Annotated in this window: 50 protein-coding genes, 1 tRNA gene and 1 pseudogene (1 of these 52 only partly in view); 31 read left to right on the top strand and 21 right to left on the bottom strand. The window is 63.8% G+C overall.

The annotated features are described in order from the left end of the window. The first annotated feature begins 71 nt into the window (after positions 1–71). The 5 genes from DDE20_RS00525 (at position 72) to DDE20_RS00505 (ending at position 7155) form a co-directional block, all read left to right on the top strand. Entirely contained in the window at positions 72–470 is a 399-nt protein-coding gene (locus DDE20_RS00525; protein ID WP_240607794.1) for a L,D-transpeptidase, read from the top strand. A gap of 225 nt (positions 471–695) precedes the next feature. Then, positions 696–1163 carry a transcriptional regulator NrdR gene (gene nrdR / locus DDE20_RS00520; RefSeq protein ID WP_116556497.1) on the top strand — a complete coding sequence of 156 codons (468 nt, stop codon included), beginning with the start codon at positions 696–698 and terminating at the stop codon, positions 1161–1163. 133 nt (positions 1164–1296) lie between these two features. After that, complete coding sequence (gene ribD, locus DDE20_RS00515) at positions 1297–2424, top strand: bifunctional diaminohydroxyphosphoribosylaminopyrimidine deaminase/5-amino-6-(5-phosphoribosylamino)uracil reductase RibD (RefSeq protein ID WP_240607793.1); 1128 nt, start codon at positions 1297–1299, stop codon at positions 2422–2424. Between the two features lie 182 nt (positions 2425–2606). Next, positions 2607–5012 carry an endopeptidase La gene (lon, locus tag DDE20_RS00510; protein ID WP_116556496.1) on the top strand — a complete coding sequence of 802 codons (2406 nt, stop codon included), beginning with the start codon at positions 2607–2609 and terminating at the stop codon, positions 5010–5012. 178 nt (positions 5013–5190) lie between these two features. Beyond that, complete coding sequence (locus DDE20_RS00505) at positions 5191–7155, top strand: oxidoreductase (protein WP_116556495.1); 1965 nt, start codon at positions 5191–5193, stop codon at positions 7153–7155. Between the two features lie 32 nt (positions 7156–7187). On the opposite strand, the gene DDE20_RS00500 is transcribed toward DDE20_RS00505, so the two are convergent. Continuing rightward, positions 7188–7631 carry a PACE efflux transporter gene (locus DDE20_RS00500; RefSeq protein ID WP_116556494.1) on the bottom strand — a complete coding sequence of 148 codons (444 nt, stop codon included), beginning with the start codon at positions 7629–7631 and terminating at the stop codon, positions 7188–7190. 491 nt (positions 7632–8122) lie between these two features. Between DDE20_RS00500 and DDE20_RS00495 the strand changes: the two genes are divergently transcribed. Then, positions 8123–8197 (top strand) — tRNA-Val (locus DDE20_RS00495). A gap of 41 nt (positions 8198–8238) precedes the next feature. On the opposite strand, the gene DDE20_RS00490 is transcribed toward DDE20_RS00495, so the two are convergent. After that, the gene (locus tag DDE20_RS00490; RefSeq protein WP_165814375.1) at positions 8239–9606 is read right to left on the bottom strand and encodes a 3-deoxy-D-manno-octulosonic acid transferase; all 1368 of its coding nucleotides are present in this window, start codon (positions 9604–9606) and stop codon (positions 8239–8241) included. Between the two features lie 316 nt (positions 9607–9922). Between DDE20_RS00490 and parE the strand changes: the two genes are divergently transcribed. Further along, a complete protein-coding gene (gene parE, locus DDE20_RS00485) occupies positions 9923–11875 on the top strand; it encodes a DNA topoisomerase IV subunit B (RefSeq protein ID WP_116556492.1) in 1953 nt (650 codons plus the stop codon). Between the two features lie 677 nt (positions 11876–12552). Continuing rightward, positions 12553–14370 carry an ABC-F family ATP-binding cassette domain-containing protein gene (locus DDE20_RS00480; protein WP_116556491.1) on the top strand — a complete coding sequence of 606 codons (1818 nt, stop codon included), beginning with the start codon at positions 12553–12555 and terminating at the stop codon, positions 14368–14370. Positions 14371–14380: 10 nt separating this feature from the next. Here DDE20_RS00480 and DDE20_RS00475 read toward each other — a convergent pair whose 3' ends face one another. From DDE20_RS00475 to DDE20_RS00465, 3 genes are all read right to left on the bottom strand, one after another. Then, positions 14381–14983, bottom strand: a complete 603-nt coding sequence (locus DDE20_RS00475) for a DedA family protein (protein ID WP_116556490.1) — start codon at positions 14981–14983, stop codon at positions 14381–14383. Then, the gene (locus DDE20_RS00470; protein WP_116556489.1) at positions 14976–15320 is read right to left on the bottom strand and encodes a hypothetical protein; all 345 of its coding nucleotides are present in this window, start codon (positions 15318–15320) and stop codon (positions 14976–14978) included. Before DDE20_RS00470 ends, DDE20_RS00475 begins: the two co-directional genes overlap by 8 nt. A 64-nt stretch (positions 15321–15384) precedes the next feature. Further along, positions 15385–17019 (bottom strand): hypothetical protein, encoded by a 1635-nt coding sequence (locus DDE20_RS00465; protein ID WP_116556488.1) that lies wholly within the window; start codon positions 17017–17019, stop codon positions 15385–15387. 299 nt (positions 17020–17318) lie between these two features. On the opposite strand from DDE20_RS00465, the gene DDE20_RS00460 reads away from it, so the two are divergent. Then, positions 17319–17762, top strand: coding sequence for a lipocalin/fatty-acid binding family protein (locus DDE20_RS00460; RefSeq protein ID WP_116556487.1), 444 nt, complete (start codon positions 17319–17321; stop codon positions 17760–17762). Between the two features lie 6 nt (positions 17763–17768). Here the strand turns inward: DDE20_RS00460 and DDE20_RS00455 are convergent, their stop codons facing one another. Further along, positions 17769–18509: an SDR family oxidoreductase gene (locus DDE20_RS00455; protein ID WP_116556486.1), complete on the bottom strand. Its 741-nt coding sequence runs from the start codon at positions 18507–18509 to the stop codon at positions 17769–17771. Positions 18510–18774: 265 nt separating this feature from the next. Here DDE20_RS00455 and DDE20_RS00450 point away from each other — a divergent pair, with 265 nt between their 5' ends. The 17 genes and pseudogenes from DDE20_RS00450 to DDE20_RS00370 all read left to right on the top strand — a co-directional run. Next, a complete protein-coding gene (locus DDE20_RS00450; protein WP_116556485.1) occupies positions 18775–19350 on the top strand; it encodes a biotin transporter BioY in 576 nt (191 codons plus the stop codon). Between the two features lie 120 nt (positions 19351–19470). Next, positions 19471–20655 carry a trans-sulfuration enzyme family protein gene (locus DDE20_RS00445; RefSeq protein ID WP_116556484.1) on the top strand — a complete coding sequence of 395 codons (1185 nt, stop codon included), beginning with the start codon at positions 19471–19473 and terminating at the stop codon, positions 20653–20655. A 315-nt stretch (positions 20656–20970) separates the two neighbouring features. Continuing rightward, positions 20971–22212, top strand: coding sequence for an alpha/beta hydrolase family protein (locus tag DDE20_RS00440; protein ID WP_116556483.1), 1242 nt, complete (start codon positions 20971–20973; stop codon positions 22210–22212). Next, positions 22212–23603, top strand: coding sequence for a cytochrome P450 (locus DDE20_RS00435; protein ID WP_240607792.1), 1392 nt, complete (start codon positions 22212–22214; stop codon positions 23601–23603). Before DDE20_RS00440 ends, DDE20_RS00435 begins: the two co-directional genes overlap by 1 nt. 208 nt (positions 23604–23811) lie before the next feature. Further along, positions 23812–24843: a TRAP transporter substrate-binding protein gene (locus DDE20_RS00430; protein ID WP_116556482.1), complete on the top strand. Its 1032-nt coding sequence runs from the start codon at positions 23812–23814 to the stop codon at positions 24841–24843. 87 nt (positions 24844–24930) lie between these two features. Then, positions 24931–25935 (top strand): TRAP transporter small permease subunit, encoded by a 1005-nt coding sequence (locus tag DDE20_RS00425; protein ID WP_116556481.1) that lies wholly within the window; start codon positions 24931–24933, stop codon positions 25933–25935. A gap of 13 nt (positions 25936–25948) precedes the next feature. Next, positions 25949–27334 (top strand): TRAP transporter large permease, encoded by a 1386-nt coding sequence (locus DDE20_RS00420; protein ID WP_116556480.1) that lies wholly within the window; start codon positions 25949–25951, stop codon positions 27332–27334. Positions 27335–27413: 79 nt separating this feature from the next. Then, positions 27414–28007, top strand: a complete 594-nt coding sequence (locus tag DDE20_RS00415; protein ID WP_116557191.1) for a LysE family translocator — start codon at positions 27414–27416, stop codon at positions 28005–28007. A gap of 362 nt (positions 28008–28369) precedes the next feature. Continuing rightward, positions 28370–29533, top strand: coding sequence for an isovaleryl-CoA dehydrogenase (locus DDE20_RS00410; protein ID WP_116556479.1), 1164 nt, complete (start codon positions 28370–28372; stop codon positions 29531–29533). A 12-nt stretch (positions 29534–29545) separates the two neighbouring features. Next, positions 29546–30055, top strand: coding sequence for a lysozyme inhibitor LprI family protein (locus DDE20_RS00405; RefSeq protein WP_240607791.1), 510 nt, complete (start codon positions 29546–29548; stop codon positions 30053–30055). A 10-nt stretch (positions 30056–30065) separates the two neighbouring features. Further along, a complete protein-coding gene (locus DDE20_RS00400; protein ID WP_116556478.1) occupies positions 30066–31667 on the top strand; it encodes an AMP-binding protein in 1602 nt (533 codons plus the stop codon). 85 nt (positions 31668–31752) lie between these two features. Further along, on the top strand, positions 31753–33357 hold the full coding sequence (locus tag DDE20_RS00395; protein WP_116556477.1) for a carboxyl transferase domain-containing protein: 1605 nt from the start codon (positions 31753–31755) through the stop codon (positions 33355–33357). 48 nt (positions 33358–33405) lie between these two features. After that, positions 33406–33825: an ASCH domain-containing protein gene (locus DDE20_RS00390; RefSeq protein WP_116556476.1), complete on the top strand. Its 420-nt coding sequence runs from the start codon at positions 33406–33408 to the stop codon at positions 33823–33825. A 155-nt stretch (positions 33826–33980) separates the two neighbouring features. Beyond that, a complete protein-coding gene (locus tag DDE20_RS00385) occupies positions 33981–35921 on the top strand; it encodes an acetyl/propionyl/methylcrotonyl-CoA carboxylase subunit alpha (protein ID WP_116556475.1) in 1941 nt (646 codons plus the stop codon). A gap of 8 nt (positions 35922–35929) precedes the next feature. Beyond that, positions 35930–36778, top strand: coding sequence for a ferritin-like domain-containing protein (locus DDE20_RS00380; RefSeq protein ID WP_116556474.1), 849 nt, complete (start codon positions 35930–35932; stop codon positions 36776–36778). A gap of 228 nt (positions 36779–37006) precedes the next feature. Further along, the gene (locus tag DDE20_RS00375; protein ID WP_240607789.1) at positions 37007–38344 is read left to right on the top strand and encodes a DUF5930 domain-containing protein; all 1338 of its coding nucleotides are present in this window, start codon (positions 37007–37009) and stop codon (positions 38342–38344) included. Next, positions 38334–38873: pseudogene (locus DDE20_RS00370) on the top strand (bactofilin family protein); the annotation flags it as partial. The gene DDE20_RS00375 and the pseudogene DDE20_RS00370, both read left to right, overlap by 11 nt. 425 nt (positions 38874–39298) lie before the next feature. Here DDE20_RS00370 and DDE20_RS00365 read toward each other — a convergent pair. After that, on the bottom strand, positions 39299–40087 hold the full coding sequence (locus tag DDE20_RS00365) for a DUF2189 domain-containing protein (RefSeq protein ID WP_116556472.1): 789 nt from the start codon (positions 40085–40087) through the stop codon (positions 39299–39301). Positions 40088–40219: 132 nt separating this feature from the next. Between DDE20_RS00365 and DDE20_RS00360 the strand changes: the two genes are divergently transcribed. Then, positions 40220–40384, top strand: coding sequence for a hypothetical protein (locus tag DDE20_RS00360; protein WP_240607788.1), 165 nt, complete (start codon positions 40220–40222; stop codon positions 40382–40384). A 137-nt stretch (positions 40385–40521) separates the two neighbouring features. Further along, on the top strand, positions 40522–40689 hold the full coding sequence (locus tag DDE20_RS18945; RefSeq protein WP_165814374.1) for a hypothetical protein: 168 nt from the start codon (positions 40522–40524) through the stop codon (positions 40687–40689). Between the two features lie 102 nt (positions 40690–40791). Here DDE20_RS18945 and prfB read toward each other — a convergent pair whose 3' ends face one another. Both prfB and bcp read right to left on the bottom strand, forming a co-directional pair. Continuing rightward, positions 40792–41919, bottom strand: coding sequence for a peptide chain release factor 2 (gene prfB / locus DDE20_RS00355; protein WP_116556470.1), 1128 nt, complete (start codon positions 41917–41919; stop codon positions 40792–40794). 114 nt (positions 41920–42033) lie between these two features. Then, positions 42034–42492: a thioredoxin-dependent thiol peroxidase gene (bcp, locus tag DDE20_RS00350; protein WP_116556469.1), complete on the bottom strand. Its 459-nt coding sequence runs from the start codon at positions 42490–42492 to the stop codon at positions 42034–42036. An 88-nt stretch (positions 42493–42580) separates the two neighbouring features. Between bcp and queA the strand changes: the two genes are divergently transcribed. Next, positions 42581–43627: a tRNA preQ1(34) S-adenosylmethionine ribosyltransferase-isomerase QueA gene (gene queA, locus DDE20_RS00345; protein ID WP_116556468.1), complete on the top strand. Its 1047-nt coding sequence runs from the start codon at positions 42581–42583 to the stop codon at positions 43625–43627. 136 nt (positions 43628–43763) lie between these two features. Here the strand turns inward: queA and DDE20_RS00340 are convergent, their stop codons facing one another. From DDE20_RS00340 to DDE20_RS00295, 10 genes are all read right to left on the bottom strand, one after another. Beyond that, on the bottom strand, positions 43764–44123 hold the full coding sequence (locus tag DDE20_RS00340) for a YbaN family protein (protein ID WP_116557188.1): 360 nt from the start codon (positions 44121–44123) through the stop codon (positions 43764–43766). A gap of 129 nt (positions 44124–44252) precedes the next feature. Further along, the gene (locus DDE20_RS00335; RefSeq protein WP_116556467.1) at positions 44253–45044 is read right to left on the bottom strand and encodes an FAD binding domain-containing protein; all 792 of its coding nucleotides are present in this window, start codon (positions 45042–45044) and stop codon (positions 44253–44255) included. A gap of 10 nt (positions 45045–45054) precedes the next feature. Then, complete coding sequence (locus DDE20_RS00330) at positions 45055–47436, bottom strand: xanthine dehydrogenase family protein molybdopterin-binding subunit (RefSeq protein WP_116556466.1); 2382 nt, start codon at positions 47434–47436, stop codon at positions 45055–45057. A gap of 99 nt (positions 47437–47535) precedes the next feature. Next, positions 47536–48030, bottom strand: coding sequence for a (2Fe-2S)-binding protein (locus DDE20_RS00325; RefSeq protein ID WP_116556465.1), 495 nt, complete (start codon positions 48028–48030; stop codon positions 47536–47538). A 108-nt stretch (positions 48031–48138) separates the two neighbouring features. Beyond that, positions 48139–49146 carry a molybdopterin-binding protein gene (locus DDE20_RS00320; protein WP_116556464.1) on the bottom strand — a complete coding sequence of 336 codons (1008 nt, stop codon included), beginning with the start codon at positions 49144–49146 and terminating at the stop codon, positions 48139–48141. Beyond that, on the bottom strand, positions 49146–50108 hold the full coding sequence (locus DDE20_RS00315) for an XdhC family protein (protein WP_116556463.1): 963 nt from the start codon (positions 50106–50108) through the stop codon (positions 49146–49148). The genes DDE20_RS00320 and DDE20_RS00315 overlap by 1 nt, the downstream gene beginning before the upstream one ends. Positions 50109–50265: 157 nt before the next feature. Continuing rightward, positions 50266–51525 carry a vWA domain-containing protein gene (locus DDE20_RS00310; RefSeq protein WP_116556462.1) on the bottom strand — a complete coding sequence of 420 codons (1260 nt, stop codon included), beginning with the start codon at positions 51523–51525 and terminating at the stop codon, positions 50266–50268. A 75-nt stretch (positions 51526–51600) separates the two neighbouring features. Further along, complete coding sequence (locus DDE20_RS00305; protein WP_116557187.1) at positions 51601–52473, bottom strand: AAA family ATPase; 873 nt, start codon at positions 52471–52473, stop codon at positions 51601–51603. A gap of 131 nt (positions 52474–52604) precedes the next feature. Then, positions 52605–53228 carry a class I SAM-dependent methyltransferase gene (locus tag DDE20_RS00300; RefSeq protein WP_116556461.1) on the bottom strand — a complete coding sequence of 208 codons (624 nt, stop codon included), beginning with the start codon at positions 53226–53228 and terminating at the stop codon, positions 52605–52607. A 302-nt stretch (positions 53229–53530) separates the two neighbouring features. After that, complete coding sequence (locus DDE20_RS00295; RefSeq protein ID WP_116556460.1) at positions 53531–54733, bottom strand: pyridoxal phosphate-dependent aminotransferase; 1203 nt, start codon at positions 54731–54733, stop codon at positions 53531–53533. Between the two features lie 121 nt (positions 54734–54854). On the opposite strand from DDE20_RS00295, the gene DDE20_RS00290 reads away from it, so the two are divergent. Together DDE20_RS00290 and DDE20_RS00285 are read left to right on the top strand one after the other, a co-directional pair. Beyond that, positions 54855–55274, top strand: a complete 420-nt coding sequence (locus DDE20_RS00290) for a helix-turn-helix domain-containing protein (RefSeq protein WP_116556459.1) — start codon at positions 54855–54857, stop codon at positions 55272–55274. Beyond that, positions 55264–55557 (top strand): FAD assembly factor SdhE, encoded by a 294-nt coding sequence (locus tag DDE20_RS00285; RefSeq protein WP_116556458.1) that lies wholly within the window; start codon positions 55264–55266, stop codon positions 55555–55557. The genes DDE20_RS00290 and DDE20_RS00285 overlap by 11 nt, the downstream gene beginning before the upstream one ends. Before the next feature lie 334 nt (positions 55558–55891). Here the strand turns inward: DDE20_RS00285 and DDE20_RS00280 are convergent, their stop codons facing one another. Continuing rightward, the gene (locus DDE20_RS00280) at positions 55892–56821 is read right to left on the bottom strand and encodes a hypothetical protein (protein ID WP_116556457.1); all 930 of its coding nucleotides are present in this window, start codon (positions 56819–56821) and stop codon (positions 55892–55894) included. A 320-nt stretch (positions 56822–57141) separates the two neighbouring features. After that, a protein-coding gene (locus DDE20_RS00275; protein WP_116556456.1) for a hypothetical protein crosses the window boundary here: on the bottom strand, positions 57142–57398 show its 3' portion. The gene runs 235 nt beyond the window's last position; 257 of the gene's 492 nt are visible here — the last part of the coding sequence; its start codon lies beyond the right edge, outside the window; the stop codon is at positions 57142–57144.

Below are 57398 nucleotides of genomic sequence, written 5' to 3'. Positions count from 1 at the left end.
TGTTGCTCTTTATCATCCGCCGGGGGGTTGGAATGTCTCACTTTTTGCGCGCCGCATTTGCGGGCGTTCTTTTGTCATTTTTTGCTTTTTCACCGATCACCGCCAGCGCCAGCACGATTGTCGCGCGGGTCAGCGTCGATGCGCAGACCATGCATGTCTATATTGACGGGCAATTGCGCTACGAATGGCCGGTTTCCACCGCCCGCGCCGGTAAGATCACCCCGCGCGGCGAATGGGCGCCGCAATGGCTGTCACGCTGGCACCGGTCGAGCCTCTATAACGATGCGCCGATGCCCTTCGCGATCTTTTATGATGGCGATTATGCGATCCACGCCACCGATGCGATCAGCCGTCTGGGCCGTCCGGCCAGCGCCGGCTGCGTGCGGTTGCATCCCGACAATGCCTCGCTGTTGTTCGCGATGGTGCAGGAATCGGGGATGGAGAATATGCGGGTCGTGGTCATCGATTAGATGACTGCGCAATCATGCAAGAAATCGGTCATCGATTAGATGACTGCGCAAATAAAGGGCTCGGTTATTGACTAAATGCGCGACCGCCGCCCACCCGCCAAGCTGAGTCTGCCATGCAACAGCCCCTCCCCATTATATGGGGGCGGGCTTTTTGCTCTACCCAAGGTATGGCGATCTGCCTATAACTGCTGTGGATAACTTATCTGCTACCCCGAGGGAGAGGCCATGCGCTGTCCGTTTTGCGGCAATGTCGATACTCAAGTCAAAGATTCGCGCCCGGCGGAAGACCATGTGTCGATCCGGCGGCGGCGGTTCTGTCCGGCCTGCGGTGGGCGCTTTACCACCTATGAACGGGTGCAGTTGCGCGATCTGGTGGTGGTGAAAACCTCCGGCAAGCGCGAGCCCTTTGACCGCGATAAACTGGAACGCTCAATCCGCATTTCCATGCAGAAACGCCCGATCGAGCCGGAGCGCATCGAGCAGATGATCTCGGGCATCGTGCGACGGCTGGAGAGCATGGGCGAGACCGATATCCCCAGTCCGGTGATCGGCGAGATCGTCATGGAAACCCTCGCGCGGATCGACACCGTCGCTTATGTGCGCTTTGCCTCTGTCTATAAGAATTTTCAGGCGGCGGATGATTTCGACAAATTCGTCTCGGAACTGCGGCCGCCCAATCTGGGTGAGGATTGAGCGCGTAAACTAAGGGCGAAAGGGAGGGGCTTTCTGCCCCTCTTGGCTTGAAGCCGTCGCCAGTGTGCGAAGCGCAATGGCGCAATGCATAGGAACACCCCGAGGATATTTAGAGCACAATGATGAGCAGGCCATGACGGGCAGGGCGGTGAGTGAGGCGGACCGGCGGTTCATGCGGTTGGCGGTGGGTTTGGGGGCGCGCGGTTTGGGCGCGGTCTGGCCCAATCCGGCGGTTGGCTGTGTGATCGTGCAGGGCGCGCGCATTGTCGGGCGCGGCTGGACGCAGGCGGGCGGGCGGCCCCATGCCGAGGTGCATGCGCTGGCGCAGGCGGGTGAGGCGGCGCGCGGCGCCACCGCCTATGTCAGCCTCGAACCCTGTTCCCATCACGGCAAAACCCCGCCCTGCGCCGAGGCACTGGTGGCGGCAGGCGTCACACGGGTGGTCTCGGCGCTGACCGATCCCGATGCGCGGGTGGCGGGGCGCGGCCATGCGCTACTGCGCGCGGCGGGGATAGACGTGACCGAAGGCGTCGAGGAAGAGGCCGCGCGGCTGGCAAACGGCGGTTTTTTGTCGCGCATCCAGCGCGGACGCCCGATGCTGACGCTGAAACTGGCGCTGACGCTGGACGCGCGGATTGCCACCGCCGCCGGTCACAGCCGCTGGATCACCGGCCCAGAGGCACGCCGCCATGTGCATCTGATGCGCGCCAATCACGACGCGGTGCTGGTCGGCGCGGGCACGGCGCGCGCCGATGACCCCGATCTGCGTATTCGCGACCTCGGGATCAGCCGCCAGCCAGTGCGTATTGTTGCCGACAGCCGCCTCAGCCTCCCCCCCGAGAGCCGCTTGGGCCGCAGTCTCGATCAGGCGCCACTCTGGTTGCTGCATACCGCACAGGCCAGCGAGGTCGCGCAGGATATGTGGCGCGCTGAAGGGGCGGAGGTGATCGAATGCGCGCAGGATCCGATGGGGCGGCTGGATCTGGCGGATGCGCTGCAACAGCTGGGCGCGCGCGGGCTCACACGGGTGCTTTGTGAGGGCGGCGGCGGGCTGGCCGCCAGTCTGGTGCGCGGCGATCTGGTCGATGAATTGGCGGTGTTTTCCGCCGGTCATATGTTCGGCGCCGATGGCACCGCGGGGCTTGCGGGCCTCGGGGTCGATGAAATCCCGCCGCACCGCTGGGCGCTAAGCCACAGCCAGCAGGTCGGCCGCGATCTTTTGCACCAATGGCGGCGGGTGGGCTATCCCTGTAAAACTTGAGTGTTTCCTTAACCAATTCCCAAATCCGACGCATTCCCTGCAAACTCCTGCCACAGTAGACCTGCATTGCTATGCGGATGGGCAGTTGAAATTCCGCGCGAAGCGCCCCAAATATACCAGTGAACAGGGGGCGGCACGCTAGATGCAGCGCTCGCCTCCGAAACAAATGAGTTGAGGATAGTATGTCAGGTCAATCAAACAGTTTTGCTGTGTTGCCGCTGCGCGATATGGTTGTGTTCCCGCATATGATCGTGCCGCTGTTTGTCGGGCGCGATAAATCGGTGCGCGCGCTGGAAACCGTGATGGGCGACGACCAGCAAATCCTGCTGGCCGCGCAGACCGATCACGCCGCGGATGACCCCGATGAAGAGGGGATCTACCGCACCGGCGTTCTGGCCAACGTGCTGCAATTGCTCAAACTTCCCGATGGCACGGTGAAAGTGCTGGTCGAGGGCAAGACCCGCGTGCGGATCACCGAATACGTCGAGAATGAAGATCATTTCGAGGCGATTGCCGAAGAACTCGAGGAACTCGATGGCGATGAAGCCACCGTCGAGGCGCTCAGCCGTGCGGTTCTGGATGATTTCGAGCGCTACGCCAAGATCAAACGCAATGTCCCCGAAGAGGCGCTCGCCGCGGTCTCGGACGCCGATGAGCCGGGCCGTCTGGCCGACCTCGCCGCCGGTCACCTCGGCGTTGATGTGCCGCGCAAGCAGGAGTTGTTGGAAACCCTCGACATCGGCGAGCGGCTGGAAAAAGTTTATGGCTTGATGGAGGGCGAGATTTCCGTCCTGCAGGTCGAGCGCAAGATCAAATCCCGCGTCAAAACCCAGATGGAGCGCACCCAGCGCGAATATTACCTGAATGAGCAGATGAAAGCCATTCAGAAGGAGTTGGGCGACGGTGAGGACGGGCAGAACGAACTGGCCGAACTCGAGAATAAGATCAACGAGACCAAACTCTCGAAAGAGGCCCGCGAAAAGGCCGAGGCCGAGCTGAAAAAGCTCAAATCAATGTCGCCGATGTCGGCCGAAGCCACGGTTGTGCGCAACTATCTCGACTGGCTGCTGGCGCTGCCGTGGGGCGTGAAATCCCGCGTCAAAAAGGATCTGGGTCGCGCCCAGAAGGTGCTGGATGAGGATCACTACAGCCTTGAAAAGGTGAAGGAACGCATCGTCGAATACCTCGCGGTGCAATCGCGCTCGGCCAAACTCAAGGGCCCGATCCTCTGCCTTGTCGGCCCTCCGGGTGTCGGTAAAACCAGCCTTGGCCGCTCGGTCGCACGGGCCACGGGGCGCGAGTTTATCCGCATCTCGCTGGGCGGCGTGCGCGACGAATCCGAGATCCGCGGTCACCGCCGCACCTATATCGGCTCGATGCCCGGCAAGATCATTCAGGCGCTGAAAAAGGCCAAGACCACCAACCCGCTGATCTTGCTCGATGAAATCGACAAGATGGGGCAGGACTTCCGCGGTGATCCGGCCAGCGCCATGCTTGAAGTGCTCGATCCGGAACAGAACGCCACATTTGTCGACCATTATCTCGAGGTGGAATACGACCTCAGCGACGTGATGTTCCTGACCACGGCGAACTCCTACAACATGCCCGGCCCGCTGTTGGACCGGATGGAGATCATCCCGCTGTCGGGCTATACCGAGGACGAGAAAACCGAGATCGCGCGCCGTCACCTGATGCCGAAAGTGATCAAGAACCACGGGCTGAAAAAAGACGAACTCAGCGTCTCGGAAGCGGCAATGACCGCAATTCTGCGCCATTATACCCGCGAGGCGGGGGTGCGGAACCTCGAGCGTGAACTGTCGAAACTGGCGCGTAAGGCGGTCACCAAGATCGTCAAGCGCGAGGACAAGCAGGTCGAGGTCACCGACGACAACCTGTCCGATTTCCTCGGCGTCCAGCGCCATAAATTCGGGCTGGCGGAAACCGAGGACCAGATCGGCGTGGTCACCGGTCTGGCCTGGACAAGTGTCGGCGGCGAATTGCTGCAGATCGAAGCGCTGAAACTGCCCGGCAAGGGGCGGATGAAGACCACCGGCAAGCTTGGCGATGTGATGAAGGAAAGCATCGAAGCGGCGAATTCTTTCGTGCGCTCGATTGCCCCCGAAATCGGCGTCAAACCGCCGCGGTTTGACACGATGGACATCCACGTCCATGTGCCCGAGGGCGCGACGCCCAAGGATGGCCCCTCGGCCGGCGTCGGCATGGTGACCTCGATTGTCTCGGTTCTGACGCAGATTCCGGTGCGCAAAGAGGTCGCTATGACCGGCGAAGTGACCCTGCGCGGCAACGTGCTGGCGATCGGCGGATTAAAGGAAAAACTCTTGGCGGCTCTGCGCGGGGGCATCACCAAAGTGTTGATCCCGATGGAAAACGCCAAGGACCTGCCCGAGATCCCCGATAACGTCAAAGACGGGCTGGAAATCATCCCCGTTAGCCATGTGCGCGAGGTTCTGAAACACGCTCTGGCGCGCGAACCTGAGAGCATCGAATGGGATGAGGCCGCCGAAGAGGCCGCGATGGCCGCACGGCTTGAAGCGCGCAACGAAGGGCCTGCGCAAACCGCGCATTAACCCTTTCGACCCCGCATTAACCCTAAACCCCCCGAAGGCAACTTCGGGGGGTTCTTTCATGCCCGAACGCCCCTTTCGCTTCGCCGCCGCTCTGCCTAAACTGCGCCGGACACCAAATGCCCGCGTCTCAACTCCGCGCGCTAAGGCATTGAAATACAAGATAAGGACGCGCCAGAGCATGACTGCCAGCCACTTCCCGACGCTCTTCTCGCCGCTGCAACTGGGCGATCTGACGGTGAAAAACCGCATCGTCTCCACCGGCCATGAAACCAACCTCGCGCAACACGGGCAGATGGGCGAGGCGATCATTGCCTACCACGAGGCCCGCGCCAAAGGCGGCGCCGGTCTGATCGTCACCGAGGTCGCGCTGGCCCATTCCAGCGGCGTGTTTGTCGCCGAACCGATCCGCGTTGATGGCGACGATTGCATCCCCGGCTACCGCAATCTCGCGCAGGCGATTCACCGGCATGATTGCGGGCTGATCGCGCAGCTATTCCACCCCGGACGCGAGATTGTCGCCTCCGAAGATGGCACCGCGCCGGTCTCCTATTCCGCCTCGGCGACGCCGAATGAGCGCTTTCACGTGATGCCCCGCGCCATGCAAATCGAGATGATCCGCGAGGTGATCGCCGGTTTTGGTGACGCCGCGCGCCGCATGCAGGTGGCCGGTCTCGACGGCGTCGAAATCGTCGCCTCCCATGGCTATCTGCCCGCGCAATTCCTCAATCCGCAGGTTAACCAGCGCGAGGATGCTTACGGCGGATCGCTCGACAACCGCACCCGTCTGATCCGCGAGATTGCCGCCGATATCCGCGCCAAAACCTCCCCCGGTTTCGTCATCGGTCTGCGCATTTCCGGCGATGAGCGCAGCCACGACGGGATGGAACCCGGCGAGATCCAGAGCGCCATCGCGGGCATCGCCGCCGAGGGCAATCTGACCTATGTCAGCCTCGTCGCCGGCTCCTCCGCCACGCTCTCGGGCTCGGTCCATATCGTGCCGCCGATGCAGGAGGCCACGGGCTATACCGTGCCGCTTTCTGAGGGTCTGAAAACGCGCATCTCGCTGCCGGTGATCGTGACCGGCCGCATTAACCAACCGCAGGACGCCGAGCGTATTCTCGCCGCCGGTCACGCCGATATGTGCGGCATGACCCGCGCGATGATCTGCGATCCCGAGATCGGCAACAAAGCCCGCGAGGGCCGCATCGACGACATCCGCGCCTGTATCGCTTGCAACCAGGCCTGCATCGGCCATTTCCACGCCGGCTACCCGATTTCCTGCATTCAAAACCCGGTCAGCGGCCGTGAATTAACCTATGGGATGGTTAACAAGGCCCCGCATGGTAAACGCATCATGGTTATCGGCGGCGGGCCGGGCGGGATGAAAGCCGCCGCTATCGCCGCCGAGCGTGGCCATGAGGTCACCCTGTTCGAGCGCGACGCGCAGCTCGGTGGGCAGGCACGTTTGGCCCAGCTATTGCCGACCCGCGCCGAGTTCGGCGGCATCATCACCAATCTGACCCGCGAGATGGAATTGGCGGGTGTGACACTGCGCAAATCCACCGAAGTCGACGCCGCATTAATCAAGGATTTCGCCCCAGATGAGGTGATTGTCGCCAGTGGCGCCACCCCGCGCTGGCCCGATTTCGAGGGCCGCGATACCGCCCATGTGGTCGACGCTTGGCAGGTGCTGCGCGGTGAGGCGAATGTCGGCGGCGCGGTGCTGATCGCCGATTGGCGCTGCGATTGGGTGGGCATCGGGTTGGCGGAAATGCTGGCGGGGCAGGGGCGCTCGGTGACGCTGGCGGTGAACGGCTATATGCCCGGCCAGCGCATCCAGATGTATGTCCGCGACGCCAGTATCGGGCGTTTGCACAGCCTCGGCGTCAAGGTGATCCCCTATGTCCGCCTTTACGGCGCCGATGAAGATAGCGTATATCTTCAACATCTTATGAGCGGCGAGCCGGTGATCTGCGAGGGGATCGACACGCTGGTTCTGGCGCAGGGCCACACCCCCGATAACGCCGTCGAGGCGATGCTGCGCGACATGGGCGTTACCCATCATCTGGTCGGCGATTGTATCGCCCCGCGCACCGCCGAAGAGGCGGTGCTCGAGGGGCTGCGCATTGGGCGCGCGGTCTAAAGCCAACGCGCGCGCCCGCTGTCTGGCGCGCGTCAACCCTGCTGCGCGGGCTCGGCCTGACGGGCATCGGGGATCGGAAAGACCACGTCATAGATCCAGTTGAACACGAAGGTATAGACCAGATAAAACCCCGCGAACGACAGGTCCATAATCAGCGCCTGCCAGAGCGTAAGCCCCAGATACCACGCGATAAACGGCAAGAGGACGGTCAATAATCCGGCCTCGAACAGACAGGCATGCAGCACCCGCAGCCGCACGGTTTTGCGGGTGTGGCCTAGGCGCCGGTGCATGATCCGGTCAAAGCCCAGATTAAACAGATAATTCCACATGGTCGCGATGCTCGCGCCGACAATGGCGACCACGCCGATCTCATGCATCGGCGTGTTGAAAATCCACGCGCCTGCGGGGGTGATGATCAATAAGCCGATGATTTCAAAGGATATCGCGTGGCGGATACGGTCTGCGGTTTTGCGCATGAATGCTCCTGATCAGGATCGGGCCGTCCCGTTTGCAAGTCCCGTGCTTGGGGGAGGTCGTCCTCACTTGCGGCGACCCTAGCCAATGCGCGGGGGGATTCCAAGCCGAAGGGCATGGCGGTGAGGGAAGAGTCTGGGTTGGGGGCGCGGATCCCCTCGCCAGAGCGCGCGGGTAGTAAGCGCAAAGGGGCGCACCCGACCCTGGGGGGGGCGCACCTATGCTTCCCGCAACGCGCTGCACTCGAATGCATGCATGACATTCCCAATGCACCCGACATCGCCAGTGCGCCCTCCCGGGGGGAGGGTCGGGCGCGGCCCGTGGTGGCCACGGGCCTGACAGCAGGGGCGTTAACCTTAACGGCAGATGTTAACCCTTGTTGTTAACCTACCCCCGCTTTGTTAACCAATTCACCCGCCCGCCGAGGAATTTTGCCGCATCCCGCGTTTTGCCTCTTGAGCCTGCGTCGATCTGCGCATAGATAGCCGCCGTGGGGCGATTAGCTCAGCGGTAGAGCGCTTCGTTCACATCGAAGATGTCAGCGGTTCAAATCCGTTATCGCCCACCATTCCCCTTTTCCGCTCTGCCCCCGATGCGCGCTTTCGCGCGTCAACGCGCCGTGCCGCGCGGCGCCGTCAACGCCTGCAGTGCCGTATAGCTGCGCGCACTCGCACCTAGATGGGTCGCGTTGAACCCTGCGGCGCAGGCGGTAAAACCGGCCAGCGCGGCGGGGTCACCAAGCAGCGCCTGCAACCGTGTCGCCATCGCCTGCGCTGAAGGGAAAATCTCCAAAGCCCCGGCCTCGATCGCGTCGAGCGCCGGATAGGTGATGCCAAAGATCGACTCGCCCATCACCACCGGTTTGCCCTGCGCCAAGGGCTCGATGATGTTATGCCCGCCCTGCGCCACCAGACTGGCGCCGACAAAGACCAGATCGGCCATCGCATACCAGATGTTCATCTCGCCCAGCGAATCCGCCAACAGGAGGTGCGGCGTCGGCGCATCTTCCAGCGTCAGATCCGAGCGCCGCGCGTGGGCGATCCCGGCCTTGTCCAACTGCTCGGAGACCGCGTCAAACCGCTGCGGGCTGCGCGGGGCCCAGATGATCCGCGGTGCCGAGGGATGCGCCAGCAGCGCGGCCAGAACCGGCAGCAGCAAGGGTTCTTCCGCCTCGATCGAACTGGCAATCAACAGCACCGGCGCCGCGCCCCATGCCGTGCGCAGCCGCTGGCCCAAAGCGGGTTGCGCCGGATCGACCCATTGATCGAATTTCAACTCGCCAACCAACCGAATTCGCGCGTCCTCGACACCGGCGCGCAGATAGCGGTCGCGGTAGGTTTCGGATTTCGTCAGCACCAGCGAGAACAGCCGCAAAAGCTCCAGCCGCACACCGCCCAAGCGCTTGGAATCCCGCGCAATTGTGCGTTCCAGCAGATTGCCGTTGACCTGCGCCATCGGGATGCCCAGCCGCCGCGCGACCAGCAATTGCCCCGGCCAGAGTTCGGATTCCACCACCAGCCCCAGCTTGGGCTGTGCCCGCCGCAGCATCCGCGCCAAGGCCCATGACAGATCCAGCGGCACATAGCGGTGCACCACCGACACCTCGGGAAACAACCGCAGACCCTCCTGCAATCCGGCAGGCGTGGAATGGGTCAGCAAGACCGGCACGCCCTGCTCCAAAAACCGCCGCACCAGCGGGCTGACCGCGCGGGTCTCGCCCAGAGAGGCGGCGAAGATCCACACGCCGCCCTTGGCCCCAACCGCGCCGCCGCCAAACCGCTCACCCAGCCGCTGCCGGTAGGCCGGTTCGCGCCTGCCGCGTTGCCACAACAGCAGCAGCATCACCGGCAGCGCCAGATGCAGCAAGACCTGCCAGAGCGCCGCCACCAGCCGCAACCGCCAGCTGACCGGAAGCGCCCCGATCTCTGCCTGCGGCGCAGCCGATCCGCCCGCCATCCCGTCCAGCCGTTGCACCATCTGACCATCCAAATCTATCACCGGCACGGTCAACCACATTTGCCGCGCCAATGCCAGTGGCGCGCTGTCCTCTGCCCCCCCTCGCGCCGCCAAAACCGCCGCCAGAACCACCGAGGCCAGCGCCCGCAAACCGCACCCGCGATTTGCCCCGCGATCCGCGCGCCGCTGGCCATGAGGCCCGCAAGGCACAGCCACCCGCCCGATGCTCCGCTCGATGCGCCACCCGATGCCCGCTGTGCTGACTGCTTGCGCAGACGCCCGCCGGATGGTCTATTACAGGCCACAAAGAAACGCCCCACAAGAATCGAGCAGCCCGATGTCCGACCTCCTTTCTGGCCAGTCAGAAGCCTATGACGCATCCTCAATCGAGGTCCTTGAGGGCTTGGAACCGGTCCGCAAACGCCCCGGCATGTATATCGGCGGCACCGATGAACGCGCGCTGCACCATCTGGTCGCGGAAGTGCTCGACAACTCGATGGATGAGGCCGTCGCCGGTCATGCCAACCGCATCGAGGTGGAATTGCACGCTGATTACGCGGTGACCATCCGCGACAACGGCCGCGGTATTCCGATTGATCCGCATCCGAAATTCCCCGATAAATCCGCGCTCGAGGTGATCCTTTGCACGCTGCATGCGGGCGGGAAATTTTCCGGCAAAGCCTATCAGACCTCGGGCGGGTTGCACGGGGTCGGGGCCTCGGTGGTCAATGCGCTGTCGGATCATATGCGCGTGGAAGTCGCCCGCAACCGCGAGCTCTTCGTGCAGGAATTCTCGCGCGGTCTGCCGCAGGGGCCGGTGGCCAAAGTCGGACCGGCACCGAACCGTCGCGGCACCTCGGTGACCTTCCACGCCGATGAGGAGATCTTCGGCTCGCACCGGTTCCGCCCGTCGCTGTTGATGAAAATGGTGCGCTCCAAAGCCTATCTGTTTTCGGGCGTCGAGATCCGCTGGAAATCCGCCATCGAGGACGGTGACACGCCGATGGAGGCAAGCTTCCACTTCCCCGGTGGTCTGGCCGATTACCTTGGCGAGACGCTGGGCGGCGCCTCGACCTATTCCGACCGCCCCTTTGCCGGCACCGTCGAGTTTGCCGAGAAGTTCAACGCCCCGGGCAAGGTCGAATGGGCGATCAACTGGACCCCTTCACGCGACGGCTTCATCCAGTCCTATTGTAACACCGTGCCGACCCGCGAAGGCGGCACCCATGAGGCCGGGTTCTGGGCCGCGATCCTCAAGGGGATCAAAGCGTATGGCGAGCTGGCCAATAACAAAAAAGCCAGCCAGATCACCCGCGACGATCTGATGACCGGCGGCTGCGCGCTGGTCTCGTGTTTTATCTCGGAACCCGAGTTTGTCGGCCAGACCAAGGACCGTTTGGCCACCACCGAGGCCAGCCGCATGGTCGAAGGCGCGGTGCGCGACCATTTCGACAACTGGCTGGCCACCGATCCCAAGGCGGCAGGCGCGATCCTTGATTTTCTGGTGCTGCGCTCTGAGGAGCGGCTGCGGCGGCGGCAGGAAAAGGAAACCCAGCGCAAGAGTGCCACCAAAAAGCTGCGCCTGCCCGGCAAGCTGGTCGATTGCTCGGCGACCAACCGCGCGGGCACCGAATTGTTCATTGTCGAGGGCGACTCGGCCGGTGGCTCCGCCAAAATGGCCCGCGACCGCAAGACCCAAGCGCTCTTGCCCCTGCGCGGTAAAATCCTCAACGTGCTGGGTGCGGCCTCGTCGAAAATGGGCCAGAACGCCGAGATTAATGATCTTTGTCAGGCGCTTGGCGTTGGCCTCGGCTCGAAATTCCGTGTAGATGATCTGCGCTATGACAAGATCATCATCATGACCGACGCGGATGTCGATGGCGCGCATATCGCGGCGCTGTTGATGACGTTTTTCTTCACCCAGATGCGGCCGATGATCGACCACGGGCATCTCTATCTCGCCTGTCCGCCGCTGTTCCGCCTGACCCAGGGCGCGCGGCGGGTCTATTGCATTGATGAGGCCGAGAAAGACGCCTATCTCGAGCGTGGTTTGGGCGGCAAGGGCAAGATCGACGTCTCGCGGTTTAAGGGTCTGGGCGAGATGGACGCGAAGGATCTGAAAGACACCACGATGAACCCCGAGACCCGCAAATTGATCCGGGTGAGTATCGACGAGGATTTCCCCGGCGAGACCGGTGATCTGGTCGAGCGGTTGATGGGGAAAAAGCCCGAGCTGCGGTTCCAGTATATTCAGGAAAACGCGCGGTTTGTTGAGGATGTGGATGTGTAACGCGGGGTAATTTCTGCCCTCAATTCATCCGCACCACCTCCACCCTTTCGCCCCATGCTCGTGCCCCGCACGAGCAGCGCCGACCCGCCCCTCCGGGGCGACGCTCCGCTTTGCCCCGGCGTGTCGGCGCACGGTTGAAATGACAGCACTCACAGCGCAGATATCACAGTTCTACTTCAAACCAGCCCAACCCATCGCTCCCTATGCCCGTGCCCCGCACGGGCAGCGCCGACCCGCCCCCTCGGGGCGGCGCTCCGCTTTGCCCCGCGTGTCGGCGCACTGCTGAAATGACAGCACTTACAACTCAGTTATCCCCGTTCCACTCTCATCCAGCCCAACCCATTGCGCCCAATGCCCGTGCTTTGCACGGGCAGCGCCGAACCGACCCCACGGGTCGGCGCTCCGCTTGCCCCTCGGTTCGGCGCGCGGTTGCACTGGCAGTTCCCACGACGCACACATAAGCGTTTCGCGTCTTTCCCCAGTATCAGGCCACGTAGCCAAACCCGCACCCCCTCCAACGGTGCGTGCAAGCACACACCCTACGCCCCGCATCATGCTTTCCCGTTCCTTAATCCGACAGGCTAACCCGTTGATTTCCCTCAATCCCGCACCTGTCCCACGCGCGGGACAATTCACCACCCCTTGACCGCCGCAGCGCAGCGGGATAGCTCGCGCTCATGGCTCCTACACCTCTTTTGCAACTCAATAATATTTCGCTGACCTACGGCGGAAATCCCCTGTTCTCGGGGCTTGATCTGGTCATCCAACCCGGTGACCGGCTGGCCCTTGTCGGCCGCAACGGCTCGGGGAAATCCACCTTGATGAAGATCATGGCCCGGCTTGTCGAACCCGACAGCGGGGCGCGGATTCTCACGCCGGGAACCCAGGTCGGCTATATGGAGCAGGACCCGGATTTCTCGGGTTTCGCCACCCTCGGCGACTACGCGATGCAAAGCCTCGACCCCTCGGAAGCCTATAAAGTCGAGATCGCCGCCGAGGGCCTCGCCTTTGATCCCGAGATCGCCGTCGAGACCGCCTCGGGCGGCGAACGCCGCCGCGCCGCGCTGGCGAAACTTCTCGCCGAAGCGCCGGAATTGATGCTGCTGGACGAGCCCACCAACCACCTTGATATCCACGCCATCGGCTGGCTCGAAGCCCGCCTGCGCGAGACCCGCGCGGCCTATGTCCTGATCAGCCACGACCGCGCCTTTCTCAACGCTTTGACTCGCGCCATGCTCTGGGTCGACCGCGGCGTGGCACGACGTCTGGAACAGGGGTTCGCCGGTTTCGAGGATTGGCGCGACAAGACCTGGGAAGAAGAAGACGACGCCCGCCACAAGCTCGATCGCAAGATCAAACACGAGGCGAAATGGGCCGTCGAGGGCATCTCGGCGCGCCGCAAACGCAATCAGGGCCGGGTCCGCGCCCTGCAAGCCCTGCGCGCCGACCGCGCCTCGCAAATCCGCCGTCAGGGCACCGCCGCGATGGCGCTGGATGCGGGCACCCAATCGGGGAAACTGGTGGTTGAGGCCACCCAGATCAGCAAGTCCTTTGACGGCGTGCCGATCGTCCGCGATTTCGACCTGAAAGTGCTGCGCGGCGACCGCGTCGCCTTTGTCGGCCCCAATGGCGCCGGCAAAACCACGATGCTCAACCTGCTGACCGGCAAGCTTCAGCCCGACAGCGGCACCATCCGGCTGGGCACCAATCTTGAGATGGCGGTGTTCGACCAGACCCGCGCCCAGCTTGATCCCAACGCGACACTCTGGGAGAACCTGACCGGCGATCCCCTGATGCGGGTCAGCGGGCAGGCCGATCAGGTGATGGTCCGTGGACGGCCCAAACATGTGGTCGGCTACCTCAAGGAATTCCTCTTTGACGACGCCCAGGCCCGCGCCCCGGTGCGCAGCCTCTCGGGCGGCGAACGCGCGCGGCTCTTGCTGGCGCGGATCATGGCGCGCGAGAGCAATCTTCTGGTGCTTGACGAGCCGACCAACGATCTTGATGTTGAAACGCTGGACCTGCTGCAAGACCTGCTCGGCGATTACCCCGGCACCGTGCTGCTGGTCAGCCACGACCGCGATTTCATCGACCGCGTGGCCACGACAACGCTGGCTTTTGAGGGCGGCGGTAATGTCGTTGCCTATGCCGGTGGCTGGTCGGATTATCAGGCGCAAAAAGCCCTGACCGCCCCCGCCGCTATGCCAGCCCCCGCTGCCACTTCGCGCGCCTCTGCAAAACCCGCCGCCACCGCCGCGCCGGTGGTTTCGGGGCTGACCTTCACCGAGAAGAAACGCTTGGCGGCGCTGCCTGCGGAGATCACACGGATCGAGGCGGAGATCGGCAAATTGTCGGAACTCCTCTCCGACGCTGATATCTACACCAGCGATCCGGTGAAAGCCGCGAAGGCCGCGCAGATGCTCGAGCAGCGTCAAAAGGCGCTTTCTAAGGCCGAGGATGAATGGATGGAGCTGGAAGAGCGCGATCAGGGCTGAGCCGCCGGTTCTACTCCGCCGCGGCCTGCGCCCGTCGCCGCCGCCACAGCGCGACGCCCAGACCGATGGTGAGCAGCAGCGATGTCGCCAAGCCGGTGACGTTCCCCAGCAACGAGGCGACCTGCGCCAATTGCCCGCCCGCGGCATAGCCAAGCCCGACATAGACGCCGACCCAGACCAGCTCACCCGCGATGCTGCTGAGGGTGAAAACCAGCCAAGCCATGCGCGAGCCACCGGCGAGGAAATTCACATAGGGACCGAGCGGGCTGAACAGCCAGCGGCTCAGAAACACCGCCATCCCGCCGCGCGCATGGATTGAGGCACGGGCGCGCAGCAAGACGGCGGCGCGGGCCTCGCTTTGCGACAACCAGCCCTCGATTGCGCCCAATCCCACACGGCCCAATTGATAGCCCATCTGATCGCCCAACACCGCCCCGCCCAAAGCCGCCAGCGCCAATGTCGCCAGTTCCAGATCGCCCGAGGCGGCAAAAGCGCCCGCCGTCAGCATCATCAGTGACGAGGGCACCGGCAGCGCAAGGCAGGACAGAAAGGTGACCAGCCCCAGCGCGATTGCGCCCCATTCGCTGACCAAAGCAAACAGCCAGTCAGTCACGTCTGGCCTCGCGGTGGTGCTCGATCACCGCCATGATTTCAGTGACCAGCGTATCCAGCGGAATGCCGCGATCCTCGGCGATATGCTCCAATGTGCGGCGGCGGCGCGGCATCGACGCCAGATCCAGCGCGTCGATCAACACATCGCGCGGTATCTCCCATGAGCGCGCGACATAGCCGACCGGCATCCAGCCGGCGGGCGTCTGGTCGATTTTGCTGGGATCGTTCCAATAGATCGCGCCCATAATCAGGCGCACGGCGAAAAACAGGGTCAGCGCGAGGGCCGAGGCAAACCCCGCGCGCACCAGCCAGCGTGATATGGGGGAGGGACGGGACATGCCGCTGCCTTTGCCAGTTTCAACGCCCCAGACTAGCGCAGCGGCGCGGCGCTGCAAAGCCGGATCAACCGCGCGGGATCAGCCGGATGAAGGGCACGCCGGAGGGGCGGTGGACGGTGAGCATCTCGAAAGTGAAATGACGCAACTCGTCCTTGACGTCTTCGGCGAGGAACGAGGCCAGAAGGAAGGTGCGGATGTCCTCGGAGGTCCAGCTTTCGGCGCCTTCGGGCACGCGCAGATATTCATAGGACGAGAGCACCTCGAACCCCTCGGCATGGGATTCGCGTAGCAGGCGTCCGGCGCGCAGGGCCTCAAGGCTTTGGGCGTCACCGGCAAAAACGAAGCCGTGGCGCACGGGGAAATCAAAGGTGAAATTGAGCATCCCGTCGCCGAATTCGAGCAGGCGGATCTCGGGGTCTGCGGCAATCAGGCGGTCTTGAAGGTCGCTGCGGTCGAGCCAGAAATCGCGTTGCGCGGGGCGCAGGCGGTCGGTCATCAAGTCGCTGCTCCACAGGCTGGCATGGAGCAGCGTTACCGTGGCCAGAACCAGCGTGGCAATCACCCTGCCGCCGCGCCGCAGACGCCGCACCGCAGGCGCCAGCATGATCGCCGCGCCGAGGGTCATCATCAGCATGGCCACGGCGAAATACCACGGCGCCTGATGCCAGTAATTGACCGCGCCGATATTGTAGATCGTCTTGATCACAATGCCGCCGCAGATACCGGCGAGGATCGGTGCCCAAAGGGCTTGGGCGTTGCGGCGCAGGATATGGACCAGAAAACCCACGGCAAAGGCGGCGGGGATGATCAATTCAACCACCCGAAAGGCGCCGCCTGCCAAGCCGGCTCGGTCAGCGGTGTAGTTGGTTAACCCCTCGCGCAACTCGATCATCGGCGCAAAGAACGTGGCCAGCGTGACCCAAGCATTGGCGACCAGCGCGCCCGAGCCCTTCGCCGCGCCGCTGACTGGCGCCAGCATGCCGGTGGTCCAGAGGCTCCAGCCGACGAACAGCGCGAGGCCGATGGCGGTGGGCAGGGAAATCAGCGCACCGGCAGTGATCCGCTCGGCATAGGGGCGGCTGGGCCAGAGCGCCACGGTCACCGCCATACAGGCAGGAATGAACAACTCATCGAGCCGCGTCAGCACCAAGAACGCGAGGATTATGCCGATGGTTAACCATGTCGGGTTGCGGCGCCGGGCGTTGAGGCCCGAGGTCAGATAGGCCAGCAGAGCAGCGATGAAAAACGCCAGCCCCGCCTCCATGCCGCTGAAAAACCCCCAGACGGGCAGATTGCGCAGCGCTTGGCCGATGGTGAGATAATAGACCCCCGGCACCGCGAGCATCGCCAACAGCCATGAGCCGGTGAAGCGCCGGATGGCAAAGCCCAGCAGCAGGACGCCGCCGAGGGTGAAGGCAATCGCACCGTAGGCGGTGGCGGCTATCGCTTGCAATGGCGTGGCGCTGAGCGCGGTGGCGGCGCGCACAAAGACCTGCCACAGCGGGTGGAAACCGTTGGTCGGGCGCAATCCGTCGAAACTCATCGTCAGACCCGAAGAGGATTGCCCGATGCCCAGATAGAGATAGGCGTCGCCTGCGAGAAACCAGAAGGGCGTCAGCGCGCCGTGGTTCCACGCCACCACCAGCACCGGCAAGAGGGTGACGAGACTGGCGTAGAGGATAAAGGCAACGGCCCGCATGCAACGACCTCCGATACAACGCAACACGCCCGTGGCCGCGCTGGCGCGGTTTGGGCGCGGGGATGCTAGCGTGTTTTGGGTGTTTTGGCAGGTGGTTAATTGGTTAACGAATTGTTTCTCGCAGCTTGGGGGCGTAGCGGCGCGGGGGATCCTTCTGGACAGCGGCGCGAATCCAAGGCAGCATTGGCGGATGAGGGCCGCCGTTGTCGAGCCCTCTGCGCGCTCTATGGCGCCGCCAGCCAGCCCCCTGAGCCAAGATCCGTGAAGGCAGTTCTATGTGTGTTTTCAGACCAGTATTTGTGGCTCTTTTGGTTGTTGCCCTCTGGGTGGCGCCACAGGCCGAGGCGCAGAACTGGCGGTTGGAGCCGACCTTTGGCTCGATCGCGCTGCGCTCGGGATTTGTGCCCGATCCGCATCGGCATCGGGTGATTGCGGGCGGCGACAATCACTTTCTGGGCAGCGAGGATTGCCGCTTTGGCGGTTGGTTCGCCAGCCCGCCGGATTACCGGCTGATCTATGAGGCGGGGCGGTTTCCGACCCTGACCCTGACCGTGGATGCGCCCGGTGATACGATGCTGCTGGTCAATGACCCGCATTCACGCTGGTATTGCAACGATGATCACGACGGGCGCAACCCGTTGATCCGTTTTGCAAATCCGCCGACCGGCCAATATGATATCTGGGTCGGCACCTATAACCGCTCGAATGTGCGCAATGCGGTGATTTACATTTCCGAGCGCTAGGCAGGCTTAGGGCAGATCGAGTTCGGCAATGATCCGCGAGGCTTCGGCGCTGCATTTGGTCAAGGCTCCGGTGTCCTCTCCTGGGAAGAACCTTGCGCGGGTGGCAGTGGGCATCGGCGCCGGTGTCGCGATGCTGATCCGGGGCGCGCCCGAGGCGGAAAGACCGGCATTCTCGGCGGCCCAAGCGCGGGCGAGGGCGATCTGGCCGGATTTTGCCGCCGCATAGGCGCCGTAGAATTTATGCACGCCAGCGGCGCCATCCTGCCAGCCCGCATCGTCAAAGAACACCGCTTGGCCTTGTTTGCTCAGGCGCAGAAGCGGCTCGATCATCGGGATCAATGTGCCGGTGGCGCGCAGGGTGATAGCCAGTGTTTTGTCCCAATCCTTGGCTGCGATATGCCCCGCGGGCGAGAGCGGCGGCACATGCACCGCGGTATGCGCCCAGAGATCGACACGGCCAAAGCGCTGGAACAGCGAGGCGCAGATCTGCCGCATCGCGTCGTCCTTGGTGATATCGACCGGCACCAATGTCGCCGAACCACCGGCGGATTGGATGCGGTCGTCAAGTTCTTCGAGCGCGCCGATGGTGCGGGCGAGGGCGATGATATGCCAACCCTGCGCCGCCAAAGCCTCGGCCAGCGCCGCGCCCAAGCCGCGCGAGGCGCCGGTGATCAGGGCGACCTTCTGGGCCGACTGCGACGTGCCGGTCTCGGCGGATGATTCGGAGGGGTGCGGGTTCTGCGTCATGGCGCGCTGATGCCACCGGCGCGCGCGGGTTTCAAGACAGGGCGCGATTGTGACGCAGGCAGGGAGCGGGCGAGTAGAGGCGGTTTGAAGGCGGGGTTTCACGGCAAAAGTTGCGCTTTGCAATCTTTGCAAACCGCGCGGCTTTGCAACTCACTGGATTTGCAAACCGGCCCGCGTAATCCTGCGGAATTGCGTCAGAGTGCTTGACGTGTCGCCATGCTGCACAGATAACGAGGCAGTGAAATTCAGAACGGGAGGCCCTGCAATGGCCCAATCTCAGACACTTGTTCAAGCTACGGTCGGCGCGCAGTCGGTCCTTGGCAAAGCGATGATCGTCGCGGCGGGCTCGGTGTTGATCGCGCTTGGTGCGCAGATCAGCGTACCGATGCTGCCGGTGCCGATGACCTTGCAAACCCTGGCCGTGGTGCTGGTCGGATTGACCGCAGGCTCGCGTCTGGGCGCGGGCGCGGTGCTGGCCTATCTGGCCGAGGGCGCGATGGGCCTGCCGGTCTTTGCCGGTGGTGGCGCAGGTTTCGCCTGGTTGATGGGGCCGACCGCTGGCTTCCTGTTCGGCTTTGTCGCACTGGCCTTTGCCGCTGGTCTCTTGGCCGAACGCGGCGTTGCGCGCGGCTTTATCGGCACTTTCATCGGTGTCGCGGTGATCTCGGCGCTCTTGTATGTGCCGGGCGTGCTCTGGCTGACCGCGATCACGCCGCTCAGCTTTGGCGGTGCCGCGCAGGCGGGCATGGTGCCCTTCCTGCTGGGTGATGTGGTTAAAGCCGCGGTTGCCGCGCTGATCGTCACCGGCGCCTGGACCGCGCTGAAATCGCGCCGCGGATAACGCCCAAGCGCTTTTGAACCAGTTGGAAACCCCCGGATGCAACGGCGCCCGGGGGTTTTTCTTTGACTTGCGGGCAGGGCGTGCGCGTGTCAGAAATTCCGCATTGTCACAGGAGGCCCCATGTCCGAGACGCCGAAATCCCTGATCCGCCGCACCCCTTGGCCGCCAAGCGCCTCGCGCCCGGTGGTGACGCCGCTGCAGCCCTCGGTGGTCTATGCCTCGCCCGATCCCGACACGCTGGATAGCCAATACGAGGGGGTCAATCCGGGCTATACCTATGCGCGCGAAGGCCATCCCAACGCCGATGTTCTGGCGCAAAAGATCGACATGCTCGAGGGCGCCGAGGGCGGGATAGTCACCGGCTCGGGCATGGCGGCGGTTACGGCGGCGCTGCTTGGCGTGTTGAAAGCGGGCGATCATGTGCTGGGCGGCGATCAGCTATATGGGCGGTCACTGCGGCTGTTGTCGCAGGACCTGCCGCGGCTTGGGATTTCGGCCTCGATGGCGGACCCGACCGATGCGGCGGGATTCGCCGCGGCGATCCGGCCCGAGACGCGGATGATCCTGCTTGAGGTGGTCTCGAATCCGACGCTGCGGGTGGCGGATATTGCGGGCATCGCGCAGATCGCCCGAGAGCGCGGCGTGCTCTTGGCGATCGACAACACCTTCACTACGCCGCGCGGCTTCCGGCCCTTCGAGCATGGCGCGGATATCGTGATCCATTCGGTGACCAAAATACTTGCCGGCCATTCCGATGCGACCTTGGGCTATGTCGCGGCACAAGACCCCGAGCTGCGCCGTATGATCTATGATTTCGCCGTGACCACCGGCATGACCGCCAGCCCGTTTGACTGCTGGCTGGCCGAGCGCGGGCTCTATTCCTTCGAGTTGCGCTATGACCGTGCCGAGGAGAATGCCGCGCTGTTGGCGGATCATCTCGCGGGATTGCCGGGGGTGACGCGAGTGCTGTATCCGACGCAGCGCGATCATCCCGATCACAACCGCGCGGTCTCGCTGCTGGGAGAGCGTGGCGGGCATATGGTGTCCTTCGAGATTGCCGGTGGGCGCGCGGCGGCGAATGCGCTGACCCGCGCGGCGCCCGCGATCGCCTTTGCGCCGACGCTGGGCGATATCGGCACCACGCTTTCGCACCCGGCCTCTTCGTCGCACCGTGCCTTGGGTGTCGAGGCACGAGAGGCTCTGGGCATCAGCGAGGGGTTCTTTCGCGTGTCGGTCGGGGTGGAGGATATCGCGTTGTTGAAGGCGGAATTTGCCGCCGCCATCGCCGCCTCGCAACAGCTTTGACGCGAGCCGCGCATTGCCAGACCGCGGGATGGCGACCTGAGGGGTGGACGGCGCGCTTTATGGTGCGTTCAACCTCCATGATATGACCGGAACACCCAGCATCACCAAATCGCCAGCCCCGTGGGCGGTCTGGCGATGCGCGGCGGCTTCGCCTTGATTCCGCGCGGTAACTGATAGATGCGCGTGGGGCAATTTCTGCTAGACCGGTCCAAGTGAGCCAAATGCCAGCTCGCCACCGACCACAACCCACTTCCCAATTCCCCTGATCCCGCCTAGGTTTACGCTGCAATTCCCCAGCGAAAGGCGCGGCAACTGATGAGCGGGCAGGCCCAAACCGAGGTGCGCAAGCGGCGGGTGTTTTATATCCCCGGTTTCGACCCGTTCCCGCCGCGCCGCTACCGTGAGCTCTACCGCAAAGAGGGCGCCGCGCAGGCGGAGATTTCGGGCTATGCATTGTCGCTCTCGCCGCAGCCCCCGGGCGCCGAGAGCTACGGCTGGCACGTGCAATCCCAGATCGACGGGCACGAGAGCGAGGCGCATATAACGGTGCTGGTCTGGGCCGATATCGTGCAGGCTTCGATGCAGCGCGGGGTGCTGGGCGCTTATTGGTTAATGCTGCGCTCGCTGTGGATTTTTGGCTCGACCGGCGCGCTCTGGGCGATGATCCGCCTGCGCCCGGGGCCGATGCTGGCGGGGGCATGGCCGGTGAGCATCCTGACCGGACAGTTGCTTGTGGCGCTCCTGCTGGCGTGGTTAATTGGCTGGGGCGTCGCGGCGCTCTGGCCCTTAGCGGGCGGCACCGCACTGGGATGGGCGGTCGGCGCGGCGGTGGTCTATGCCATTTTGCGGCTGTTCCAGCGCTTCGACGCGAAGCTCTACGCCTATTATCTGCTCTATGATTTCTCGCATACCGCCGCCTATTACGGTGACTATGGCGCGCCCTTAACCGCGCGGTTGAGCATATTTGCTGCGCAGATCCGTGAAGCCCTGAATGAGGGTGCCGACGAGGTGTTGGTGGTCGGCCATTCCTCGGGGGCGGCACTGGCGGTCTCGGTGGTGGCCGAGGTTCTGGCGCAAGACCTGCCCGAGGGCGCGCCGCCCTTGGCGCTGTTAACCCTCGGCGAGGCGATCCCGATGCAAAGCTTTCTGCCGCGCGCCACTCGGTTGCGCGGGGATCTGCGGGCGCTGTCGGACAGCGATGTGATCACATGGGTGGATGTCACCGCCAAGGGCGATGGCTGTTGCTTTAATCTCTGCGATCCGGTGGCGGTGAGTGGCGTGGCCTCGGCGCAGCAACGCTGGCCCTTGGTGCTCTCGGCGGCTTTCAGTCTCAGCCTGCAGCCCGAGACTTGGGCACGTCTGCGAAGACGGTTTTTCAAACTGCATTTTCAGTATCTTGCCGCCTTCGATGCGCCGCGCGATTATGATTATTTCCAGATCACCGCAGGCCCGAAAACCTTGAAAACGCGCTATGCGGGGCGGGCGCATTCGCCAAGCCGGATCACCCGCGCGCGTTCGCCGCACCGTGATCTGCCACCAGTGGCGGAGCGTGGTTAATGCCCGACAAACCGTTGATCATCCCGCCGAAACCACCGTCGCGCGCCGAAGGGTTCGGGCTGCTGCGTTATATCAAAGCCTTCCGCCGCGATATTCTCTCGGCCAATCCGGCGCGGCTGTATCGCGCGAAAATGGCCGAGTTTCGCATGCCCTTCCTGCATACATTCTTGGTAAACGAGCCGCCGCTCTGGCGCCATGTCCTGACCAAAGCGCCGCAGGATTTTCCCAAATCGCCACGCTTTGCCGCCGGATTGGAGCCTTTGCTGGGGCGGGGTGTGTTCCTGACCAATGGCGCGGAATGGGAGCGCCAGCGCCGGATTATTGATCCGGCTTTTGAGGGCGGGCGGTTGCGCGACAGCTTTCCTGCGATGCTGGCGGTGGCGCAGGCGACGGTGGCGCGGTTGCAGCCATTGGCGACGGGGCGGCCGGTCGAGATCGAGGCGCAGATGAGCCACGCGACCGCGGATGTGATCTTTCGGGCGCTGTTTTCCATGCCGATCGAGGATGCGACGGCCAGCGCGGTGTTCTCGGAGTTCCGCGCCTTTCAGGGCACCCAACCGCTGCTCAATCTCGCCGCTTTTGCGCCGCTCCCGCGCTGGATGCCACGGTTTCACCGGCGCGCGACCAAACGCGCGGCGCGGCGGATCAGGGCGCTGACCGCCGAACTGGTTGCAGCGCGCCGTGAGGCGATTGCCGAGGGGTGCGCGCCCGATGATCTGGCGACGAAAATCATGACCACGCCGGACCCGGAAACTGGTCAGAGTTTTGACAACGCCGAAATGGTCGATCAGGTGGCGGTTTTCTTTCTGGCGGGGCATGAAACCTCGGCCTCGGCGCTGGGATGGGCGCTCTATGTGCTGGCGCTCGACCCTGACACGCAGGCGCAACTGGCCGAAGAGGCGGCGCGGGAACTTGGCGACAACCCCGACTTCGCCAGCGTCTCGCGTCTGAAACTGGCGCGTGATGTGTTCCGCGAGGCGCTGCGTCTTTACCCGCCGGTGCCGATGATGGTGCGCGAGGCGAGCTGTCCTGCGGTCTTCCGCGGGCGTGAGGTGCCAAAGGGCGCGCAGGCGGTGATCAGCCCGTGGTACTTGGGCCGCCACGAGGCGCATTGGCAAAATCCGGACGCGTTTTGCCCCGCGCGATGGGCCACGCCCGAGGGGCGGGCAGCGGCGCGCGAGGCATTCTTGCCCTTCTCGGCGGGCCCTCGGGTCTGCCCCGGGGCGGGGTTCGCGATGATCGAGGGGCCGCTGATTTTGGCGGTGCTGGCGCGCGCGTTTCACTTCGCGCCGGAGCCGTCGCGGGTGCCGGAACCGGTGGCGCATTTGACCGTGCGGGCCAAGGCGGGTATCTGGTTGAATATTAGTCCTAGAGTCACAAAAACAAACTAAAATTACCCGATCGTCATTTTTTCTTGGACAAATTGGTAAGATCATTTTACCCCTTTGCCCCTGGGAGGGAGTCTCTATCGCCTGAGACCCGCCGTTTTTCCGGTGGATTTGGGCGCTGAAGGGCCTTGCCTGAATGCGAAAAATCGCGCGGTGAGACATGTGCCGGGGGGATGCCGGTGGATCAATCGCCGTTCACAGGGAGAGAAACATGAAGAAAATTCTAACCACCACCGCCTTGGTGGCCGCGATGGCGGCTGGCGGCGCTTCGGCGCAGCAAACCTGGAACATGCAGTCGACCTATTCCGGCTCATTGCCGCAATTGGGCACGCTGGGCCAGCGGATTGCCGACCAGATCACCGCGCTCAGCGCTGGCGAGATCACCATCACCTTCCAGAACCCCGGCGGCGTTGTGCCCGCGCTGGAAGTCTTCGACGCGGTCGGTTCGGGCGCGGTCGAGGCAGGTTGGTCGACGCCGGGCTATTGGGCGGGCCGCGTGCCGGCGCTGCAACTCTTGGCCGCTGTGCCCTTCGGACCGCGTGCGGGTGAGTATCTGGCCTGGCTGAAATTCGGCGGCGGCGAAGAGTTTCTTGAGGAGCTTTACGAGCCGCATAACATCAAATCGATCATCTGCGGGATCATCGCGCCCGAGGCCTCGGGCTGGTTCCGCGAAGAGATCAGCACTGTGGATGACCTGCGCGGGTTGTCGATGCGCTTCTTTGGTCTGGGCGCCAAAGTGATGGAGCGGATGGGCGTTTCGACCCAGCTTCTGGCCGGTGGCGATATCTTCCCGGCGCTGGAACTGGGCACGATTGACGCGACCGAATTCTCGATGCCGGCAATTGACCTCAATCTGGGCTTTTATCAGGTCGCCAGCCATTATTATTTCCCCGGTTGGCACCAGCAATCGACCTTCTTTGACCTGATGATCAACCTTGATCTCTGGGAAGGGCTGGACGAGACCACGCAGTTGATGATCGAGACGGTCTGCGACGCGAATATCACCTATGGTCTGGCCGAGGGCGAGGCGATTCAGGTGGAAGCGCTGCGCACGCTGGAAGAAGAGCACGGGGTCAATATCCACCGCTGGTCGGCGGAATCGCTGGCCTCGCTGGAAGCCGCCTGGGACGAGGTCGCCGCCGAACTGGTTGCCGAGGACGAGGATTTCGCCCGCGTCTACGAGAGCTACACCTCCTTCCGCGAGGGCTACAGCCGCTGGAGCGATCTGGCCTATCTCGAGTGATCCTCTGACGCTTGATTTTGCGGGGCATTCCGAATCTCGGGATGCCCCTTTTCCCGTTATACCCAAGACCAAAGGACAGAAACGGCCATGGGCACGATACTGTCAATTCTGACGATAACGGCGGCGGCTGTGATTATCGTCGTCGATCCGACCTCGATGCTGGTATTCTATGCGCTCGGGGTGATTGTCGCCTCGCATATCGGCGCCTTGTTGCTGCGCGCCGGACCGGGCTGGTTCATGGCGGCGACGCTGCTGGGCTGGGCGTCGATCATGATTTCGACCCCGCTGGCGCTGACCGTCTCGCAGCTGAACCGTTTGCGCCGGGTGGTGCGCCGTGAGCGTGACGGCTGGGAAGAGGCCGAGGCGACGCTGGAATTCTTTGAGCCACTGGTCAATTTCGCCACCCCGTTGCTGATTGCCGCGACGGTGTTTTTCGCAGTGATGGTGGGGCTGGCGCTGGCCCGCGCGACGCAGGGCGGGCACCGCTATATGCTGGATGCGGCCAACGGCTTGGCGCGCGCCTGTGTGCGGGTCGGGGTGGTGGCGACGGTGCTCTATATCCCGATGATCCTGATCATCCTGTATGATGTGGCGCAGCGTAAATATCTGGGCTGGGCGCCGGATTTCACCAGCACCGAATGGTATCGGGTTTTCTCGTCGACCAAGCTGCAAGAGATGCAATGGCATCTACATGCGGTGCTGTTTTTGATGGCGCTCGGCTATGGCTATGTGAAGGACGCGCATGTGCGGATCGAGTTGGTCCGCGAGACCCTGCGTAGCCGCACGCGGGCATGGATCGAGCTACTGGGCGCGGTGCTGTTCATGGTGCCCTACTGCTATGTGGTGATCAAATACGGCAACGAGAACGCGCTGCGGGCGTTCCATATCGGCGAGGGCTCGGACGCCCTGACCGGATTGGATTACCGCTTTATCATCAAGGGCTTCCTGCCTGTCGGCTTCGTCTTTGTCGCGCTGGCCGGCCTGTCGGCGGCGCTGAAATCCGTTGTTTACCTCTTTGGCCCCGCCAGCATGCGCGCGGAAGCCGGAGATTATGCAGGCGAGGCCCCGGTGGCCACGTCCGCCGAAGCCTGATCGGGGACTATTGATGGCAATTTTCATCCACTACATGCCGCTGATCATGTTCGGCGTGCTCGCCGTGGTGTTGTTCACCGGCTATCCCGTGGCCTTCATTCTGGGCGGTATCTCGCTCCTCTTCGCGGTGCTTGGCGATTGGAGCGGGGTGTTCAGGCTTGACCAGATCCAGCTGGTGCCGTTGCGGATTTACGGCGGCACTATGGCCAGTCTGGTGCTGGTGGCGATCCCGATGTTTACCTTCATGGGCACGATGCTGGAGAAATCCGGCGTCGCGACCGACCTGCTGGAGGCGCTGCAAGTGATGCTGCGCCGCGTGCCGGGGGGGCTGGCGCTGTCGGTGACGCTGATGGGCACGATCATGGCGGCGACGACGGGCATTATCGGTGCTTCGGTGGTGATGATGACGCTGATGGCGCTGCCGGTGATGCTCAAGGCCAATTACTCGGTGCCGCTGGCCACCGGAACGATTGCCGCCTCGGGCACGCTGGGCATCCTGATCCCGCCGTCGATCATGCTGGTGATCATGTCGGACCTCTTGTCGGTGCCGGTGGGCACGGTGTTTATCGCCGCGGTGGTGCCCGGTTTCCTGCTGGCGGGGCTGTATACGGTCTATATCCTGCTCTTGTGCCGCTGGAAGCCGCATCTGGCGCCGCCAATGTCCGAGGATGCCGGCCCGTCGACGCGCGGCGAGTTCTGGCGGATGGTGCTGCGTTCCTTCCTGCCGCCGATTGCGCTGATCGTGGCAGTTCTGGGCTCGATTTTCGCCGGAATCGCCACGCCGACCGAGGCCTCGGGCGTGGGCGCTGCGGGCTCGGTGGTGCTGGCCTGGTTCAACGGACGGCTGACCTGGGCGACGATGAAAGACGTCTGCCAGCGCTCGGCCCTGACCGGTGCGATGCTGTTCGGGATTTTCGTTGGCGCGACGGCGTTTTCCTTTGTGTTCAAAGGGGTGGGCGGCGAGGATTTGATCATCGAGTTCATCCAGAATTCCTCGGCCGGGCCGTGGTCGATCCTGTTTGTGCTGATGGCGATGGTCTTTGCGCTGGGGTTCTTTTTTGACTGGATCGAGATCACCCTGATCGTGCTGCCGATCTTTGCGCCGATTGTGGCGCTACTGGATTTTGGCGGCCATATCGGGGTTTGGGACGGGGTCAGCAATCCGATTGTGATCTGGTTTTTGATTTTGGTCGCGGTCAACCTGCAGACCTCGTTCCTGACCCCGCCCTTCGGGTTCGCGCTGTTCTATCTGAAGGGCGTGGCGCCGCCCGAGGTGAAGATACAGCAGATCTATAAGGGCATCATTCCCTTTGTCGGGCTGCAGGTTTTCGGGCTGTTTCTCTGCGTGGTCTTTCCCGCGCTGGTGCTGTGGTTGCCGAGCTGGGCGCTTGGCGGCTAAAGAGGCCGGGTAGTGACCCCAGCGGGCGGTGGAATGCCGCCCGCTTGCCTTTTCTCCCCTGCCGATGGACCGCGCCGCGATGTTCTTTGATCCTTTGCTTTATGGTTTCGTGTTTCTGGGCCTGTTCACGCCCGGCCCGAATGTCATCATGTTGACCTCCTCGGGCGCGCGATTCGGCTTTGCCCGCAGCCTGCCGCATCTCTTTGGCGTGGTGCTCGGCGTTGGCATCACCGCGGCGGTGACCTCGATGGGCGTCGGCGCCATTGTCACCGCCTCGCCATGGGTCAATCTGGCACTGAAGACTGGCGCGGGGGCGTTCATCCTGTGGATGGCATGGGGGCTGTGGAAAGCCTCGGCCAAGCCGCGCGCCGCCGCCGATCCCGACGCGCGCCCGCTGTCATTCTGGGCGGCGGTGTTGTTTCAATGGATCAACCCGAAAGTCTGGGCGGTGGCCTTTGCTGCCTCGGCGGGCTACGGCGCGGCGCAGGCGATGTGGTTCGAGGCGCTGCGGCTGGGGGTAGCGTTTTCCAGCGTCAACCTGATGGTGCTGTTGTTCTGGACCGCGGCGGGCAGCCTGTTGACGGCGCTTTTGGAGCATGCGCTGGCCTGGAAGATTTTCCTGCGGGTGATGGCGGTGTTGCTGGCCCTCTCGACGCTGTTGGTGTTCCGCTAGGCCCTGCTGCCTTTGCCTAATGCGCTAAGGGTCGCGCCCGATCCTGGGTGGGCGCCGGTCGTTGTGAGCAGCAGCACGCGCTTACAAGCATCCATGTGGTCCGAGCAATGTAGGTCTTCGCCAATGCGCCCTCCCGGGGGGAGGGTCGGGCGCGGCCCGTGATGGCCACGGGCGCAACAGGTCGTCGCGCGCTCGGCGCGCGAATTTGCCTCCGGCGGGGATATTTGTGGCATAAAGTTGGGGCGAGAAAAATGACGTGGGGTCGTTTAGGATGGGATTCGAAATGAATTGACCGGAAATGCACTGCGCGGTAGTTATTGAACGAGCGTTCAATTCCTGTGGCGCGCTGATGAGGAGGGGCTATGTTCAACGCATCCATGAAATTCGATCTGGGCGAAGATGTTAACGCGCTGCGCGACACGGTGCACCGCTGGGCGCAGGAGCGGGTGCGCCCCTTGGCGCAGGAGATTGACGCGACGAACGAATTTCCCGCCGCGCTCTGGCGCGAGATGGGCGATCTGGGGCTGTTGGGCATCACTGTGGCGGAAGAATACGGCGGCGCCGAGATGGGCTATCTGGCGCATGCGGTGGCGGTGGAAGAGATCGCGCGGGCCTCGGCCTCGGTCAGCCTGTCTTACGGCGCGCATTCCAATCTTTGCGTCAACCAGATCAAATTGAATGGCAGCGCTGAGCAAAAGGCGAAATACCTGCCGAAACTGGTCTCGGGTGAGCATGTCGGCGCTTTGGCGATGTCCGAGGCGGGGGCGGGTTCGGATGTGGTTTCGATGAGCCTGCGGGCCGAGAAGCGCAACGACCGCTTTGTGCTCAATGGCACCAAATATTGGATCACCAACGGGCCGGACGCCGACACTCTGGTGGTCTATGCGAAAACCGATCCCGAGGCCGGATCGCGCGGCATCACCGCGTTTTTGATCGAGAAATCGATGGCGGGTTTCTCGACCTCCAAGCATTTTGACAAACTGGGCATGCGCGGTTCGAACACCGCCGAACTGGTGTTCGAGGATGTCGAAGTGCCCTTTGAGAATATCCTCGGCGAAGAGGGCAAGGGCGTGCGGGTGTTGATGTCCGGCCTCGACTACGAGCGCGTGGTGCTGGCCGCGATCGGGCCGGGGATCATCGCCGCCTGTCTCGACGAGATCATGCCCTATATGGCCGAGCGCAAGCAATTCGGCCAACCGATCGGGAATTTCCAGCTTATGCAGGGGAAAATGGCCGATATGTATACCGCGATGAACTCGGCGCGGGCCTATGTCTATGAGGTCGCCAAGGCCTGTGACCGTGGCGAGGTCACCCGTCAGGATGCGGCGGCCTGCTGTCTGTATGCCAGCGAACAGGCGATGGTGCAGGCGCATCAGGCGGTGCAGGCGATGGGCGGCGCGGGCTATCTGAATGACAATCCGGTCGGGCGCTTGTTCCGCGATGCCAAGCTGATGGAGATCGGCGCCGGCACCTCGGAGATCCGCCGGATGCTGGTCGGGCGCGAGATGATGGGAGCGATGGCGTAACAGGAGGCAGCGATGACCACTTTGGCGGGACGGATGCGGCGGCTGCTGCTGGCGGCGACGATGGCGAGTGTCGGTGCGGCGGCGCAGGCGCAGACGGTGGATTTCGATCCTGCGGTGGCGCAAAGCTGCCTTGACCGCGGCGATGCGGGCGCCTGTATCGGGCTGGCGGCGGATCACTGTATGCTGGTGACGCCGGGCGGTGGCTCGACCGCGGGCATGGGGTTTTGCCTGCGCGCCGAGCTGGACTGGTGGGACGCGGCGCTGAACACCGCCTATCGGCAGATGGTGGCGCAGGCGCGGCGGATTGACGCCTCGGAGGGCGGCACGCCGGACCGGCCCTCGGATATCGAGGCTCTGCGGGCGATGCAGCGGGCGTGGATCGCTTACCGTGATGCCACGTGCAGCTATGAAGAGCTGCAATGGTGGGGCGGGACCGGCGCGCATGGGGCGGGGCTGTCCTGTCGATTGCAACTGACCGCCGCGCAGACCCTGCGTTTGCGGGCGATGATTTACCACGAATGAATGACCGCGAATGATTGGCCATAACAGATTGGTCTTTGGGGGGGCAGGTTTGACGATTTTGACTGTGCATACGCGCGATACCGGCGCTGCGGGCGAGATCCCCGAGCATTTGAATATGGCGCGGCAAGCTTGTTTCGACTGGCTGGCCACGCCCGAGCGGCTGGCGATTACCGACCTGTCGGAGGGCGCGCGGCGCGATATTTCTTACGGAGAACTGGCGCGGATGACCTCGGCGCTGGCCAATCATCTGGCCGGTCTCGGCGTTTCCCGCGGCGACCGTGTGGCGGTGCTGCGCGCGCAGGACCCCTGGACCGCCGCCGCGCATCTGGCGATCTGGTCGCTGGGCGCGGTCAGCCTGCCGTTGTTCAAGCTGTTTGGCCCCGATGCGCTGTCGGTGCGGCTGGCGGATAGCGGCGCGCAGCAGGTGATCTGCGATGCCGAGGGTGCGCAGATGGTGCAGGCGCTGGAGGGCGGCACTTGGCAGACGCTTATTCCCGACGATTTGCCGCTGCATACCTATGATTTCCTGCCGGTGAACACGGCATCAGAGGATCCGGCGGTGCTGATCTATACCTCGGGCACCACCGGTGCGCCGAAGGGGGCGCTACATGCGCACCGCGTGCTCAGCGGCCATATTCCGGGCGTGGTGATGAGCCATGACGGGCTTGGCCAAAGCGGCGATGCGATCTGGTCACCGGCGGATTGGGCGTGGATCGGCGGGCTGTTTGACGTGCTGATGCCGGGGCTGGCGCTTGGCGTGCCGGTGATCGCCGCGCGGTTGCCGAAATTCACCGCCGAAGCCGCGCGCGAGGTGATTCGCGCGGGCAATGTGCGCAATGTGTTCTTCCCGCCGACCGCTTTGAAGATGCTCAAAGCCGCCGATATGGCGCTGCCGGGACTGCGTTCGGTCGCCTCGGGCGGGGAGCCTCTGGGTGCCGAGATGCTCGACTGGGGGCAACGCGCCTTTGGTCTGTCGATCAATGAATTCTACGGCCAGACCGAGTGCAATATGATCGTCTCCAGCGCCGCATCGCAGTTCCCCGCACGACCGGGCTGCATTGGCAAACCGGTGCCGGGCCATGAGCTGGCGATCCTCGGGCCCGACGGGCCGCTGGCTGAGGGCGAAGAGGGCGATATCGCGGTCAGACGCGGCTCGCCTTCGATGATGCTGGGCTATTGGAACCGCCCCGAGGAAACGGCGGCGAAATTCCGCGAGGTCTCGGGCGAGACTTGGTTGATCACCGGCGATCGCGGCCAATGGGAAGACGGCTATATCCGCTTTGTCGGGCGCGATGATGATGTGATCACAAGTGCCGGCTACCGCATTGGCCCCTCGGAAATCGAGGACTGCCTGCTGCGCCACCCCGCCGTGGCCATGGCCGCGGTGATCGGCGTGCCCGACCCCGAGCGCACCGAGCGGGTGCGCGCCTATGTGGTGCTCAAAGACGGGATGCAGGCCAGTGAGGGTGAGCTGAAAACCCACGTCCGCACCCGCGTCAGCGCCCATCTGGTGCCGCGCGAGGTGTTTTTCGAGACCACGCTGCCAATGACCGTCACCGGCAAGATCATCCGCAAAGACCTCAAACGCCGCGCCGTCGAGGAGGGGGCATGACCTCGGGTTCTGTGCCTATTCTGCTGGCCTGCGCATATTGCGGCAGGCCCCACATATATTCCGCTATCGTCAAGAGGAGCCTCTCATGCGGCTGACGTCGTCCATCCTGACCAATTCCGAGACCTTCAAGGCCAATGAGGCGGCGCATCTCGAGGCGCTGGCGCAGGCGCGCGAGGCGGCTGAGCGGGCCAGCCTTGGCGGCGGTGAGAAATCGCGGGCGCGGCATTTGAGCCGTGGCAAGATGCTGCCCCGTGACCGCGTTGCCAATTTGCTGGATCCGGGCACCCCGTTTCTGGAAATCGGCGCCACCGCCGCGCATGACATGTATGAGGGCGCTGCCCCCGGGGCCGGTCTGATCGCGGGGATCGGGCGGGTGATGGGCCATGACGTGATGGTGGTCTGCAATGACGCCACCGTCAAAGGCGGCACCTATTACCCGATGACCGTCAAGAAACATCTGCGCGCGCAGGAAATCGCCGCCGAGAACCACTTGCCCTGCGTCTATCTGGTCGACAGCGGCGGTGCGAACCTGCCGCAACAGGACGAGGTGTTCCCTGACCGCGAGCATTTCGGGCGTATTTTCTACAATCAGGCGAATATGTCGGCGGCGGGCATTCCGCAGATCGCGGTGGTGATGGGCTCCTGCACCGCGGGCGGCGCCTATATGCCGGCGATGTCGGATGTGACGATCATCGTCAAGGAACAGGGCACGATCTTTCTGGCCGGTCCGCCCTTGGTCAAAGCCGCCACTGGCGAGGTGGTCAGCGCCGAGGATCTCGGCGGCGGTGATGTGCACACGCGGCTTTCGGGTGTGGCCGATTATCTGGCCGAGGATGACACCCACGCATTGGCCCTCGCGCGCCGTGCAATCAGCCATCTCAACCGGCGCAAGCCCGAGACTGTGCAGTGGCAAAGCCCCGAAGAACCGGCCTATGATCCGGATGAAATTCTCGGCACGGTGCCCGCCAGCCTGCGCACGCCCTACGACATCCGCGAGGTGATCGCGCGCACCGTTGACGGCTCGCGCTTTGACGAGTTCAAACCGCGGTTTGGCGAGACTTTGGTCACCGGTTTTGCCCATGTCAAAGGCTGTCCGGTCGGCATTGTCGCCAATAACGGCGTCTTGTTCTCCGAGGCGGCGGTGAAGGGCGCGCATTTCATCGAGCTGTGCAGCCAGCGCAAGATCCCCTTGGTTTTCCTGCAAAATATCACCGGCTTCATGGTTGGGCGCAAATATGAAAACGAGGGCATCGCGCGCCACGGCGCCAAGATGGTGACCGCCGTGGCCTCGACCTCGGTGCCGAAAATCACCCTGCTGGTCGGCGGCTCGTTTGGCGCCGGCAACTACGGGATGGCGGGGCGCGCCTATCAGCCGCGTTTCCTGTGGACATGGCCCAACAGCCGCATTTCGGTGATGGGCGGCGAACAGGCGGCGGGGGTGCTGGCCACGGTCAAACGCGACGGCATCGAGCGCGGCGGCGGCACATGGTCGGCCGAGGAAGAGGCGGAGTTCAAACGCCCCACGCTGGAGATGTTCGAGCACCAGTCGCACCCGCTTTACGCCTCGGCGCGGCTCTGGGATGACGGGATCATCGACCCGCGCAAGACCCGCGATGTGCTCGCACTCTCGCTTTCGGCCTCGCTGAATGCGCCGATCGAGGACACGCGGTTCGGCGTGTTCCGCATGTGACGCGCATATCCATGACACCAGACCGCAACGCATAGGGAAGGGCGCAAAATGGCCAAACAGACCCTGCAACAGATCATCGACGCGAACCCCGAGGCGGAGACCTTCCGCTTTGGCGACAGCGCGGCATTATGCAACCAGATCCTCGCGCTGGTCCGCTCGGGCGCGAAAACCGCCACCTGCGAGGCGCTGAGCGTCTATACCGAAGGCGAGGATGCCTATCCGGAAGTCGGGCGCCGCGATGTGGCGCTGAATTGGGATGGCACGCCCGCGGTGATGATCGAGACCATTGAGGTGACCACCCGCCGGTTTGACGAGATGGACGCGGAATTTACCGCCGCGCAGGGCCAGTTCCGCGATCTTGAGGACTGGCGCAAAAGCTACAGCGCCTATTTCAGCAAACACGGTCAATTCGCCCCCGATATGATGCTGATGTGCGAACGCTTCCGCGTCGTCGAGGATTACGCCTGACCCTTTGGGGGCCGTTCACCCGCGTCGCCTTCATCATCTGTCCAAGAAGTATCCCGGGGTCGTCATGGATTGCGCCATTGGTTCGAGCAAACATGACGACGGCGCGGAGCGCCTCGGGGGTAGAACCCCCTCCGACCTCACCAAGGAGAGCACGAATGTTTCGAAAAATCCTGATCGCCAACCGCGGTGAAATCGCCTGCCGCGTCATCCTCTCGGCGCAGGCCATGGGGGTGCGCACCGTTGCGGTGTATTCCGACGCCGACGCCGATGCGCGCCATGTCGCGCTGGCCGATGAGGCGGTGCATATCGGCGGCCCGCGTCCGGCGGACAGCTACCTCAAGGGTGCGCGGATCATCGAGGCGGCGCTGGCCACCGGCGCGCAGGCGATCCATCCGGGCTTCGGGTTTCTGTCCGAGAACCCCGATTTCGTTGATGCGGTGACCAAGGCGGGGCTGGTGTTCATTGGCCCCTCGGCCGAAGCGATCCGCGCCATGGGCCTCAAGGATGCCGCGAAAGCGCTGATGGAAAAGGCCGGTGTGCCAGTGGTGCCGGGTTATCAGGGGGAAAATCAGGAAACCGCGCATCTGGCACGGGCGGCGCAGGACATCGGCTATCCGGTGTTGATCAAAGCGGTGGCAGGCGGCGGCGGCAAGGGCATGCGGCTGGTCGAGGATCCCAAGGATTTTGCTGAGGCGCTGGCTTCGGCGCAGGGCGAGGCCGCGACCGCCTTTGGCAATGCCAATGTGTTGATCGAGAAATACATCCAGCGCCCCCGGCATATCGAGGTGCAGGTGTTTGGCGATGGCACCAAGGCGGTGCATCTGTTCGAGCGTGACTGCTCGCTGCAGCGCCGCCACCAGAAGGTGATCGAGGAAGCCCCCGCGCCGGGCATGACCGAAGAGATGCGCGCGGCCATGGGGCAGGCGGCGGTGCGCGCCGCCGAGGCAATCGGCTACGCCGGTGCCGGAACGGTGGAATTCATCGTTGACGGTTCCGAGGGGCTGCGCACCGACGGGTTCTGGTTCATGGAGATGAACACCCGCCTGCAGGTCGAACATCCGGTGACCGAGGCGATCACCGGCGTTGATCTGGTCGAATGGCAATTGCGCGTCGCCGCCGGTGAGGCTCTGCCCGCGCGGCAAGAGGATTTGTCGATCACCGGCCATGCCTTTGAAGCGCGGCTTTACGCCGAGGATGTGCCCGCCGGTTTCCTGCCCGCCACCGGCACCCTGCATCATCTGGCGTTCCCCGAGTTCGCGCGCATCGACAGCGGCGTGCGTCAGGGCGATACGATCAGCCCGTGGTATGATCCGATGATCGCCAAAGTCGTCACCTATGGGCCGACCCGTTCGGTGGCATTGGCGCGGCTCGAAGCGGCGCTCGCGGCGACGCAGGTGGCGGGCTCGGTGACCAATCTGGATTTTCTGGGCGCTCTGACCCGCCATGAAGGCTTTGCGCGCGGCGAGGTCGACACCGGTTTGATCGCCCGTGATTACGACGCGCTCACCGCGCAGCCCGAAGTGCCCATGGCCAGCGTGGCACTGGCGGCTTTGGCGGCGGTTCCGGCGGCGGGGGCAGGGGAGGCAGGCTCGGACGCAGGCTTTACCCTCTGGGCGCCGCTGTCGCAAAGCGTGGCGCTCGAACACGGCGAGACGCTTTATGACTGCCGCGTGGCGCGCAGTGACAAGGGCTGGGACGTGCGGGTCAATGACACCGACATGGAGGCCGAATGGCGCGCGGGCGCGTGGTGGATCGACGGCGCGCGCGCGCAGGGCGAGGCGCTGCAGGTCGGCGCCGGCATCTCGGTGTTCGGCGCGGTGACGGTGCATTTCACGCGGCCCGATCCTCTGGCGGTCGAGGCTGGCGCGGGCGCCTCGGCGGGGCTGGTGCTGGCGCCAATGCCGGGGCTGGTGAAAGCGGTGTTTGTGCAAGCCGGTGAGCATGTCGAGAAGGGCGCGCGATTGGCGGTTCTGGAGGCGATGAAAATGGAGCATACGCTGACCGCAGGGCGCGATGGCACGGTCGAAGATGTGCTGGCCAAGGCCGGTGATCAGGTCGAGGCCGGTGCCGCGCTGATCACGCTGGCGGACGAATAGGCTGCGATATGAGCGACTTACCTGAGACGCTGGCGGGCTGCGCTGATGCCATTCTGCGCACCGCCGACGGGCGCGCGAAAACCGCGCTGTCGAAACGCTGCGCCGCGGCGTGGTTTGCCAGCCGCGAGGCCGGAACCCCGATGCCGATCGGGCAGGGCAACCCGCCCGATGCCCCCGCACGACCGGATACGCCCGCACTCATGGAACCCCGCGACATGCCGCGCCGCCGCCCCGGCAGTCCGTCAGGACGTATCGCGCTGTTGCATGCGGTGGCGCATATCGAATTGAACGCGGTTGACCTGCATTGGGACATCATCAGCCGTTTCTCGGACGTTAAATTGCCCATGGGCTTCTATGACGACTGGGTCAAAGCCGCCGAGGAAGAATCCAAGCATTTCAACCTGATGTGCGACAATCTCGAGAGCCTCGGCAGCCATTACGGCGCGCTGCCTGCGCATGCCTTCATGTGGCGTGCGGCCTCGGATACGGCTTCGGATTTCTTGGGCCGTCTGGCGGTGGTGCCGATGGTCTTGGAGGCGCGCGGGCTGGATGTGACGCCGGGCATGATCGAGATTTTCCGCAAGGCCGAGCTGCCCGAAGCGGTGGCGGCGCTGGAAGTGATCTATGCCGAGGAGGTCAGCCATGTCGCTTACGGCTCGAAATGGTTCCACTTTCTCTGCGGACGCCATGACCTTGACCCGAAAGACACCTTCCACGCGCTGGTGCGCAAATATTTCCACGGTGCGCTGAAGCCACCGTTCAACGAGGAGAAACGCGCCGAGGCCGGTATTCCGCCCGATTTCTACTGGCCGCTGACCGAGGCCGAACCCGCTCCACCCAAGGGCGCGCGCGACTGATCCCCGAGCGCCTCGAACCGCTGACGCGGCGAGTCGCGGCGGCTAAACCCCCGAAATCACGTCAATACAGGCGGTTTCCTGCCTATAGGTGGCGAAAACCGGCGATGCAGAACTGCCACGGATGGCAAAACTATTGCGGCCAAGTGAATGCACCGTTAACAGTTGCACAAAAGCCACGCGTGAGCGCGAAGGCTTGTTATTGACGCAGCCATCACGCGAGGGGTTTCTGTGAAGGCCTGGATTGATCAACTCAATACCGCTCTTGAGCGCTATCTACCCGAAAAACGCCTGTTTCTCCGTTCCGAAACCAGCACGCGATTTGTCCGTCTGCGGCCGGTCGCGCAGGGCGTTATCCTAACCGGCACCGTCGCCTATATGTCCTGGAGTGTGGTCGCCACCTCGGTGCTGTTCTTCGGGCTTGTCGGCAGCAATGACCTGCGGGTCTCGGCCGAGCGCGAGCAGTCCTATTTCGAGACCCGCCTCAATGAGATCGCCGCCCAACGCGACCGCGCCACCGAGGATGCGCAGGCCGCGCATCTGCGCTATTCCGAGGCGATGGACCGTGTCGCGACGATGCAGGGCATGGTGCTGGAAGGCGAGCAGCGGGTGGCCGAACTCGAACACGGGATCGATGCGCTGCAAAGCAGTCTGCGCAGCGTGATGGATGCCCGCGACGGGGCGCAGGCGCGGCTGGCGGAACTGGAAGCCGCCGATGCCAATGCCGAATTGATCCGCACCGGCCAGCAGTTGGCCGAGGTCGAGCAGACGCTTGATTTCCTGATGGCCGCGCTTGGCCAGACCGCCGATGAGCGCGAGACCCTGCGCGCCTTGGCCGATAACACCGCCCGCCACGCCGATCATCTGGCGCTGGAATACCGGCTGATCCAGGACCGCAACACGCGGATTTTCACCCAGCTTGAGCAGGCGGTCGAAACCTCGATCGTGCCGCTGAGCGAGATGTTCCGCACCGTCGGCCTGCCGCCCGAGCAAATCCTGCAGCAGGTGCGCGCCGGGTATCAGACCCGCGAAGCCTCGTTGACGCCGATTTCCGTCTCGACCAGTGGCACTTTGGACCCGCAGGGCGACGAATCCCGCGCCAATTCGGTGCTGGCGGCGCTGGCCGAGGTGGATCTCTACCGGATCGCCGCCGAGCGCACGCCTTTCGCCCTGCCGGTCAACGGCGGTGTGCGGCGCACCTCGGGCTTTGGCGCGCGCCGCGATCCGATCACCGGCAGCCGCGGCCGGATGCACAATGGCGTCGATTGGGCGGGCCCGCGCGGCACCGCGATCCACGCCACCGCCGGGGGCACCGTCACCCATGCCGGACGCCAGAGCGGCTTTGGCAATCTGGTGATCATCCAGCATGATTTCGGCATCGAAACCTATTACGCACATCTTCACAGCATCAACGTCCGCGAGGGTCAAAGGGTCTCGCGCGGGGATCGTATCGGTGGTATGGGCACGACAGGCCGCTCGACGGGCGTGCATTTGCACTATGAAATCCGGGTCAGTGGCAGACCGATCAATCCTTTGACTTACATAAGGGCAGCACAGAATGTTTTCTAAGAGCAGGATCAACGAACGCGCGCCACGCGCCGAAGCACCGCGCAGCATGGAGCAGCAAGCTCCGGCGCCCAGCTCGGCACCTCCGGCGATGGCACCGCGTCCGACGCCAGATCATGGTGGCGATCACGCGCCCAAATCCAAGCCGTCGCCCTCGATCCTCTCGGCGGACCTGCAGGTTACCGGCAATCTGCGCACCTCGGGCGATGTGGTGATCGAAGGCGTCGTTGACGGCGATATCCGCGCGCATCTGCTGACCGTGGGCGAGACCGCAACGATTCGCGGCGAGATCATGGCCGATGACATCGTCATCAATGGCCGCGTGATTGGCCGTGTCCGCGGGCTGAAAGTGCGCCTGACCTCGACCGCACGGGTTGAGGGCGACATCATCCACAAGACCATTGCCATCGAATCGGGTGCGCATTTCGAAGGTTCGGTGCAGCGTCAGGACGACCCGCTTTCGGCAGGCAAAGCCGCGCCGCAGCGTCAGGCCGCCACCGCGACCCCGACGCCCTCGGCCGCGCCCGCACAGCAGGGGCAGCCGCAACAGCAGCGTCAGGCGGCGCCGGCAGCGGCCTCCGCACCGGCTTCGCGTCCGGCCGCCTCCGAGGCGTCGCGCCCGGCAGCGCCGAAAGCGCCGGTGGATGCCGGTAAGAAATCAAGCTGAGCGAGAGTGCCAGTGTGAGATGGAAACGGGAGCCTTCGGGCTCCCGTTTTGCGTTTGGGGAGCCATCAATCAACCCTCTGGCACGGGCATCAGCCCGGGCCGCGCCCGACCCTCCCCCCGGGAGGGCGCCTTGGCGAAGGCGGGAGCAGCTCGGACGGCATGGTAGCTTTCAAGCGCAGCGCGTTGTGGCAGGGTTAGCTGCGCCCACCCAGGGTCGGGCGCGCGCCCTACCGCGCGGCCCGGGCTGGTGCCCGAGCCAAACAGGGAATCAAAGACAAAGGATTAGCGCCTCACACCCCCTCAGCCGGCAGCAACCGCCGATAGAGATGCCAACTTGCATGCCCGAACACCGGCAGCACTACGAACAGCCCCAAAAACAACGGCAGCATGCCGATGAACAGCGCCGCTGCGATCACCGCCGCCCAGAGCGCCATCGGCAGCGGATTGGCCGCGACACAGGCGAAACTGGTGATCATCGCGGTGATGAAATCCACCTCGCGGTCCAGTAATAGCGGCAGGCTGACCACAGTCAGCGCGTAGAACAGCGCCGCCATCACCCCGCCAACCGCCGAGCCGACCAGCAGCATGATGATCCCGTTGCCGGTCAACAACATGCCCGAGGCATCCTCGGTGATCGGTTGCAGCCCGAAGAACAGCGCGAAAGTGGTATGGGCGATGAACACCCAGAACATGAACACCAACAGCACGAACATCGCCATCGAGGGCACCTGCCGGTCCTTTTGCGCGAACACCACGCCAAAGACCGCGCCCAAGCCCAAGGGCGCGCCACGCTCTAAACGGCGGCTGACCTCATAAAGGCCGGTGGCGGCGAAAGGCGCGAGGATTGGAAAGCCGACGGCAATCGGGATGAACCAGTATTCCGCCGCTGAGGCCGCAAAAATCGCATACATCAAGATGCCGCCCAGCACATATACCGCGCTGAGGGTAATCCCGTAGAGCGGTGCGCGGGTGAAATCGCGCCAGCCGAGTTTCAGCACGGCGATGAGATCCCCGGTGGTGATCGGCGAAGGCTCGGGGATCAGCGACGGTAAACCGTGGCCGGGCAAAGTATCTGACATATTTCCTCCCTTGGGCATTCTGCGGCCCTTGGGAAAAATCTAGCATAGGTTGCGGGTGGCGCAATCTTCTTTGTGCAAAGCACTTTCTGCATGCGGCGTTCCGTGGCACTCTATGTTGCAGGAGGGGCGGCGATGGATCCGGTCACCATGCTCTATTACGCCAGCGTATGCGCGGTGCTCAGCTTGGGCGCGGGCGGCGTACCGTCACGCGCGCTGCGGTTGCTGATCGGGGCGCTGGTCGGCGTCGTCGCGGCGGCGGCGCTGCCGGCGTTGCGGGTGAGCCTCGGGCTTTATTGATCCTGTTGCGGGTGAAAACCGCGGCTTCAGGATAAATCGGCAGAAAATATTGAACGCTTCGGGCGGCTGCGCCGACCTATGGGCAAGACCGCAGCAAAAACGCGGCCCAACCCGTAACCTGCCCGAGGAGAAGCCCCATGTTCCAGCCCCGCAGCATTCAGCCGAAATTCGCCTCTGTGGTTGCCGATCTGGAGGTGATCGCGCGGATCGAAACCTCGATCACAAGCAGCAAACGCCGCGCCCCGACGCTGCCGCATGGCGATTTCAGCCGCCTTGCGCGCTATATCCCTGATTTGCGGGTGTAAATCCGAACCCCGACTATGCGGCGCGGGCCTGCGGCCACCGACTGGCCTGAGCGCAATTGGATTTCAATGGCTGCCGCCAATCAGCGCGCAACCGCGACGCGCTCAGTCGTCCGACTGCGCATCGGCGCGGCTTTTGCCCGAGGCATCCATCGCCAGCGTCGCTGCCATAAACCCGTCAAGATCACCGTCCAGCACACCTTGGGTGTCCGAGGTCTCGTGGTTGGTGCGCAGGTCTTTGACCATCTGGTAGGGTTGCAACACATAGCTGCGGATCTGGTTGCCCCAACCCGCGTCGCCTTTGTTTTCATGCGCCTCGTTAATCGCCGCATTGCGCCGGTCCAGCTCCAATTGATAGAGCCGGGATTTCAGCGCTTTCATCGCGATATCGCGGTTCTGGTGCTGGGATTTTTCCGAACTGGTCACTACGATGCCGGTGGGAATATGGGTGATCCGCACCGCCGAATCGGTGGTGTTGACGTGCTGCCCGCCCGCGCCTGACGAACGGTAAGTGTCGAGGCGGATTTCATTGTCCGGCACGTTGATCTCGATATTGTCGTCGACCACCGGATAGACCCAGATCGAACTGAACGAGGTATGCCGCCGCGCGGCGCTGTCATAGGGGGAGATGCGCACCAGACGGTGGACGCCGGATTCGGACTTCAGCCAGCCATAGGCATTATGGCCCGAAACCTTATAAGTCGCGGATTTGATCCCCGCCTCTTCGCCCGAGTTTTCACTCATCAGATCAACGGTATAGCCCTTTTTCTCGGCCCAGCGAACATACATCCGCGCCAGAATCGAGGCCCAGTCGCAGCTTTCGGTGCCACCGGCACCGGCGTGGATTTCGATGAAGGTGTCGTTGCTATCCGCCTCACCATCAAGCAGCGCTTCGAGTTCCTTCTCGGCGGCGGTTTCGGCCAGCGCCTTGAGCGCGGCTTCGGCCTCGGCGACGATTTCCTTGTCGTCCTCCATCTCGCCCAACTCGATCAATTCGACGTTGTCGCTCAACTCGGTTTTGATGCTGTCATAGCTGCCCAGAGCGTCGATCAACTGCTGGCGGTCGCGCATCAATTTCTGCGCGCGCTCCTGATCGTTCCACAGGTCGGGGTCTTCGATCATCGCGTTGAATTCTTCGAGCCGGTGCGCGGCGGTCTCATGGTCCATACGCTTGGCCAACAGCGACAGAGACTTGCGGATGGCCTCGATCGTGGACTGGATTTCTGCGCGCATGGATATGTCCTGTTTTGTGGCGGGCGGGGCCTGATGTCTGGCCCTGTCTCTGTCGGGTCTGATACCGCGCCGCGCCTGTGCAGGCAAGGGGAGGCGCGGCGGCGGGGGCTTGTTTTACAACGCTTTAGCCGCGTCCAACACCTCCGATGCATGGCCCGCGACTTTCACTTTCGGCCAGATGCGGGCGATCTTCCCGTCAGCGTCGATCAGGAAGGTGGCGCGCTGGATGCCCCAGAACTGCTTGCCATACATGTTTTTTTCCACCCAGACGCCGTAATCCTCGCAAATCTGCGTTTCCGCGTCGGAGACAAGCGTCACGCCAAGATCGTATTTGGCGGTGAAATTCTTGTGTTTGGTGACGCTGTCCTTCGAGACCCCGACGACACGCGCACCGGCGGCTTTGAAAGCCTCGGCGAGATCGGTGAAATCCTTGGCCTCGGTGGTGCAGCCCGGGGTGTTGTCCTTGGGGTAGAAATACAAGACCACCGGCTGGCCGCGCAGCTCCGAGAGGGTCAGCGCCTCGCCGGTCTCGGTGGGTGCGGTGAAATCGGGGGCGGTGTCGCCAATATCCATTCGGGCCTCCTGTTATACGCCTGCCTTTGTTGTAGTTGTTACCGGCCAAGGTTAAAGGGCTGGATACGGAAAACCGTGGGGATATGGCGTGAGATTGAGCGATTTTGACTTTGACCTGCCCGAAGAGCTGATCGCAACGCGGCCGGTGCGGCCCAGACCGGCCGCGCGGCTGTTGCATGTCGAGGGCGGGGCGATGGTGGACCGGCAGGTTGCGGATCTGCTGGATATCCTGCGCCCCGGCGACCGGTTGATCCTCAACAACACCAAGGTGATCCCGGCGCGGCTGTTTGGCGAGCGGCTGCGCGACACACGCGACGGCTCGGGGCGCGCGAAGGTCGAGGTGACGCTGATCGGACCTGAAGGGCAGGGCGCTTGGCGGGCCTTGGCGCGGCCCCTGCGCAAGCTGGCGGCGGGCGATCGGATTGAATTCTCAGAGGATCTGGCGGCGATTGTGCGCGGCAAATCCGAGGGCGAAGCGGTCTTGGTCTTCGAGCAGAGCGGCACGGATTTCGATGCGGCGCTGGAGGCGGCAGGGAAAATGCCGCTGCCCCCCTATATCGAAAGCCGCCGCCCCGCCGATGCGCAGGATCGCGAGGATTACCAGACGGTCTTTGCCCGCGAGAGCGGCGCCGTCGCCGCCCCCACCGCCAGCCTGCATTTCGATGATGGGTTGCTGGCGGCGCTGCGCGCCAAGGGCGTAATGATGTCGGAAGTGACCCTGCATGTCGGCGCGGGCACCTTCCTGCCGGTGAAAGTCGAGGACGTCACCACCCATAAGATGCACGCCGAATGGGGCGAGGTGAGTGAGGCGGCGGCAGAGGAGATCAACGCAACGCGCGCGCAGGGCGGGCGGGTGATCGCGGTCGGCACCACCGCGCTGCGGCTGATCGAAAGCGCCGCGCGCAGTGGGCGGGTCGAGTCCTGGCGCGGCGAGACCGATATATTCATCTACCCGGGCTTTGAGTTCCACGCCACCGACGGGCTGATGACCAATTTCCACCTGCCGAAATCGACGCTGCTGATGCTGGTCTCGGCGCTGATGGGCAAAGGGCTTATGGATGCGGTCTATGCCCATGCGATTGCCGAGCGGTATCGGTTCTTCTCCTATGGGGATGCGTCGCTGTTGATCCCTTAGGTGGTGCTATAGGGGCGGCGCTTGGGGGCATCGAGCCCCCGCGCGCCGATGGGGGCGGCCCCATACGCCACCAAAGGGGTTTTCCACCCCTTTGGAAGCCCCGAGGATATTTAGGGCATAAAGTGGGGGTCGAAGTTCAGGCGCTTGGCTTCGGGCGGGTGAGCAGGAAGAGGGTCACCGCGGAGAGCACCACGCCTTGGATGGCGAGCACATGCGTGGGCAGGCCGAGCACCAGACTGAGGGTGAAGGTGGCGGCAATGGCGATCACCGCGAGGGTTTTGCCACGGGTCGAGATTGCGCCCTCGGCGCGCCAGTCGCGGATCGGCGGGCCGAGGCGTTGATGCTCGAGCAGCCACATTTCCAGCCGCGGTGAGGCCCGCGCAAAGCAGAACGCCGCGAGCAGCATCAAGGGGGTGGTCGGCAGGAGTGGCAGCACAATGCCGATCACGCCGGTCAACAACGCCAGTCCGCCCAAGAATGTCCAGATGATCCGCAGCATACCGCCCCTTATCTTACGGGCATTAGATAGGGCGCTCAGACCCTGCTGGCCAGCGCTTTGCGGCAATCATTTTCCGGCTGCGGTCCAGAGGCGCATATGCCCCTCTGAACCGGTGATATGGCGGCGTCAACCGGCGGCGGCGACCGCGCGGCGGGTCATCACGCCGCAAAGATGCGCGCGGTAGGCGGCAGAGCCGTGGAGATCGCTGATCATCCCCTCGGCCGCGGGCAGTTTGCCGGCCAGCGCATCGCCGCTGAAGCTGTTGGAGAGCACCGATTCGGCATCAGACCAGCGGAACACCCCGCCCTCGGAGGCGCCGGTGATCGCCACCCGCACGCCACCCTCGAACCGCGCCACAAAAGCGCCGGTCAGCGCGAACCGCGAGGCCGGTTGCAGGAATTTGGCGTAGGCTGCAGCTTGCGGGATCGGGAAGGTGACCGAGGTGATGATCTCGCCCTCCTCGAGCACGGTGGCGAACATCCCGTCAAAGAAGTCATCCGCCGCGATCTCGCGCTTATTGGTGGTGATCGTCGCGCCCGAGGCCAGCACCGCCGCCGGATAGCAGGCCGAGGGGTCGTTATTGGCCAGCGAGCCGCCGATGGTGCCACGGTTGCGCACCGCCGGATCACCGATACGCGCCGCCAGATCGGCAAGCGCCGGATAGAAGGCCCCGGCCTCGGCGGCGACCTGCGCATGGGTGGTGGCAGCACCGATGGTCACCGAGGCGCCAGCCTCGCCGGAGACGCCCTTGAGGTCGGCGATGCCGGTCAGGCTGACCAATGTGCCGGGCATGTTGAGCCGCTGTTTCATTGATGGCAGCAGGGTTTGCCCGCCCGCGAGCGGCTGCGCCTCATCCCCCGCCAGCGCGATGACCGCCTCGGCCAGAGTTGAGGGTCTTACGAAGTCGAAGTTATACATCCCGGCCTCCTTATTGGGCTTGCATGGCGGTCCAGACGCGCGAGGGCGTCACCGGCATGTCGATATGGGTGATATGGGTGAAGCCGCCGCTGTTGAGCGCGTCGACCACGGCGTTGATCACCGCCGGCGGGCTGCCGATGGCACCGGCCTCGCCGCAGCCTTTGACACCCAAAGGGTTATGGGTGCAGGGCGTGTTGCAACTGTAATCCACCTGATAAAACGGCACATCATCGGCACGCGGCATCGCGTAATCCATATAGGAGGCCGACAACAACTGCCCGTCCGCGTCATAGGTGGTCTGCTCGCAAAGCGCCTGACCGATGCCTTGGCCAACCCCGCCATGCACCTGCCCCTCGACAATCAGAGGGTTCATCACATTGCCGAAATCATCGGCGCAGTAGAAGGCCACGACATCGACCTTGCCGGTCTCGGGGCAGACTTCGACCTCGCAGAGATAGGCGCCCGCCGGATAGGTGAAATTGCCCGGATCATAGAAGGAAGTCTCCTCAAGCCCCGGTTCCAGCGTTTCCAGCGGGTAGTTATGCGGCACATAGGCGGAGAAGGCGACCTCGCCGAAACTGAGCGATTTATCGGTGCCCGCAACGGCGAAATTGCCATCCTCGAAGGTGATATCATCCTCGGAGGCCTCAAGCATATGGGCGGCGATCTTCTTGCCTTTGGCGATGATCTTGTCGACCGCGTTGTTCATGGCCGAACCCGCCACGGCCAAGGACCGCGAGCCGTAAGACCCCATGCCGAAGGGGATTTTCGAGGTGTCGCCATGGACAATCTCGACGCTGGCCGGATCAATGCCCAGCTTTTCCGCCACGATCTGCGGGAACACCGTTTCATGCCCCTGTCCGTGGCTATGGGCGCCGGTCATCACCGAGATATTGCCGGTGGCATTCACCCGCACGGTGGCCGCGTCATAGAGACCGACGCGCGAGCCGAGCACGCCGACAAGGTTTGAGGGCGCGATCCCGCAAGCCTCGATCCAGGTCGACAGCCCCATGCCGCGCAGCTTGCCACGGGCCGCACTTTCGGCGCGGCGGTCCTCGAACCCGTCGACATCGGCCATCTCCATCGCCTTATCGAGGGTCGCGTTGTAATCGCCGGTGTCATAGACCAAGCCGACCGGCGTGGTATAGGGGAACATATCCGGCGTGATGAAGTTCTTGCGCCGCACCTCGAAGGGATCGAGTTCGAGCTCGCGGCACATTTTGTCAATCACCCGCTCCAGCGAATAGGTCGCCTCGGGCCGCCCTGCACCACGGTAGGCATCGACCGGCGCGGTGTTGGTGAACACGGTTTTCAGGTTCACATAGACATTGGGCACCTTATAGGGGCCGGCCATCAGCGTGCCGTGCAGGAAGGTCGGCGTCGCGGTTGCGAAATTCGACAGATAAGCGCCGACATTGGCCAAGGTCTCGGTGCGGAAGGCGATGAATGTGCCGTCTTCTTCGCAGGCCAGTTCGATCTTGGTGACATGGTCGCGGCCATGGGCGTCGGTGAGGAAGCTTTCCGAACGCTCAGCCGTCCAGCGCACCGGACGTTTGAGCTTTTTGGCCGCTGCCAGCACCAAAGCCTCTTCGCCGTAGTGATAGATTTTCGAGCCAAAGCCGCCGCCAACATCGGGCGCGACCACGGTGAGTTTATTCTCCGGGATGCCCATCACGAAGGCCGAGATCAGCAGCCTGTGAAGATGCGGGTTCTGGCTGGTGGTGGTCAGCTTGTAATCGCCGGTGCCGGGGAAATACTCGCCAATCGAGGCGCGCGGCTCCATCGCGTTGGGCACCAGACGGTTGTTGACCAGTTCCAGCGTGGTGACATGGGGCGCATTCTTGATCGCCTCGTCCACCGCGGCGCGGTTGTCCTCGACCCAGCCCCAGTCAAAGCACAGGTTGTCGGGGATCTCGTCGTGCACACGGTTGTCGGCATTGGCCACCGCTGCGGCCATATCGACAATCGCGGGCAGGTCCTCGATCTCGCTGTCGGCGGCCAGTTGTTCGGCGGCATCCTTGGCCTGCGCGTAAGTCTCGGCGATCACCGCCGCATAGGCGTCGCCGACATGGCGCACCTTGCCATGGGCGAGCACAGGGCGCTTGGGCTCACGCATCGGGGTGCCGTCGCGGCTGTTGATCAGCCAGCCTGCGGGGTTGCCGCCGACGTCCTTGAAATCCTCACCGGTGAACACCGCCAACACGCCGGGCATCGCCTCGGTGGCTGCGGTGTCAATCGTGCCGATTGTGCCATGCGCCACCGTCGAGCGGACGAAATAGGCGAAACACTGGCCTTGGAGTTGAATGTCGTCGGTATAGACGCCTTCTCCGGTGAGAAAGCGAATATCCTCGCGCCGCTTCGGGCTGGCGCCGATGCCACCATCTTTGGGCATATCTGTCTCCCTGAACTGCATTGGCGGTCTTGCCGCCGTTTCGCTGGTAGACCGCGCCAGCCTCCCCGCCGCGCGGTTCTGCGTCATTCTGCGGGCGCGTTACTCGGCGGCAACCACGCCAAGGCCGGACACATCCTGACCCGAGGCCGCCATCACCGCGCGCACGATGTTGTGATAGCCGGTGCAGCGGCAGATATTGCCGTCGAGATAGGCGCGAATCTCCGCCTCCGAGGGGGTCGGGTTGTCCTTCAGGAGCGCCGCCGTCGACATCACCATGCCCGGGGTGCAAAAGCCGCATTGCAACCCGTGGTGGTCCTGGAACGCCTGCTGGATCACGCCCAGCGAGCCATCCGCGTCGGCCATGCCTTCAACGGTGGTGACCTCGGCGCCCTCGGCTTCCATCGCCAGCATGGTGCAGCTTTTCACCGCTTTACCGTCCACATGCACGACGCAGGCGCCGCATTGGCTGGTGTCACAGCCGACATGGGTGCCGGTCAGCCCCAGCGCCTCGCGCAGGAACGAGACCAGCAGGGTGCGGCCCTCGGCCTCGCCCGACATCTCGCGCCCGTTCACCGTAATGGTAACCTTCGACATGAATTCCTCCCTTGGATGCGCGACCGGAACCGCGCGCCTAGACGTTGCGATATGTCACCTTAGGCGGAGAAGTCGCGATGTGGCAACTGTGAGGTTTTGTCTGGGTGTTTAACGTGTGTCGCGTTTGGCGCGGGGGCGCGGGCGCGAGGGGATTTCCTTGAGCAAGCCGCCCACGCCCATGCGCTGGATTTCCGCGGCGTTCACCGCAATGCCGCAGATCAACCACTCGAGCACCAGATCAACGCCATTCATCACCGGCGATTTGGCGCTGCCGGGCATGCCCAGCACCGGCGTGCCGTTGATCTCACCGACGAACAACAGATTGCCGGGATCGACAGGCATGCCGAAATGCTCGACCCGTCCGCCGGCGCGGCGCAGGGCGGCGGGGGCAGTGTCGCGGATATCCGAAGTGGCCGAGCCGGTGAGGATCAGGATCAGATCGGGCGATGTCGCGCGCGCCTGTGCGATGGCTTCGGCAAGGGGCGCCTCTTTATGGGGCACCGCGCAGGGTGCGGCGAGGGTGACGCCAAAGCGCGCCAGACGGTCCTCGGTGATCCGGTGGCCTTTGCCCGCGGGTGCCGTGGTCAAGGTCTCGATCAGGACCGCATGGCGGACCTGTGGGCGCGCTAGCTTGAGTGCCGCTTGGGCGGCGGCTCCAGCCTTGGAAACTGATGCTTTATCAACGCCGTAGGGGATGATCTTGACGGTCGCCACCATGCCCGATGGCTCCATCCGGTAGTAGGGCGCGACCGTCGAGACGGTGATCGCCGGATCGACCGCATTCACCGCATGGATGCGTGCCGCCTCCACCATCGCAAGCCCCGCGGCAGTGGCCAGAATATTCACCCGACCGGTGCCTACCTCCTGCAGCGACAGACCAACCGACGTTGGATCAGGCACCAATGCCCGCGCAACCTCCAGCGCGGCGGCGTCTTCATGCAGGTCGCTCTCCCCCAACCGCGCCACGGTCACATGGCTGTATCCGGCCTCCCTCAGCGCCGCAATATCCGCCGCGCTCAAGGTCAGACCTTTGCGCAATCGCCCCGTGGTCACCGCCAGCGAATGCGCCAATATCGCGCCCTCGGCCTGCGCCAGTGACACCGTGCCGAAGTCCATCAGCCGCGCCTCAACACTTCGGTGATCTGCGCCAGTATCGACACCGCGATTTCTGCCGGCGTTTTCGCCCCGATCGTCAGCCCGACCGGCGCATGTATCCGTGCCAAACGCGCCTCATCGAGCCCTTCGGCCCGCAGCCGCTCCAGCCGTTTGGCATGGGTGCGGGTGGAGCCCAGACAGCCAAGGTAAAACACCTCCGCCTCCAGCGCTGCGATGATCGCCGGATCGTCCAGTTTACTGTCATGGGTCAGGGTCACCACTGCGGTGCGCGCATCCGGCGCCTCGGCCGCCAGCGCCTCATCCGGCCAGTCGTGGCGCAGGGCGGTGTCGGGAAAGCGTGCCGGTGACGCAAAGGCGTCGCGCGGGTCGATCAGCACCGGATCATAGCCCGCCAGACGCGCCATCGGGATCAGCGCCTGTGCGATATGCACCGCGCCGACGATCAGCAGGCGCAACGGCGGGTTGAACAGGGCGATGAACTCGCCGTTCTCCTCGAGCCCCGATTTATCGGCGCGAAACCGCTCCGGCATTGCCTCGCGCGCGATGAGCCGCCGCGCCCAAGTCTCCAGATGCACGCCGTAGCCCATTGGCGCGCGCGCGGCCCGCGCCGCAACAATCCGTGCTAGCATATCCTCGGGTAGCGCCGCGCCCACCGGCTCGACCAGAATGCGAATGGTGCCGCCGCAGGCCAGCCCCACGGAAAACGCGTTCTCGTCGCTGACGCCGTAAGTCAGGATGCGCGGTTCGCCGTCCGCCAGTGCTTCCAGCGCCTCGGCCACCACCGCGCCTTCGACGCAGCCGCCCGAGACCGAGCCCATGATCTCGCCCGCGCCCGAGATCGCCAATTGGCTGCCCGCCTGCCGCGGCGCAGAGCCCCAGGTCTCGATCACCGTCGCCAGTGCCGCGCGCGCACCGCTGCGGTGCCACTCGAGCGCGATTTCGGGGATTGCATTGTGATCCATGTTACTTTGCGCCACCGAAGCCTCCTCCACCGTTCCTGCCGATAAATATGCGCCACCGCCCGCATATTGACCAGCACCCCCCTTCGCGCAATTCCGGCGCCCCGTCATCTGTCGATAAATATCCTGGGGTGAGGCCGCAGGCCGAGGGGCAAAGCCCCTAATCCGCCAGTGCCGCCAAGAGCCGCGCTTTCTCGCCCTGGTCCTTGGGGTCAGACAGCGCTTCGGCCAGCGCCTCCAGCGACGCAATCGAATGGCTGGCGCGGAAAGTGTCGACATGGGGCAACATCGCTTTGACTCCGCGCGCTTTCGGCGCGAAGCCGTCAAAGCGCAGCAAAGGATTGAGCCAGATCAGGCGTTTGCACGACAGATGCAGCCGCTCCATCTCGCGGGCCAGCTGCGCGGGGTCGCCGCGTTCCAACCCGTCGGTGATCAGCAAGACCACCGCGCCTTGCCCCAAAACACGGCGCGACCAGTCGCGGTTGAAGTCGTGCAGACAAGCGCCGATCCTGGTGCCGCCTTGCCAATCCTGCGCCTCCGCCCCAGCCGCCGCCAGCGCGCTATCCACGTCACGCTGGCGCAGATGGCGGGTGATATTGGTCAGCCGCGTGCCGAAGGTGAAAGCATGGGTCTTGGCCCAGCCCTGACCTTGGGTATTGGCCACCGCATGGGTGAAATGCAGCACCATGCGCGAATAGCTGGCCATCGAGCCGGAGATATCACAAAGCACCACCAATGAGGGCCAGCGCGTGGTCGGACTGCGCCGCGCGATGCTCTTGATCTCGCCGCCACTGCGCGCCGCCGCCCGCAAGGTGCGCCGCCCGTCGGGCTGCAATCCGGTGACATCGGCGCGGTGGCGGCGGGTTTTCAACGGCTTCACCGGCAGTTTCAGTCGCGCCAGCATGCGTTTAGCCTGCGCGATCTCGGCGCTGCTCATCTGTTCGAAATCAAGGCTGCGCAGGATCTCGTTTTGCGAGGCGGTGAAAGCGGCGTCGATGTCGATCTGCGTGTCATCGCTGTCTGCCGCGGGCTCGGGCGCCTCGGGTTCCATCCCGTCCAGAAGCGCTTCGGCGGCGCGTTTGGCGGCAGCATCGGCGGCATGCTCTTCCTGCACGCCGTGAATGGCCGGCAGCATCAGCGACATCATATGCTCAAGATATTGCGGATCGCGCCAGAACAGGCGGAAGACCTGCGCAAAGACCTGCCGCTCCTCGGGACGGTTGACGAAACAGGCGTGCAAGGTCCAGTAGAAATCCACCCGACTGGTGAAACCGGCGGCGGCCACCGCCTCGATGGCCATCATCACCCGCCCCGGACCCACCGGCAGCCCCGCCTTGCGCAGGGCGCGGGCGAAATGGGTCAGATTGTCGACCAGTTTCGGTGCCTCGGGGAGCGCCAGATCGGGGTAGGTGGGGGGCATTTTAGCCGTCCGCCAAAAGATGAGTATTTAGGGCAAGATGAAGCGGGGCTTGCGCATCGGGGGCAGGGTGCCGCCTCATGCCTGTTCCAGCGATTTGCGCGCCTCATTGAGGATTTTCTGGGTCTCGAGCCCTTGAAGCTGCGCGATATCGTCCTGGTATTTGAGGATCGCGCCCAGCGTGTCGGCGATCACCTCGGGCGAGAGGGTCAGCACATCGAGCGCCAGCAGGCATTTCGCCCAGTCGATGGTTTCCGCCACGCCGGGTCGTTTAAACAGATCCTCACCGCGCAGACGTTGCACAAAGCTGACAATCTCGCGCGAAAGCTGGGTCGAGGCCTCGGGCACGCGGGCGTTGAGGATCTCGAGTTCGCGGGTGAAATCGGGGTAGCCGACCCAATGATAGAGGCAGCGGCGTTTGAGCGCGTCATGGACCTCGCGGGTGCGGTTGGAGGTCAGGATGACAATCGGCGGCTGCGGGGCTGAGATTGTGCCCAACTCGGGAATGGTCACCTGATAATCGCTGAGCGCTTCGAGCAGGAAGGCCTCGAAGGGCTCATCGGTGCGATCGATCTCGTCGATCAGCAGCACCGGCGCGCCGCCATCCTGCGCGCGCATCGCTTGCAGGAGCGGGCGCTCGATAAGGAAATCGGGGCCGAAAACCTCGGTGCGCAGGGATGCGCCATCGGCGCTCTGGCCGGTCTCGGCGGCGCGGATCGCAACCATCTGGGCGGCGAAATTCCATTCATAGACGGCTGAGGAGGCGTCGAGCCCCTCGTAGCATTGCAGCCGGATCAACCGCCTCCCGAGCGCCGTGGCAATGGCCTTGGCGATCTCGGTCTTGCCGGTGCCGGGTTCGCCCTCGAGAAACAGCGGGCGCTGCAGTTTGAGCGCCAGAAATGTCACCGTGGCGAGCGCGCGTCCGCAGACATAATCCTCATGCGCCAGCATCTGTTGCACATCGTCGATGGTCTGCGGAAGCTGGGACACGGCGGGCACTTTCAATGGGTTGCGATTGCGACCATGCTGGACAGTGCGCGGCTGAGGGTCAAGGGCCAGCGGGTTTGCCCGATATGCGCGGGTCAGAGCCTGCGCGCGGCAACGAAATGGCCCATTGGCGAGCCCGAGGGATCAAAGGATTCCACGATCTCGAAACCGGCGGCGCGGATATGGGATTCGAGCACCTCGGTGGACATGAAAGTCACCCATGGCGCCTTGCCGAACAGCCGCATCCCTGCGATCGGCACCCGCAAGAGCCCGCGCCAGCCCGAGAGGCAGGCGGTTTTCGAGATGAACATGCCGCCGGGTTTCAACAGCGCATGGACCTGCCGCGCGGCGCTCTCCACATCGGGCATCAGGTGCAGGAGGTTAAAGCCGAGCACCGCGTCATAGGGGCCGGGGCCGATTTGCGGGTCGCCCAATGTCGCGTGGAGATTGCGCAGATTGTCGATCCCCGCCGCCCGTGCCTTTTCGCGCCCGATCTCGACCATCTCGGTTGAGATATCGCTGGCAGTATAGGCGGCAACATCGGGGGCGAGCAACAGCGCGGTCGAGGCGGTGCCGCAGCCGATCTCGAGCACATTGGCATCTGGTGTCAGATAGGCGCGCGTATGGTCCAGCGTGCGCTCATAGGCGGGCACATTGCCGATTTTACTGGCGTTGTATTTACGCGCGGCCTTGTCCCAAAACGGGTCGGTAATACTCATATAACAATCCCTGTGCAGAAGCCGGAACTATGCGCGCAGGGTTGGCAAAAATCAAACGCTGGAAATCGAACGCTGGGCGGGGGCCCAGCCCGGGCCGCGCCCGACCCTCCCCCCGGGAGGGCGCTTTGGCGATGACGTGCAATGCTCGACCGACATCGATGCTTCTGAGCCATGCACTTTGTGGCAAACCCTGCAAACGCCCACCCAGGGTCGGGCGCCGCCCTCTGTGCTTTGGTTCAACGCAAACGCCCGGCGCGTGGGCCGGGCGTAAAGCGTAGTGATTAAGGGCTAAGGGCCGCGGCTTAGCGCAGGCTGGCGCAGAAGCCTTGGATGCGCGTGCAGGCCTCGGTCAGCACCGCGTCCGAGGTTGCATAGCTGACGCGGAAGTTCGGGCTGACCCCGAAGGCCGAACCAAAGACCACCGCGACGCCGGTTTCTTCCAAGAGCGCTTTGGCAAAGGCCTCGTCACTGTCGAGCAGCGTGCCCGCGGGAGAGGTCTTGCCGATGCAGCCCGAGATATCGGGGTATACGTAGAAGGCGCCCTCGGGCTTGGGGCAGGTGATCCCCTCGGCGGCGTTGAGCATTTCGACCACCAGATTGCGGCGGCGCTGGAAGGCGGCGCGGAATTCGGTGAGGAAGTCTTGCGGGCCGGTCAGCGCCTCGAGCGCGGCATATTGCGCGATCGAATTGGGGTTCGAGGTGGATTGCGATTGCAGCGTCGCCATCGCCTTGATCAAAGGCTTCGGCCCGCCCGCATAGCCGATCCGCCAGCCGGTCATCGCATAGGCTTTGGAGACGCCGTTGCAAGTCAGGGTGCGGTCATAGAGGCCGGGTTCGACCTGCGCCGGGGTGACGAATTCGAAATCGTCAAACACCAGATGTTCATACATATCATCCGACATCACCCAGACATGCGGGTGGCGCAGCAGTACATCGGTGAGGGCCTTTAGCTCGTCGCGTGTGTAGCCGGCGCCAGTCGGATTGGACGGCGAATTGAAGATCATCCATTTGGTTTTCGGGGTGATCGCGGCTTCGAGTGATTCGGCGGTCAGCTTGAAATCACTGGCAATTCCGGCCTCGACAGTGACCGGCGTGCCACCGGCCAAGAGCACCATGTCAGGATAGCTGACCCAATACGGCGCGGGAATGATCACCTCGTCACCGGGGTTCAGCGTCGCGACCAGCGCGTTATAGAGGATCTGCTTGCCGCCAGTGCCGACGCTGATCTGGTCGGGGGCATAACTCAGACCGTTTTCACGGGCGAATTTATCGCAGATCGCCTGTTTCAGCTCGGGGATGCCATCGACCGCCGTATACTTCGTTTTCCCGCCATCAATTGCCGCTTTGGCCGCGTCCTTGATGTGCTGGGGCGTGTCAAAGTCGGGCTCACCGGCACCCAGGCCGATAACATCCCGACCGGCGGCTTTCAGTTCGGCCGCCAGACCAGTGACCGCAATCGTCGCTGAGGGTTTGATGCGCGAGAGGGTGTCAGACAGAAAGGGCATCGGGAGGACTCCGGTTTGTGTTTTCCGGACCCATCTCATATTGTGCAAGCCGCCCCTGAACAAGTGTGAAACCGGCGATGAGGCCGGGCGCGGGACGGGGGCAAACTCGAGGGAGACGCGAATGAGTGACAATTGGTACACCGACGAACACGCGACATTGGGCGATAGGCTTGCCGCCGCGCGCGAGGCCGCCGGGCTGAACCAAAGCGCCTTGGCACAGCGTCTGGGTGTCCGCGTCAAAACCCTGCGCGACTGGGAAAACGACGTCTCCGAGCCGCGGGCGAATCGCCTGCAGATGGTGGCCGCGCTTTTGGGTGTTTCGCTGCGCTGGTTGCTGACCGGCGTCGGGCAGGATGTGACGCCGCCGGATGCCAATGTCGCCAGCGCCGACCCGAAACTGCGCGACGCGCTGTCGGAATTGCGCACCGTGCGCGCGGATATGCTGCGCATGGCCGAGCAGGTCGGGCGGTTGGAAAAGTCGCTGCGCGTGCAGATCGCCGCCGAGATGCAGAATGTGGAGATGCAGAACCATGACGGATGAGGCGCGGCTCAAACGGATGAAAATGCGCTCATGGCGGCGCGGGATCAAGGAGATGGACCTGATCCTCGGGCCTTGGGCGGATGAGGCTTTGGCCGCGCAGGACGCGGCGACGCTGGATCTCTATGACGCGTTGCTCAGCGAGAATGATCATGATCTCTATCAATGGGTGACGGCGCGGATTGGCACAAACAGCGCGCAGCCCGTCGGTCCGGCGGCTTATGGTGGCTTGCTGGATGTGATCGCCGCCCATGCCGCCAACCGGATTATGCCCAAGGCGGTGTGATTGGGGGCGGGTCTGTGGTGTGAACCGCTGGCCAGTTTAGACGTTCGGCATAAAGTGCAAAGGGCCGCGACCGACCCTGGGTGGGCGCGTGCGAGCCTTCCACAAAGCGCGCGCACAAAAGCATGCATACCGGTCGAGCAATTCACGTCATCGCCAATGCGCCCTCCCGGGGGGAGGGGCGGGCGCGGCCCGTGGTGGCCACGGGCCTGACGGCTAGATCACCCATGTTCTGCACCTATTCAATGTAGGTGCCTGATCACGGTACGTGTCAGAAAAGGGAAAAGGCCGGATCAATGACCCGGCCTTTGCATAGTTGCAGTTACTGTATCTCGGCCTACTTGCCCGGCGTCGCAGGCGCTGTCGGTGCCGCAGCGGCGCCCGAGGAGCTGACGGTCAGCGTCGAGGCGCAGGTCGAGGCGCCGTAGGTGCCGATCCAGACGTCATAGCGACCCGAGGCGGCATTCGGCAGCGAAATCGCCGGATGCAGATCGCCGCTATCGTCGTTGAAATGCCAAGTGGCGCTGGCGTCATTGATCAACATCACCTCGTCACATTCGCCGTTGGCGCTGAGCGTGAGCGTGCTCGACTGGCCCATCGCATCGAAATAGAGCGAGAAATCAGGCGCTTGTGCCACGTAGCCATGGCCGCCAGTGCCGCAGGAGCTGTCGAACAGATTGACCTGTCCGCCGGCGACAACCTGATGGGTGCTGGTCTGACCGGCGCCGCTGTTGATCTGCGCTCCGCCCAACGACCAATCGGGGCAGGCGGCGGGCATATTCTCGGCGCTCTGGACGATCAGCGTCGCGGGGCAGGACTGCTCGCTATAGGTGCCGACCCAGATGTCATAGCGGCCACTCGGCGCGGCGGTCAACTGCAGGCCCGGATTGAAACTGCCGTCGTCGTCGTTGAACTCCCAGCCTGCGGAGGCGGTGTTGATCAGCAATGTGGTGTCGCATTCGGCTTCGACGCGGACATTCAGATTGCGACCGGCATTGCGCGCATCATAAGACAGCGAGAAATTTGGCGCGGCGGTGATATAGCCGACCCCCGGAACCTCGCCACAGCTGCGCAGATCGAGCATCCCGCCCGCATACATCGGCATTGATTGCGGGTTCGAGGCGGTGTCGGCATCGGTCATCACCGGCACGCCGTTCAATTGCCACTGCGGACATTCCTGCGCCGCAGCGCTTCCGGCGGCAGCAATAGACAATGCTGCGCCACTGGCCGCGACGAAAAATGCGGTCCGGATGGTACGAATATTCATATTGGTTCCTCCCAAAAAAATTTGGCTAAGAGACGTTGGCGACTATTCACAGACCAGTCAAGACACTGGAAGGTAAACGGGTTTTCAGCAATTGGTGAACGCGCTGGGGTCCCGATGGGGTCTGACGCGTTGTTTTTGGATGGTCGTATGGATGCAATACACGGCCCGCGTGTGTCCGATATGCGCCCGATCCGGGGTCAATTCGGGGCGGATGCGAGGCCGAAAGCGGGGCTCTGGCCATAATTTCCACAGCCTCCGCAGAGCTGACGGCGCCAGCAGGGCACCGCAGCACCCCGCCAGCATCCGCCAGCACCCTTGCGTTACCAGCTCTCGATATAAAGCGTGGCGTCGCAGATATCTTCACCAAGCGTGCCGACCCAAATGTCGTATTGACCGCTCGGCGCATTGGCCAGACGCAGGCGCGGGTCAAGGATCATCCCGCCGCCTTCGACCTGATCGTCATCGTTGAAATGCCAGCCGCCGCGCGAATCATTCACCAGAAGGATTGCATCGCATTCGGCCTCAACACGGAATTCCAGCGCCCGGCCACGGTCTTGGGCATCATATTGCAGGGTGA

The organism is Pararhodobacter oceanensis (assembly GCF_003076755.1).
GTDB classification, from domain to species: Bacteria; Pseudomonadota; Alphaproteobacteria; order Rhodobacterales; family Rhodobacteraceae; genus Pararhodobacter; species Pararhodobacter oceanensis.
This window is presented reverse-complemented; position numbering and strand designations above follow the sequence as displayed.

What these genes read in the sequence shown, in the direction of transcription:
- nrdR (WP_116556497.1), top strand. Translation starts at nt 696, where the DNA reads ATGCGCTGTCCGTTTTGCGGCAATGTCGATACTCAAGTCAAAGATTCG.
- ribD (WP_240607793.1), top strand. Translation starts at nt 1,297, where the DNA reads ATGACGGGCAGGGCGGTGAGTGAGGCGGACCGGCGGTTCATGCGGTTG.
- lon (WP_116556496.1), top strand. Translation starts at nt 2,607, where the DNA reads ATGTCAGGTCAATCAAACAGTTTTGCTGTGTTGCCGCTGCGCGATATG.
- DDE20_RS00505 (WP_116556495.1), top strand. Translation starts at nt 5,191, where the DNA reads ATGACTGCCAGCCACTTCCCGACGCTCTTCTCGCCGCTGCAACTGGGC.
- DDE20_RS00500 (WP_116556494.1), bottom strand. Translation starts at nt 7,631, where the DNA reads ATGCGCAAAACCGCAGACCGTATCCGCCACGCGATATCCTTTGAAATC.
- DDE20_RS00490 (WP_165814375.1), bottom strand. Translation starts at nt 9,606, where the DNA reads ATGGTGCAACGGCTGGACGGGATGGCGGGCGGATCGGCTGCGCCGCAG.
- parE (WP_116556492.1), top strand. Translation starts at nt 9,923, where the DNA reads ATGTCCGACCTCCTTTCTGGCCAGTCAGAAGCCTATGACGCATCCTCA.
- DDE20_RS00480 (WP_116556491.1), top strand. Translation starts at nt 12,553, where the DNA reads ATGGCTCCTACACCTCTTTTGCAACTCAATAATATTTCGCTGACCTAC.
- DDE20_RS00470 (WP_116556489.1), bottom strand. Translation starts at nt 15,320, where the DNA reads ATGTCCCGTCCCTCCCCCATATCACGCTGGCTGGTGCGCGCGGGGTTT.
- DDE20_RS00465 (WP_116556488.1), bottom strand. Translation starts at nt 17,019, where the DNA reads ATGCGGGCCGTTGCCTTTATCCTCTACGCCAGTCTCGTCACCCTCTTG.
- DDE20_RS00455 (WP_116556486.1), bottom strand. Translation starts at nt 18,509, where the DNA reads ATGACGCAGAACCCGCACCCCTCCGAATCATCCGCCGAGACCGGCACG.
- DDE20_RS00450 (WP_116556485.1), top strand. Translation starts at nt 18,775, where the DNA reads ATGGCCCAATCTCAGACACTTGTTCAAGCTACGGTCGGCGCGCAGTCG.
- DDE20_RS00445 (WP_116556484.1), top strand. Translation starts at nt 19,471, where the DNA reads ATGTCCGAGACGCCGAAATCCCTGATCCGCCGCACCCCTTGGCCGCCA.
- DDE20_RS00440 (WP_116556483.1), top strand. Translation starts at nt 20,971, where the DNA reads ATGAGCGGGCAGGCCCAAACCGAGGTGCGCAAGCGGCGGGTGTTTTAT.
- DDE20_RS00435 (WP_240607792.1), top strand. Translation starts at nt 22,212, where the DNA reads ATGCCCGACAAACCGTTGATCATCCCGCCGAAACCACCGTCGCGCGCC.
- DDE20_RS00430 (WP_116556482.1), top strand. Translation starts at nt 23,812, where the DNA reads ATGAAGAAAATTCTAACCACCACCGCCTTGGTGGCCGCGATGGCGGCT.
- DDE20_RS00425 (WP_116556481.1), top strand. Translation starts at nt 24,931, where the DNA reads ATGGGCACGATACTGTCAATTCTGACGATAACGGCGGCGGCTGTGATT.
- DDE20_RS00420 (WP_116556480.1), top strand. Translation starts at nt 25,949, where the DNA reads ATGGCAATTTTCATCCACTACATGCCGCTGATCATGTTCGGCGTGCTC.
- DDE20_RS00415 (WP_116557191.1), top strand. Translation starts at nt 27,414, where the DNA reads ATGTTCTTTGATCCTTTGCTTTATGGTTTCGTGTTTCTGGGCCTGTTC.
- DDE20_RS00410 (WP_116556479.1), top strand. Translation starts at nt 28,370, where the DNA reads ATGTTCAACGCATCCATGAAATTCGATCTGGGCGAAGATGTTAACGCG.
- DDE20_RS00405 (WP_240607791.1), top strand. Translation starts at nt 29,546, where the DNA reads ATGACCACTTTGGCGGGACGGATGCGGCGGCTGCTGCTGGCGGCGACG.
- DDE20_RS00400 (WP_116556478.1), top strand. Translation starts at nt 30,066, where the DNA reads ATGATTGGCCATAACAGATTGGTCTTTGGGGGGGCAGGTTTGACGATT.
- DDE20_RS00395 (WP_116556477.1), top strand. Translation starts at nt 31,753, where the DNA reads ATGCGGCTGACGTCGTCCATCCTGACCAATTCCGAGACCTTCAAGGCC.
- DDE20_RS00390 (WP_116556476.1), top strand. Translation starts at nt 33,406, where the DNA reads ATGGCCAAACAGACCCTGCAACAGATCATCGACGCGAACCCCGAGGCG.
- DDE20_RS00385 (WP_116556475.1), top strand. Translation starts at nt 33,981, where the DNA reads ATGTTTCGAAAAATCCTGATCGCCAACCGCGGTGAAATCGCCTGCCGC.
- DDE20_RS00380 (WP_116556474.1), top strand. Translation starts at nt 35,930, where the DNA reads ATGAGCGACTTACCTGAGACGCTGGCGGGCTGCGCTGATGCCATTCTG.
- DDE20_RS00365 (WP_116556472.1), bottom strand. Translation starts at nt 40,087, where the DNA reads ATGTCAGATACTTTGCCCGGCCACGGTTTACCGTCGCTGATCCCCGAG.
- DDE20_RS00360 (WP_240607788.1), top strand. Translation starts at nt 40,220, where the DNA reads ATGGATCCGGTCACCATGCTCTATTACGCCAGCGTATGCGCGGTGCTC.
- DDE20_RS18945 (WP_165814374.1), top strand. Translation starts at nt 40,522, where the DNA reads ATGTTCCAGCCCCGCAGCATTCAGCCGAAATTCGCCTCTGTGGTTGCC.
- prfB (WP_116556470.1), bottom strand. Translation starts at nt 41,919, where the DNA reads ATGCGCGCAGAAATCCAGTCCACGATCGAGGCCATCCGCAAGTCTCTG.
- bcp (WP_116556469.1), bottom strand. Translation starts at nt 42,492, where the DNA reads ATGGATATTGGCGACACCGCCCCCGATTTCACCGCACCCACCGAGACC.
- DDE20_RS00335 (WP_116556467.1), bottom strand. Translation starts at nt 45,044, where the DNA reads ATGTATAACTTCGACTTCGTAAGACCCTCAACTCTGGCCGAGGCGGTC.
- DDE20_RS00330 (WP_116556466.1), bottom strand. Translation starts at nt 47,436, where the DNA reads ATGCCCAAAGATGGTGGCATCGGCGCCAGCCCGAAGCGGCGCGAGGAT.
- DDE20_RS00325 (WP_116556465.1), bottom strand. Translation starts at nt 48,030, where the DNA reads ATGTCGAAGGTTACCATTACGGTGAACGGGCGCGAGATGTCGGGCGAG.
- DDE20_RS00320 (WP_116556464.1), bottom strand. Translation starts at nt 49,146, where the DNA reads ATGGACTTCGGCACGGTGTCACTGGCGCAGGCCGAGGGCGCGATATTG.
- DDE20_RS00315 (WP_116556463.1), bottom strand. Translation starts at nt 50,108, where the DNA reads ATGGATCACAATGCAATCCCCGAAATCGCGCTCGAGTGGCACCGCAGC.
- DDE20_RS00310 (WP_116556462.1), bottom strand. Translation starts at nt 51,525, where the DNA reads ATGCCCCCCACCTACCCCGATCTGGCGCTCCCCGAGGCACCGAAACTG.
- DDE20_RS00305 (WP_116557187.1), bottom strand. Translation starts at nt 52,473, where the DNA reads ATGCTGGCGCATGAGGATTATGTCTGCGGACGCGCGCTCGCCACGGTG.
- DDE20_RS00300 (WP_116556461.1), bottom strand. Translation starts at nt 53,228, where the DNA reads ATGAGTATTACCGACCCGTTTTGGGACAAGGCCGCGCGTAAATACAAC.
- DDE20_RS00295 (WP_116556460.1), bottom strand. Translation starts at nt 54,733, where the DNA reads ATGCCCTTTCTGTCTGACACCCTCTCGCGCATCAAACCCTCAGCGACG.
- DDE20_RS00290 (WP_116556459.1), top strand. Translation starts at nt 54,855, where the DNA reads ATGAGTGACAATTGGTACACCGACGAACACGCGACATTGGGCGATAGG.
- DDE20_RS00285 (WP_116556458.1), top strand. Translation starts at nt 55,264, where the DNA reads ATGACGGATGAGGCGCGGCTCAAACGGATGAAAATGCGCTCATGGCGG.
- DDE20_RS00280 (WP_116556457.1), bottom strand. Translation starts at nt 56,821, where the DNA reads ATGAATATTCGTACCATCCGGACCGCATTTTTCGTCGCGGCCAGTGGC.